56 protein-coding genes and 1 tRNA gene (2 of these 57 running past the window's edge) are annotated in these 56816 nt (G+C 60.0%); 26 read left to right on the top strand and 31 right to left on the bottom strand.

All coding sequences use genetic code 11. The annotated features are described in order from the left end of the window. Window positions 1-26: the 5' portion of a class I SAM-dependent methyltransferase gene (locus tag BOA8489_RS08385; protein ID WP_093973601.1), read on the bottom strand. The gene continues 787 nt to the left of window position 1, outside the view; 26 of the gene's 813 nt are visible here — the first part of the coding sequence; its start codon is at window positions 24-26; its stop codon lies beyond the left edge, outside the window. 189 nt (window positions 27-215) lie between these two features. Next, a complete protein-coding gene (locus BOA8489_RS08380; protein WP_093973555.1) occupies window positions 216-548 on the bottom strand; it encodes a nuclear transport factor 2 family protein in 333 nt (110 codons plus the stop codon). 197 nt (window positions 549-745) lie between these two features. Between BOA8489_RS08380 and cynS the strand changes: the two genes are divergently transcribed. Then, a complete protein-coding gene (cynS, locus tag BOA8489_RS08375) occupies window positions 746-1180 on the top strand; it encodes a cyanase (RefSeq protein ID WP_093973554.1) in 435 nt (144 codons plus the stop codon). A gap of 174 nt (window positions 1181-1354) precedes the next feature. Here cynS and map read toward each other — a convergent pair whose 3' ends face one another. Both map and sfsA read right to left on the bottom strand, forming a co-directional pair. Beyond that, complete coding sequence (gene map / locus BOA8489_RS08370; RefSeq protein ID WP_093973553.1) at window positions 1355-2182, bottom strand: type I methionyl aminopeptidase; 828 nt, start codon at window positions 2180-2182, stop codon at window positions 1355-1357. A gap of 60 nt (window positions 2183-2242) precedes the next feature. Continuing rightward, window positions 2243-2950: a DNA/RNA nuclease SfsA gene (gene sfsA, locus BOA8489_RS08365; RefSeq protein WP_093973552.1), complete on the bottom strand. Its 708-nt coding sequence runs from the start codon at window positions 2948-2950 to the stop codon at window positions 2243-2245. A gap of 48 nt (window positions 2951-2998) precedes the next feature. On the opposite strand from sfsA, the gene BOA8489_RS08360 reads away from it, so the two are divergent. From BOA8489_RS08360 to BOA8489_RS08350, 3 genes are read left to right on the top strand one after another with little or no spacing between them, the layout of a single operon-like run. Next, window positions 2999-3730, top strand: a complete 732-nt coding sequence (locus tag BOA8489_RS08360) for a competence/damage-inducible protein A (RefSeq protein WP_093973551.1) — start codon at window positions 2999-3001, stop codon at window positions 3728-3730. Next, window positions 3727-4458, top strand: coding sequence for a GNAT family N-acetyltransferase (locus BOA8489_RS08355; RefSeq protein WP_093973550.1), 732 nt, complete (start codon window positions 3727-3729; stop codon window positions 4456-4458). The genes BOA8489_RS08360 and BOA8489_RS08355 overlap by 4 nt, the downstream gene beginning before the upstream one ends. Continuing rightward, complete coding sequence (locus tag BOA8489_RS08350; RefSeq protein ID WP_093973549.1) at window positions 4455-5375, top strand: OmpA family protein; 921 nt, start codon at window positions 4455-4457, stop codon at window positions 5373-5375. Before BOA8489_RS08355 ends, BOA8489_RS08350 begins: the two co-directional genes overlap by 4 nt. Window positions 5376-5449: 74 nt before the next feature. Here the strand turns inward: BOA8489_RS08350 and BOA8489_RS08345 are convergent, their stop codons facing one another. Next, on the bottom strand, window positions 5450-6355 hold the full coding sequence (locus BOA8489_RS08345; protein WP_093973548.1) for a LysR family transcriptional regulator: 906 nt from the start codon (window positions 6353-6355) through the stop codon (window positions 5450-5452). A 179-nt stretch (window positions 6356-6534) separates the two neighbouring features. Next, window positions 6535-8553, bottom strand: a complete 2019-nt coding sequence (locus BOA8489_RS08340) for an NADPH-dependent 2,4-dienoyl-CoA reductase (RefSeq protein ID WP_093973547.1) — start codon at window positions 8551-8553, stop codon at window positions 6535-6537. A gap of 163 nt (window positions 8554-8716) precedes the next feature. Here BOA8489_RS08340 and BOA8489_RS08335 point away from each other — a divergent pair, with 163 nt between their 5' ends. Further along, a complete protein-coding gene (locus BOA8489_RS08335; RefSeq protein ID WP_141138261.1) occupies window positions 8717-9727 on the top strand; it encodes a hypothetical protein in 1011 nt (336 codons plus the stop codon). Here the strand turns inward: BOA8489_RS08335 and BOA8489_RS08330 are convergent. The 7 genes from BOA8489_RS08330 to BOA8489_RS08300 all read right to left on the bottom strand — a co-directional run bounded on the left by BOA8489_RS08330 (window position 9724) and on the right by BOA8489_RS08300 (window position 15916). Further along, window positions 9724-10179 (bottom strand): hypothetical protein, encoded by a 456-nt coding sequence (locus BOA8489_RS08330; protein ID WP_093973545.1) that lies wholly within the window; start codon window positions 10177-10179, stop codon window positions 9724-9726. The two genes, BOA8489_RS08335 and BOA8489_RS08330, sit on opposite strands and share 4 nt — an antisense overlap. Window positions 10180-10250: 71 nt before the next feature. Beyond that, window positions 10251-10883, bottom strand: a complete 633-nt coding sequence (gene upp, locus BOA8489_RS08325) for a uracil phosphoribosyltransferase (RefSeq protein ID WP_093973544.1) — start codon at window positions 10881-10883, stop codon at window positions 10251-10253. Next, a complete protein-coding gene (locus BOA8489_RS08320) occupies window positions 10880-11851 on the bottom strand; it encodes an adenosine deaminase (RefSeq protein ID WP_093973600.1) in 972 nt (323 codons plus the stop codon). The genes upp and BOA8489_RS08320 overlap by 4 nt, the downstream gene beginning before the upstream one ends. An 11-nt stretch (window positions 11852-11862) precedes the next feature. Continuing rightward, entirely contained in the window at window positions 11863-13071 is a 1209-nt protein-coding gene (locus tag BOA8489_RS08315; RefSeq protein ID WP_093973543.1) for a phosphopentomutase, read from the bottom strand. Further along, window positions 13071-14372 carry a thymidine phosphorylase gene (locus BOA8489_RS08310; protein WP_093973542.1) on the bottom strand — a complete coding sequence of 434 codons (1302 nt, stop codon included), beginning with the start codon at window positions 14370-14372 and terminating at the stop codon, window positions 13071-13073. Before BOA8489_RS08310 ends, BOA8489_RS08315 begins: the two co-directional genes overlap by 1 nt. 3 nt (window positions 14373-14375) lie before the next feature. After that, window positions 14376-14768 carry a cytidine deaminase gene (locus BOA8489_RS08305; protein WP_093973541.1) on the bottom strand — a complete coding sequence of 131 codons (393 nt, stop codon included), beginning with the start codon at window positions 14766-14768 and terminating at the stop codon, window positions 14376-14378. A 62-nt stretch (window positions 14769-14830) separates the two neighbouring features. Then, the gene (locus BOA8489_RS08300; RefSeq protein WP_093973540.1) at window positions 14831-15916 is read right to left on the bottom strand and encodes a cupin domain-containing protein; all 1086 of its coding nucleotides are present in this window, start codon (window positions 15914-15916) and stop codon (window positions 14831-14833) included. Window positions 15917-16056: 140 nt separating this feature from the next. Between BOA8489_RS08300 and BOA8489_RS08295 the strand changes: the two genes are divergently transcribed. The 6 genes from BOA8489_RS08295 to pncB all read left to right on the top strand — a co-directional run bounded on the left by BOA8489_RS08295 (window position 16057) and on the right by pncB (window position 25158). Next, window positions 16057-18339: an NADP-dependent malic enzyme gene (locus BOA8489_RS08295; RefSeq protein ID WP_093973539.1), complete on the top strand. Its 2283-nt coding sequence runs from the start codon at window positions 16057-16059 to the stop codon at window positions 18337-18339. 232 nt (window positions 18340-18571) lie between these two features. Further along, window positions 18572-20464 (top strand): propionyl-CoA synthetase, encoded by a 1893-nt coding sequence (locus tag BOA8489_RS08290; RefSeq protein WP_093973538.1) that lies wholly within the window; start codon window positions 18572-18574, stop codon window positions 20462-20464. Window positions 20465-20508: 44 nt separating this feature from the next. Beyond that, complete coding sequence (locus BOA8489_RS08285; RefSeq protein WP_093973537.1) at window positions 20509-21498, top strand: GT-B fold glycosyltransferase domain-containing protein; 990 nt, start codon at window positions 20509-20511, stop codon at window positions 21496-21498. 71 nt (window positions 21499-21569) lie between these two features. Next, window positions 21570-22454 (top strand): PAS domain-containing protein, encoded by an 885-nt coding sequence (locus BOA8489_RS08280; RefSeq protein WP_093973536.1) that lies wholly within the window; start codon window positions 21570-21572, stop codon window positions 22452-22454. Window positions 22455-22522: 68 nt separating this feature from the next. Next, window positions 22523-23812 carry an O-acetylhomoserine aminocarboxypropyltransferase/cysteine synthase family protein gene (locus BOA8489_RS08275; RefSeq protein ID WP_093973535.1) on the top strand — a complete coding sequence of 430 codons (1290 nt, stop codon included), beginning with the start codon at window positions 22523-22525 and terminating at the stop codon, window positions 23810-23812. A 53-nt stretch (window positions 23813-23865) separates the two neighbouring features. Beyond that, on the top strand, window positions 23866-25158 hold the full coding sequence (gene pncB, locus BOA8489_RS08270) for a nicotinate phosphoribosyltransferase (protein WP_093973534.1): 1293 nt from the start codon (window positions 23866-23868) through the stop codon (window positions 25156-25158). Here pncB and BOA8489_RS08265 read toward each other — a convergent pair. After that, the gene (locus BOA8489_RS08265; RefSeq protein WP_093973533.1) at window positions 25155-25850 is read right to left on the bottom strand and encodes an endonuclease/exonuclease/phosphatase family protein; all 696 of its coding nucleotides are present in this window, start codon (window positions 25848-25850) and stop codon (window positions 25155-25157) included. The genes pncB and BOA8489_RS08265 overlap by 4 nt on opposite strands. A gap of 59 nt (window positions 25851-25909) precedes the next feature. Between BOA8489_RS08265 and BOA8489_RS08260 the strand changes: the two genes are divergently transcribed. The 3 genes from BOA8489_RS08260 to BOA8489_RS08250 all read left to right on the top strand — a co-directional run bounded on the left by BOA8489_RS08260 (window position 25910) and on the right by BOA8489_RS08250 (window position 27548). Continuing rightward, entirely contained in the window at window positions 25910-26575 is a 666-nt protein-coding gene (locus BOA8489_RS08260; RefSeq protein ID WP_093973532.1) for a DUF2238 domain-containing protein, read from the top strand. Further along, complete coding sequence (locus tag BOA8489_RS08255; protein WP_093973531.1) at window positions 26572-26823, top strand: hypothetical protein; 252 nt, start codon at window positions 26572-26574, stop codon at window positions 26821-26823. Before BOA8489_RS08260 ends, BOA8489_RS08255 begins: the two co-directional genes overlap by 4 nt. A 260-nt stretch (window positions 26824-27083) precedes the next feature. After that, complete coding sequence (locus BOA8489_RS08250) at window positions 27084-27548, top strand: MmcB family DNA repair protein (protein ID WP_093973530.1); 465 nt, start codon at window positions 27084-27086, stop codon at window positions 27546-27548. Here BOA8489_RS08250 and BOA8489_RS08245 read toward each other — a convergent pair. Continuing rightward, on the bottom strand, window positions 27526-27732 hold the full coding sequence (locus tag BOA8489_RS08245; protein ID WP_093973599.1) for a DUF6324 family protein: 207 nt from the start codon (window positions 27730-27732) through the stop codon (window positions 27526-27528). The genes BOA8489_RS08250 and BOA8489_RS08245 overlap by 23 nt on opposite strands. A gap of 348 nt (window positions 27733-28080) precedes the next feature. Here BOA8489_RS08245 and BOA8489_RS08240 point away from each other — a divergent pair. Continuing rightward, a tRNA-His gene (locus BOA8489_RS08240) sits at window positions 28081-28157 on the top strand. Between the two features lie 81 nt (window positions 28158-28238). Further along, entirely contained in the window at window positions 28239-28979 is a 741-nt protein-coding gene (locus tag BOA8489_RS08235; protein WP_093973529.1) for a metallophosphoesterase family protein, read from the top strand. On the opposite strand, the gene BOA8489_RS08230 is transcribed toward BOA8489_RS08235, so the two are convergent. After that, complete coding sequence (locus BOA8489_RS08230; RefSeq protein ID WP_093973598.1) at window positions 28976-29281, bottom strand: DUF6476 family protein; 306 nt, start codon at window positions 29279-29281, stop codon at window positions 28976-28978. The two genes, BOA8489_RS08235 and BOA8489_RS08230, sit on opposite strands and share 4 nt — an antisense overlap. On the opposite strand from BOA8489_RS08230, the gene BOA8489_RS08225 reads away from it, so the two are divergent. Beyond that, on the top strand, window positions 29280-30293 hold the full coding sequence (locus tag BOA8489_RS08225; protein WP_093973528.1) for an RluA family pseudouridine synthase: 1014 nt from the start codon (window positions 29280-29282) through the stop codon (window positions 30291-30293). The genes BOA8489_RS08230 and BOA8489_RS08225 overlap by 2 nt on opposite strands. Window positions 30294-30501: 208 nt before the next feature. Continuing rightward, window positions 30502-31398, top strand: coding sequence for an RNA polymerase sigma factor RpoH (gene rpoH, locus BOA8489_RS08220; RefSeq protein WP_093973527.1), 897 nt, complete (start codon window positions 30502-30504; stop codon window positions 31396-31398). 63 nt (window positions 31399-31461) lie between these two features. Here rpoH and BOA8489_RS08215 read toward each other — a convergent pair whose 3' ends face one another. Together BOA8489_RS08215 and BOA8489_RS08210 are read right to left on the bottom strand one after the other, a co-directional pair. After that, window positions 31462-32058, bottom strand: a complete 597-nt coding sequence (locus BOA8489_RS08215) for a hypothetical protein (protein ID WP_093973526.1) — start codon at window positions 32056-32058, stop codon at window positions 31462-31464. A gap of 235 nt (window positions 32059-32293) precedes the next feature. Continuing rightward, window positions 32294-33487 (bottom strand): BaiN/RdsA family NAD(P)/FAD-dependent oxidoreductase, encoded by a 1194-nt coding sequence (locus BOA8489_RS08210; protein ID WP_370807163.1) that lies wholly within the window; start codon window positions 33485-33487, stop codon window positions 32294-32296. A 118-nt stretch (window positions 33488-33605) separates the two neighbouring features. On the opposite strand from BOA8489_RS08210, the gene BOA8489_RS08205 reads away from it, so the two are divergent. From BOA8489_RS08205 to BOA8489_RS08185, 5 genes are all read left to right on the top strand, one after another. Then, window positions 33606-34772, top strand: a complete 1167-nt coding sequence (locus BOA8489_RS08205) for a peptidoglycan glycosyltransferase FtsW (RefSeq protein ID WP_093973525.1) — start codon at window positions 33606-33608, stop codon at window positions 34770-34772. A 47-nt stretch (window positions 34773-34819) separates the two neighbouring features. Then, window positions 34820-35857: a UDP-N-acetylglucosamine--N-acetylmuramyl-(pentapeptide) pyrophosphoryl-undecaprenol N-acetylglucosamine transferase gene (locus BOA8489_RS08200; RefSeq protein WP_093973596.1), complete on the top strand. Its 1038-nt coding sequence runs from the start codon at window positions 34820-34822 to the stop codon at window positions 35855-35857. 5 nt (window positions 35858-35862) lie between these two features. After that, on the top strand, window positions 35863-37287 hold the full coding sequence (gene murC, locus BOA8489_RS08195) for a UDP-N-acetylmuramate--L-alanine ligase (protein ID WP_093973524.1): 1425 nt from the start codon (window positions 35863-35865) through the stop codon (window positions 37285-37287). 1 nt (window position 37288) lies between these two features. Next, window positions 37289-37585 (top strand): hypothetical protein, encoded by a 297-nt coding sequence (locus BOA8489_RS08190; RefSeq protein ID WP_093973523.1) that lies wholly within the window; start codon window positions 37289-37291, stop codon window positions 37583-37585. Window positions 37586-37788: 203 nt separating this feature from the next. Next, window positions 37789-38604, top strand: coding sequence for a J domain-containing protein (locus tag BOA8489_RS08185; RefSeq protein ID WP_093973522.1), 816 nt, complete (start codon window positions 37789-37791; stop codon window positions 38602-38604). On the opposite strand, the gene BOA8489_RS08180 is transcribed toward BOA8489_RS08185, so the two are convergent. The 11 genes from BOA8489_RS08180 to BOA8489_RS08125 all read right to left on the bottom strand — a co-directional run bounded on the left by BOA8489_RS08180 (window position 38595) and on the right by BOA8489_RS08125 (window position 50966). Continuing rightward, a complete protein-coding gene (locus BOA8489_RS08180) occupies window positions 38595-39590 on the bottom strand; it encodes a Gfo/Idh/MocA family protein (RefSeq protein WP_093973521.1) in 996 nt (331 codons plus the stop codon). The genes BOA8489_RS08185 and BOA8489_RS08180 overlap by 10 nt on opposite strands. After that, window positions 39583-41037, bottom strand: coding sequence for a UDP-N-acetylmuramoyl-L-alanine--D-glutamate ligase (gene murD, locus BOA8489_RS08175; protein WP_093973520.1), 1455 nt, complete (start codon window positions 41035-41037; stop codon window positions 39583-39585). Before murD ends, BOA8489_RS08180 begins: the two co-directional genes overlap by 8 nt. 3 nt (window positions 41038-41040) lie before the next feature. Next, the gene (locus BOA8489_RS08170; RefSeq protein WP_093973595.1) at window positions 41041-41439 is read right to left on the bottom strand and encodes a DUF6524 family protein; all 399 of its coding nucleotides are present in this window, start codon (window positions 41437-41439) and stop codon (window positions 41041-41043) included. Between the two features lie 69 nt (window positions 41440-41508). Beyond that, window positions 41509-42591, bottom strand: coding sequence for a phospho-N-acetylmuramoyl-pentapeptide-transferase (gene mraY, locus BOA8489_RS08165; RefSeq protein WP_093973519.1), 1083 nt, complete (start codon window positions 42589-42591; stop codon window positions 41509-41511). A 1-nt stretch (window position 42592) separates the two neighbouring features. Further along, window positions 42593-44044, bottom strand: coding sequence for a UDP-N-acetylmuramoyl-tripeptide--D-alanyl-D-alanine ligase (locus BOA8489_RS08160; RefSeq protein WP_093973518.1), 1452 nt, complete (start codon window positions 44042-44044; stop codon window positions 42593-42595). Further along, window positions 44041-45543 carry a UDP-N-acetylmuramoyl-L-alanyl-D-glutamate--2,6-diaminopimelate ligase gene (locus tag BOA8489_RS08155; RefSeq protein ID WP_093973517.1) on the bottom strand — a complete coding sequence of 501 codons (1503 nt, stop codon included), beginning with the start codon at window positions 45541-45543 and terminating at the stop codon, window positions 44041-44043. The genes BOA8489_RS08160 and BOA8489_RS08155 overlap by 4 nt, the downstream gene beginning before the upstream one ends. Before the next feature lie 20 nt (window positions 45544-45563). Further along, window positions 45564-47357 carry a peptidoglycan D,D-transpeptidase FtsI family protein gene (locus tag BOA8489_RS08150; protein ID WP_093973516.1) on the bottom strand — a complete coding sequence of 598 codons (1794 nt, stop codon included), beginning with the start codon at window positions 47355-47357 and terminating at the stop codon, window positions 45564-45566. Next, a complete protein-coding gene (gene ftsL, locus BOA8489_RS08145) occupies window positions 47354-47701 on the bottom strand; it encodes a cell division protein FtsL (RefSeq protein ID WP_093973515.1) in 348 nt (115 codons plus the stop codon). The genes BOA8489_RS08150 and ftsL overlap by 4 nt, the downstream gene beginning before the upstream one ends. Next, window positions 47702-48697 carry a 16S rRNA (cytosine(1402)-N(4))-methyltransferase RsmH gene (gene rsmH / locus BOA8489_RS08140; RefSeq protein WP_093973514.1) on the bottom strand — a complete coding sequence of 332 codons (996 nt, stop codon included), beginning with the start codon at window positions 48695-48697 and terminating at the stop codon, window positions 47702-47704. It abuts the gene before it with no gap. 2 nt (window positions 48698-48699) lie between these two features. Then, window positions 48700-49206 (bottom strand): division/cell wall cluster transcriptional repressor MraZ, encoded by a 507-nt coding sequence (gene mraZ / locus BOA8489_RS08135; protein WP_093973513.1) that lies wholly within the window; start codon window positions 49204-49206, stop codon window positions 48700-48702. Window positions 49207-49886: 680 nt separating this feature from the next. Then, window positions 49887-50966 carry an Mrp/NBP35 family ATP-binding protein gene (locus BOA8489_RS08125; RefSeq protein ID WP_093973511.1) on the bottom strand — a complete coding sequence of 360 codons (1080 nt, stop codon included), beginning with the start codon at window positions 50964-50966 and terminating at the stop codon, window positions 49887-49889. Between the two features lie 241 nt (window positions 50967-51207). On the opposite strand from BOA8489_RS08125, the gene BOA8489_RS08120 reads away from it, so the two are divergent. Beyond that, window positions 51208-51417 (top strand): DUF1127 domain-containing protein, encoded by a 210-nt coding sequence (locus tag BOA8489_RS08120; RefSeq protein ID WP_093973594.1) that lies wholly within the window; start codon window positions 51208-51210, stop codon window positions 51415-51417. Between the two features lie 203 nt (window positions 51418-51620). Here BOA8489_RS08120 and betB read toward each other — a convergent pair whose 3' ends face one another. Beyond that, entirely contained in the window at window positions 51621-53078 is a 1458-nt protein-coding gene (betB, locus tag BOA8489_RS08115; RefSeq protein WP_093973510.1) for a betaine-aldehyde dehydrogenase, read from the bottom strand. Between the two features lie 188 nt (window positions 53079-53266). Between betB and BOA8489_RS08110 the strand changes: the two genes are divergently transcribed. Further along, on the top strand, window positions 53267-54196 hold the full coding sequence (locus BOA8489_RS08110; RefSeq protein ID WP_093973509.1) for a DMT family transporter: 930 nt from the start codon (window positions 53267-53269) through the stop codon (window positions 54194-54196). Here BOA8489_RS08110 and BOA8489_RS08105 read toward each other — a convergent pair. After that, window positions 54147-54806 carry a thiamine diphosphokinase gene (locus tag BOA8489_RS08105; RefSeq protein ID WP_093973508.1) on the bottom strand — a complete coding sequence of 220 codons (660 nt, stop codon included), beginning with the start codon at window positions 54804-54806 and terminating at the stop codon, window positions 54147-54149. The two genes, BOA8489_RS08110 and BOA8489_RS08105, sit on opposite strands and share 50 nt — an antisense overlap. Window positions 54807-54943: 137 nt before the next feature. On the opposite strand from BOA8489_RS08105, the gene BOA8489_RS08100 reads away from it, so the two are divergent. Then, window positions 54944-56816: the 5' portion of a hypothetical protein gene (locus tag BOA8489_RS08100; protein WP_093973507.1), read on the top strand. The gene runs 53 nt beyond the window's last position; 1873 of the gene's 1926 nt are visible here — the first part of the coding sequence; it begins with the start codon at window positions 54944-54946; the stop codon falls past the right edge of the window.

The following is a 56816-nucleotide window of genomic DNA, read 5'->3' as shown; positions in this document are numbered from 1 at the left end:
ACGAAACTGGAAGAACTGTTAGACACAGTGAGGCCCCTGTCTGCTAAGTAATCCACTAATGAGTAAGACACTATCTGAAGTCGTTGGCTTTTGCGAATGTGGCTGCATTCAGTCCGGTCTTATATGACGACAGTTTGACCGCACAGCAGTCATTTACTCTGAAAGGTATCAGAGTCCGGCATACGGTCGTATCAGGCTATAGACGCGAAACAGGGTTATTTCCGGATTGGCGTTGCGCCCGTCTCGACACGGCTAATTTTTCCGTCTTTCTTTAGACAAGACATCAAGACCGCCTCACGGGTCCCGTCAGGATAGTCATTAACCGAGTGCATCACTAGAATATCGTCATTCTCGTAAATACAACGTCGCACGCCCATGTCGGTTTTGTCGGACGCCATCATCTTTTTAATCAGGTCGCTGAACTCGTCTCTGTTCATTTCGGTCCCGGTTTGGTGCCGAATAAAAATAGCATCGTCGCTGTAGAGCGCGACATATGCGTCCGCATCTCGGTTTTGGATTGCCTTGTTCAATTCTTCGAAAATCGCCATCGCTTATCCCCATTTCTGCTTTGATAATCTCAGCCTCTGCTGAATTTCCTAAGGGCGCAACGATTCCATTTTCGATACGTGGACAGCGGATAGACGAATAACCGCCCAGTCCGCAGAGCAATCATCAGTTCTCGCTGCAGCAAATGGCGGCTTCGAGCCCGACTTGACCAATCGAGGGAGCGGAGCAATCGCGCTGACTGAATCTCCGCTGCCACAACACCGCCGAGAGTAAGAAACAGGCCGGGATGACCTGGGAAGAGATTGCCGAAAAGATCGGCATGTCTCCGGTGTGGACCCATTCAGCTGCTATGGGCATGAATGCATTTCCACTCGAAAAGGCAAAGCTGATGGTCAGCGTCATGGGCCTGCCGCAGGAAGCCGAAAGCGTGCTGGCGGAAAGCCCCACCAAGATCTGGGAACAGGCTGTTCCGACAGATCCATGCATCTATCGTTTTTATGAAATTGTGGGTGTATATGGCCCGACACTCAAAGCACTCATTCAAGAGAAATTCGGCGATGGGATCATGTCGGCCATCGATTTCGACATGTCCGTGACCCGGATAGAAAACCCCAAAGGCGACCGTGTAAAGGTCGAGATGACCGGCAAATATCTTGGTTACAATAGCTGGTAGGTTCCGATGATACGGAACGGCCGCTCAAAGGCTTCCGGGCGCATGAAGGCGCCCGGACCCCGGCTCGGTTGCACCAAACCAGTATAACGCGCCGAAAAAGCGATTGATGTGGCACCCGATCATGGCATGCGCCGTGCATCCTCAAGGACGTGCAGATCATTCAAAGCAACCGGCCTAGCCCCAGGTAGGGTGAAACTTGCCCGCAGGCGACAACGTGAAAATCTCGACACCGTCTTCCGTCACGCCCACCGAATGCTCGAACTGAGCAGAGAGTGATTTGTCACGGGTCACGGCCGTCCAGTCATCGGACAAAACCTTGGTTTCGGGGCGGCCAAGGTTGACCATGGGTTCGATCGTGAAGAACATGCCCGGCTCAAGCTCCGCGCCCGTTCCTGGTCGGCCATAGTGCAAGACATTTGGCGGCGCATGAAACACACGCCCCAGCCCATGTCCGCAAAAATCGCGAACCACTGACATGCGGTGTGCTTCGACATAAGCCTGAATGGCATGGCCGATATCACCGAAGGTATTGCCCGGCTTAACCGCCTCGATACCCTTGAACAAAGCGTCATGGGTCACCTGAATCAGCCGCTCGGCCTTGCGTGACAATCCACCTGCCGCGAACATGCGACTTGTATCACCGAACCATCCGTCAACGATCACAGTCACGTCGACGTTCAGAATATCGCCGTCTTTCAAACGTTTCTCGCCCGGTATGCCATGGCAGACCACGTGGTTCACACTGATGCAACTGGCGTGCTGATAGCCTTTGTACCCAATGGTTGCGGACGTCGCTCCGGCCTCTTCGACCATGCGCGTAATGGCATCATCGATTTCACCGGTGGTTGCTCCCGGCACGACAAGCGGTGCGATATCGTCAAGAATACGGGCCGCCAACGCGCCCGCCCGATGCATACCTGCAAAATCGTCCTGGTCGTAAATACGGATGCCGTCTTTCGTCATCCGGCCCTGCCTGCGGTCGTCCAAAGTCTCAATTCCCATGTGGTTTCAGGTCGATATAGGAGGTTTACACGGATTTCGCTAGCCACCTCGGGCATTGCGTCACACCATCAGCGGGATCGGCGCGCCGATCTCAACGCCCCCGCGCGTGATTTCCGTGCCATAACAAATCGCCTCGACACCCGCCTTTCGCGCACGATCAAAAGCGGCGCCGTAAGCAGGATCAAGATCACGAGCCAGGTCGAAACGGCCACAGTCTGTGCGTTGCACTAGATAGACCATCACAGCGCGATGACCCTCGCCAACCATAGCGGCCAGATCATCCAGATGACGCGCGCCGCGCGCCGTCACGCAGTCGGGAAACTCGGCAAGATCGCTTTCTCTTCGAAGATGAACGTTCTTCACTTCGACATACACGTCAGGCTTGCCCGCACCACTCAGCAGAAAATCGATCCTGCTTTTTTCGGCATACCGGACTTCCGGGCGCACATTGTCCCAGGCCGCCAACTCGGAAATGGCGCCCGCCGCAAGTGCCTCGCTGACAACACGGTTCGGCACGCCGGTATCGATCCCCGCCAGATGACCCCCCGGCAGTTCAACCAAACGCCAACCGAACTTCAGCTTCTTCCTTGGATCATCATTCGGCTCAAGCCAGACCCGAGTTCCCGGTTCCGCAAGTCCCAGCATCGCGCCGGGGTTCGGGCAATGCGCAACCGTCAGCTCCCCCGTTCCTTCAAGCTCAACATCAGCCAGAAAGCGTTTATAGCGTCGCACAAGTCGCGCAGGCACAAGAGGGCTTGGAAACCGCATGTTCAGCGGCCTATACCGACAAAAGCAAAGGGACAAGGACCCCAAGAGATGGCAAATCCAACGGCTGCAATGCTGGTCATTGGCGATGAAATTCTGTCAGGACGCACCCGCGACGCGAACATGCACCATCTCGCAGGGCAGCTGACCGAAGCGGGAATCGACCTTAAAGAAGTCCGCGTCGTGTCCGACGACCGAGATGCCATCATCGCGGCAACGCGCGCCCTTTCAAAGGCTTACACCCATGTCTTCACGTCCGGCGGCATCGGGCCCACACATGACGATATCACCGCCGATTGCATCGCGGCAGCCTTCGACGCACCTATCGACATACGCGACGATGCCCGCGCCTTGCTTCAAGCGCACTACGACCGGCAGGGCACAACCCTCAACGCTGCGCGACTCCGCATGGCCCGCATCCCGGACGGAGCCGCCTTGATCGACAACCCGGTGTCCGTCGCACCGGGGTTCCGGATCGAAAACGTCTATGTGATGGCAGGCGTCCCTTCGGTCTTTCAGGCCATGGTCGCCTCGGTACTGCCGACGCTGAAAGGCGGCGCGCCGCTTGTGTCGACCTCGACCCGTATAGAACGCGGCGAGGGCGATATCGCAGGACCGCTTACGGATTTGGCAGCCAGATTTTCCGACCTTAGCTTCGGCTCGTATCCCTATATAAAAAATGGAGTTTTCGGCTCAAATATTGTCATTCGAGGCGCGGACAAGTCAACCGTTGACACAGCGACACGCGCGCTAATCGCCGTATTTGCAGATGCGGTGAAATGACGACGCCCTCGACGCACGAGCTGTTTCTTGCCCTCGACGCAACATGGCCCCCGGCACGCTTTATCAATCACTCGCCCTGGCTATTGCGCGAAGGCGCCGGAGGCGGGCAGCGTGTGTCAGCAGCAACGGCCATGGCCGAGGTCTGCGAAAGTGACATCGCATCCGCCGAGGCGGGAATGCGTGTGCTAGATCAGCATCCCCTCTTCATGCTCAAACCCGGAGAGGACGCGCTTGATGACTGGCTTGAAGCCCGCACCTACGAAATCGTTGACCCGGTTGCGATCTACCTCAAGCCGCTCACGCGGGACGCCCTCGCGGTAACTGACGCGGAAGTCCGGTCGGACTGGCCGCCAGACGCCGACGCTCTCGATCTTTGGGCCGGCGGAGGTATTGGTCCGGCCCGGATCGCGGTCATGGCGCGCGCCGGTGGGGCGAAAACCGCGCTTGTATTGAAAGATGGCGCAACCTGTTCAGGTGTCGCTTTCGTCGCGATCTACAACCGCATTGCAATGCTGCATGCGCTTGAAGTCGCGCCTTCAGGACGTCGCCTCGGGTTTGGAACGCGTCTGATGAATGCCGCCGCGCACTGGGCCACCGCAAACGGAGCGGCATGGCTTTCACTTATGGTCACGCGCGCCAATGTGCCTGCGAACGCTTTATATCGCGGGCTTGGAATGACTGAAGTCGGCGCGTATCATTACCGGCGTGCTCCAAAGGCAAAATCATGATCCGTAACGCCTTTTTCGCCGTTCTTCTCTCCGCCACTCCGCTTGCGGCCCTGGACCTGTCCGTGCCCGGAAGCGTCGAGACACGGCGCGAAGTATCGCCCGCAACCACAGTCCGGCTACCTACGGCCGCGTGGTCCCGTGATGTGGCTCCTGACGTTGTCGAAGGCGCCATCCGCAGACGCACCTTGCGCGTTGGCGGGGGCGGTCAGACAACCCTGCAACTCCTTGTCCCATTGCGCGAGGCTATGCGCGAAGCTGGTTATGTCGAGGTCTTTTCCTGCCAAGCCGTGATCTGTGGCGGCTTTGATTTCCGCTTCCAGCTGGACCTTCTCGGCGAACCCGAAATGCACGTGGACCTTGGCGACTTTCGCTACCTGCTGATGCAAAACGACACTGAGAACCTGCAATCCGCCCGTCAGATATCCCTTGTTGTCTCCCGAGATGCGCAAGCGGGTTACATCCATATCACCGAGGTTTTCGCGACAAGCCTGCCCCCCACCGACGCGCCCTTCAGCCGTCCCGCACAAGACCCGACCGCAACGGGGTCGCTGCCCGCGACGCTTGAAATGATGGGTCATGCCATTCTCGACGATCTGGACTTCGGCTCGGGTGCGTCGGACCTCGGTGAAGGCACCTACCAAAGCCTGAGCGACCTTGCCGCATGGCTCTTGTCCAATCCAGGCGCAAGTGTCGCCATTGTCGGGCATACAGACGCCGTTGGAAACCTCACCAGCAACACCGCTTTGTCCAAACGGCGGGCGGAAAGCGTCGTCGCGCATCTTGCGGCAGAGTACGGCGTCAATCCCGCGCAAATGCAAGCCGACGGCGTGGGCTATCTGGCTCCGATTGCGTCAAACCTTACCGATGAGGGTCGCGCGCAGAACCGCCGCGTGGAAGTCATCCTTTTGTCGGACTAAGCGCCAAAAAAAACGGGCGCCACCTAGGCGCCCGAGTCAAACTATACTGAGGGAACACTCGTCACTAGAGGGTGTTACCAGCTGTCCGGGCCCTTCTCGGCGAAGGAATGGACAAGAAAATCAATGAACGCGCGCACCTTGGGCTGAGTAAAGCGGCCCGGAGGATACACGGCGTAAATGCCTTGGGTTTCGACCGGAAGCTCCGGAATGGCTTCCTCGACCAGACCCTGCTGCATTGCATCCGCATAAAGGAACGAAGGCAGATAGGCGATGCCCAGACCGGCGATAGCCGCGTTCAAGAGCGACTGTCCATCGTTGACGGTCAACCAGCCTGCCGTGCGAACCTGACGCTTTTCACCCGAAGGCGCGGTCAGCTTCCAGACGTTGCCGCTGGAATTGTTCGAATAATGCAGAAGCTTGTGCTCGTTCAGGTCGTCGATCTTCTGCGGGCGACCGTATTTCGAGAAATACTCCGGGGACGCGATCATCCGGCGGTTTGTCTCGCAAAGCTTACGGGCGCGCAGCGTGCTGTCTTCCAGTTCGCCGATGCGGATCGCAAGGTCGAACCCTTCCGAGATCAGCTCCACATAGCGGTTGTTCAGCACCATGTTCACGGTGATGTCGCTGAACTCCTGCAGGAAGTCCCCAAGCACCGGTGATAGATGGTTCACACCAAAGTCGGTGGCGACGGAAATCCGCAGAAGGCCGGACGGTGCAGATTGCATCGAGGTTACAAGCGCGTCTGCTTCACCCGCGTCATTCAGTACTCGGCGAGCGCGGTCGTAATATGCAAGGCCAATCTCCGTCGGGGAGACCCGACGCGTTGTGCGGTTCAAAAGGCGCGCGCCAAGCCGGGCTTCAAGAGACGAGACGTGTTTGGACACGGCTGATTTCGAGATACCCATTTTCTTGGCAGCGTCTGTAAACCCGCCCTGATCTACGACGGTCGCAAACGCCTCCATTTCGGTCAGTCGGTCCATTAGGAGCTTTACCCTTGTTCTTTTGTGCCCCCCGGCAAAGTCCTCAGTGATGCCGAAATCGGGCGAGAATGGGGAAAGTCCCCGACAATTTCCCGGTATTGTCGGGATCGTTTTGCGATGGGAAACGACGCGGCGAACCCTGAATCATAATAATATCATTTATTTTCATAGGATTAACCCTAGAGTGACGCCGCAAGCCGCGCGCCCTGATCTATCGCCCGTTTTGCGTCTAATTCCGCTGCCACGTCTGCGCCGCCGATCACGTGAACGACCGAACCTTGTCCTTCAAGCACGTCAGCAAGCGATCTATCCGACTCCTGACCGGCGCAAAGGACCAACGTATCGCAGGTGATCACGCTTGGACCGTCCGAAGTGTTGATATGCAATCCGGCAGCGTCGATGCCCACATATTCAACCCCGCCCATCATTTTCACGCCCTTGGCCATCAGACTTGCGCGATGAATCCAGCCCGTCGTCTTGCCAAGCCGTTTGCCGGGCCGTTCGGCTTTGCGTTGCAACAAGACCACCTCACGAGGCGACCCGGTTGACGCTCCACTTTTCGGCGCCAAGCCGCCGCGATGCTCGGCAGGGTCTGCCACACCCCATTCTTCTTTCCAAAGTTCAAGGTTTTCCGCCGGGCTAACGCCGTCATGCGTCAGATACTCGGCCACATCAAAGCCGATGCCTCCTGCACCGACAACCGCCACCCGTTTGCCCGCAGTCACGCGTTCTTTCAGAATGTCGACATAACTTACGACCCGAACATCTCCAGAAACCGGAATCCCCGGATCGCGCGGCACGACACCGGTCGCAACAACAACATGATCAAATCCGGAAAGCAGCGGCGCATTCGCTTCAACACCCAGTTGCACAGTCACGCCATGCTCAACCAGCATCGTGCGATACCAGTCAATCAGGCCATAGAACTCCTCCTTGCCCGGCACTTTCTTCGCCATGTTGAGTTGGCCACCAATTTCGGGGGCTCGGTCAAAAAGCGTTACTGCGTGCCCGCGTTCGGCAGCAACCAGAGCCGCCGACAGACCGGCAGGACCAGCCCCGACCACGGCGATCTTCTTTGGCGCATCGGTCGGCGCATAGACAAGCTCGGTCTCATGCGCCGCCTGAGGGTTCACCAAACACGAGGCGACCTTCATTTCAAACGTGTGATCCAGACAGGCCTGATTGCAGGCAATGCACGGCGCAATCGTGGCCGACCGCCCCGCCTTGGCCTTGGCGACAAATTCCGGGTCCGCCAAAAAGGGGCGCGCCATCGACACCATATCCGCGCAGCCATCGGCCAATACGCTTTCAGCGACCTCGGGTGTATTGATCCGGTTCGAAGTGATTACCGGGATCGACACGTCACCCATCAGTTTCCGGGTCACCCACGTAAACGCACGACGCGGCACCGACGTTGCAATCGTCGGAATGCGCGCCTCATGCCAGCCGATGCCGGTGTTCAGGATTGACGCCCCCGCAGCTTCGATGGCTTTGGCTAATGTCACGACCTCATCCCAGGTCGACCCGTTCGGCACCAGATCAATCATCGACAAGCGATAGATCACGATGAAATCGTCACCCATTGCGGCCCTGACTCGGCGAACGACTTCGACCGGAAGGCGCATCCTGTTCTCATAAGACCCACCCCAGCGATCCGTCCGACGATTGGTGTGCGTGACCAGAAACTGGTTCAGGAAATATCCCTCGGACCCCATGATCTCGACACCGTCATAGCCCGCCTCACGCGCACGCAACGCCGCCGTTGTGATGTCCGCGATCTGTTTTTCGATCCCCGCCTCATCGAGTTCTTTGGGCGCAAACGGAGAAATCGGGGATTTGACCGCCGACGGCGCTACACATTCGGGACTGTAAGCATAGCGACCCGCATGGAGGATCTGCATCGCAATGCGCCCGCCCTCGTCGTGTACGCGGTCCGTCACTTTGCGATGGTTGGTGATATCCTCGGGCTTGAACAGCCCTGCAGCCCCCGGCAACACCCCCCCTTCGCGGTTGGGAGACATGCCCCCCGTAACGATCAGCCCGACCCCGCCACGTGCGCGAGCACCATAAAACGCCGCCACGCGATCGAAATCGCCGATCTCTTCCAGTCCCGTGTGCATCGATCCCATCAACACACGGTTCGGCAACGTCACATGCCCAAGATCAAGCGGCTGGAAAAGATGAGGATACTCAGTCATGGTGCGGCCCTTTTTCGTAATTCGCCCGACACTGACCCAAGCTTTGCTCACTGTCACGGGGGAACGCCGCGTCAGATCACCCCCTTTCGTTCAGATTGTTCCGCCCTGCTGGATCGGCTAACCTCGCCGCAACAAAACAAGGAACGCGGGGGCGGTCGAGCAGGTGACAGTGCTTGCAAAATATCAGCGACTGGAATCCGAAGGTGTCTGGCGTGCCGACGAAGACGCACAGCGACGCGATATCATTGTCTCGATCGGCGAAGCGACACTGACGCTGACCGACCTGAACGAGGTCGCTCTTACGCATTGGTCACTTCCCGCCATTCGTCGCCAGAATCCCGGGACACGCCCTGCCATCTACGCCCCCGGCGAGGACACTTCCGAGACGCTCGAAATCGCCGATGACGAAATGATCGACGCGGTCGAAAAGGTTCTGCGGGCGGTGCGCAAACAAGGCCGACATCCAGGGCGATTGCGCACCTTCGCCGTAGGTGGCCTCTCATTTGCAATCCTGTTGTTGGTCGTGTTCTGGCTGCCCGGAGCGATTTCGCGTTATGCCACCAGTATCATCCCCAAGGAAACCCGCGACAACATCGGGACGCGTCTGGCGGCCGATGTCGAACGCCTCACGGGCGCACATTGCGAAGACGCCGCCGCCCGCATCGCGCTCGACCGCTTAACGCGGCGCCTGTTCCCCGAAAACACACCGAAGGTGCTCATTCTGCCCTCGGCGCTCGAAACAACCCAGCACCTGCCCGGCGGCACCATTCTTGTCAGCCACAAATTGGTCGAGGATTTCGAGACAGTGGACGTTCTGGCTGGCTTCCTTCTGGCCGAAAACCTGCGGCGACGGTCATCCGATCCGTTCGAACGCCTGCTTAGGGACGCAGGTCTTGCCGCTGCGCTTGGCTTGCTGACCACCGGCGATATGAACGAAGACGACCTGCGCACGCACGCCGAAAGCCTCATCGCCGCCGACCCCGCGCAGCTTCCCGCAAATGCGCTGGCAGCCGCGTTCGTCCAAAGCGAAGTCAAACCCGACGACTACATCGCAGCAGCGACGCCGCCTGCCGCGACTTCGGATATCCTGACAACGACCAGCGCGCAGATCCCGACATCGCCGTTGCTCACCGACAGCGAATGGATCGCATTGCAGCAGATTTGCGAGAGCTAGTTCGCGCGGCGCTCCATCGGCACATCGTTGGACCAGACCCGCGCCATAGCCGCATCGCCTTCTGCCGTGCGCGGTCCCCGGTTCGGATTCAGGCGCCCGTCTGTCCAGACTGGTTTCAGCCCGTTTGGCACAGAGCTTGTCACCGCAGGCACGCGTTTGGTCACGCTTACAACCGGAGCCTGAGCCACTGAGACAGATACGGGCGACGTCACCAGGACGCGCGTGGAATTGCCCGCAAAAGTCGGCACCTCGTCGCAGATGTGAACACGTTTCGCGTCCAGCCGCGCCACCCATAAGGTTGCATCGTTCAGGCTTGCACGGGTAAATGCGCACCCTGCGCTGTCGACATAGGCGCGTCCGGTGTACCCCTCAGGAGGCAATTCAGCCGGATCAGCAACCGCCGCCGCAGCCGACAGGATCATAGCCGCCGAAACACCAAGATATATGCGCATCAATTGCCCCTTCCACAGGATGTTGTCGCCAAAATGGCGCGCAGGCGCCTCCCTGTAAAGAGCGATCCGACCTACTTCGTGCCAAACATCCGGTCACCCGCGTCTCCGAGCCCCGGCACAATGTAACCAAGTTCGTTCAGTTTTTCGTCCAGTGACGCCGTGACGATCGGCACATCCGGATGCGCCTCTTTCATGCGGGCCACACCTTCGGGAGCCGCCAGCAGGCACAGAAAACGGATATCGGTCGCACCCTTTTCCTTGATCAGATCAATCGCCGCGACCGAGGAATTGCCCGTCGCAAGCATGGGGTCCACCGCGATCACCAAACGATCCGACAACTCGCCCGGCAACTTGCAGTAATACTGTACAGGCTTCAGCGTTTCTTCATCGCGGTAAAGCCCGACAAACCCCACGCGCGCGGACGGGATCAAATCCAACATCCCATCCAGCAACCCGTTTCCCGCCCGCAAAATCGACACCAGGGCCAATTTCCGACCATCCAGAACCGGCGCATCCATGACTTTCAGCGGCGTCTCAATGGCGCGCGTCGTCATCGGCAACCCGCGCGTTACCTCATAAGCCAGCAGGTGGCTGATCTCGCGCAGAAGCTGGCGAAAAACGGCCGTCGATGTTTCCTTGTCGCGCATTAGGCTCAACTTATGCTGAACCAGCGGATGGTTCACCACAGTCAGATGCTCGCTCATGATCTCTCCAGTCTTTTCAATATCTTGTCTTTGGTCGCCACATCACAAAAAGCGGCCTCAGCACTTGTGCGGGCGATATCTTCGAACACGCCCTCGTCCCACTCGAATGCATCTGCAAGCCGGTTGTATTCATTCACCATCGTGGTGTGGAAAAAGGGCGGATCATCGGTCGAAACCGTCACCTTCACGCCCCGCTCACGCAACCGGTGGATCGGGTGCGCGCGCCAGTCCGAATAGACCCCTAGAACCACATTCGAGCCCGGACAGACCTCCAGCACGACACCGTCCTCCGCAAGACGATCGACCAACGCAAGATCCTCAATCGCCCGCACGCCATGCCCGATACGCTCGACACGCAGATGATCCAACGCATCGCGCACGCTTTCAGGCCCACCCCATTCGCCAGCATGTGCCGTCAACCGCAGCCCCGCCTCGCGCGTGCAATCAAAACTCCAGACGAAATCCTCCAACGCGCCCGCATTCTCATCGCCCGCGATCCCGAAACCAACAATCCAGTCGCCTGCCGTTTCAGCCGCACATGCCGCTGTCTCGCGCGCCTTTTGAGGCCCGAAATGCCGGATGCAGGTGACAATGCCGCGCAAGACAATCCCGTGCTCGGCTTCCGCCGCATCCGCTGCCTCGCGAATGGCCGCAAGATACTCGCGCCACGCCCCGACATCGCGGTCACCACAGAAATCAGGCGACAGAAAAGTCTCCGAATAAACCACACCCGCAGCCGCGCTTTCCTCCAGCACCGCCGTCGTCAGGCGGGCATAATCCTCCGGCGTCTGCAGCACGCTCGTGGCGGCTTCATAAACCTTCAGAAAGTCCCAGAAATCCTTATAGTGATACCCACCGTGCTCGTTGAAAATTCCCGACAGGTCCACCTTCTTTTCCGCAGCCAGCCCGCGAATGAACGCCGGCGGCGCAGCCCCTTCGTGATGAAGGTGCAATTCGACCTTCGCCATATCTGAAACCGTCACAGAAAACTCCTTCCGGGCCCCTGCGAAGGCACCCCAAGATGCACCGCAATCGAGGCCGCGACATCGACAAACGCGACATGCCCGATCGACTTTTCACCAAGCCCCACCCCAAGTACCGGCACACGCTCGCGCGTATGATCCGTGCCGGTCCATGTCGGATCGTTGCCATGATCGGCCGTAAGCAAAACCAGATCTCCGGGCCGCATCGCAGCCTCGATCCGGGGCATTTCAGCGTCAAACCATTCCAGTGCCCGCGCATAGCCGGACACGTCGCGGCGATGTCCGTAAAGACTGTCGAATTCCACAAAATTGGCAAAGGTGAACGCGCCGTCCTCAGCCTCGCCCAACACATCCAACAGATGCTCCATCAAGTCGGCGTCCTTGCCCTTGCGCACCTCATCGATCCCCTGCATCGAGAAGATATCTCCGATCTTCCCAACGGCATAGACCCGACGCCCCGCGCCCTGAACCCAGTCACACAGCGTTGGCGAGGGCGGAGCAATCGCGAAATCCTTGCGGTTCCCGGTCCGCTCGAATGCGCCCGGCGTGCCCACAAAGGGCCGCGCAATCACTCGCCCGACCTTCATCTCGTGCAACATCGGCGCAAGCCTGCGACACAACTCCAGCAAACGCTCAAGGCCAAAATGCTCCTCGTGCGCGGCGATCTGAAAAACACTATCGGCGGATGTATAACAAATCGGCCAACCCGAGCGGATATGCTCCTCGCCAAGTCGCGCGATAATCTCTGTCCCCGAAGCATGGCAATTGCCCAGAATCCCGTCCGTCCCCGCCAGACGCGCGGCCTGTGCCGACAGGTCCGCCGGAAATGCCGGTTCCGCATCCGGGAAATACGTCCAATCCCAAGGCACCGGCACGCCCGCCAATTCCCAATGACCGGATGGCGTATCCTTGCCCGGTGACACCTCGCTCGCTGCTCCCCAAAGCCCCGAAACCTCGGCCTCAAGTCCTGGCGCCTTATCGCCCGACGCCAACATTACAGCTTCACCCAATCCAAGCCGCGCAAGGTTCGGCACCCTCAATGGCCCGGACCGCCCGTTTTCAGCCCCACCCGCCGCACAAACCTGCGCAATATGGGCCAGTGTGTTCGCTCCGGTATCCGGCACATCCCCATTGAAAAAGCGATCCGCATCCAGCGCGCCACCAATCCCGACACTATCCAGCACAATCAAAAACGCCCGCGCCATCAGCCCACCTTCGCCACGATCAAGGGCCCGGGACTGGCCGCGTCACCAATGGTCACGGCCTCCAAAAACGCCTTTTCCGCCGCCTGCGCCGATCGCTCGCTGCGGGCATGAAGCCGCGCCAACGGTTGGCCCTTCACGACCTTCTCGCCCAATTCGACAATCTCGGAATATCCAACCGAAGGATCAATACGCTCGCCCCCCTTCAGCCGCCCGCCGCCCATGTGAACCACGCCCATGCCAATACCGCGACCATCCAGCCCGGCGACGACGCCCGCCTCCGGAGCCGCAATCTCGCGGATCACATTGGCTTCCGGCAAGCGTCGCTGCCAATCGCCGCTGAAATCCTTGGGCCCGCCCAGTTCGGCGATCATACGGTCGAAAATCTCGACGGCTTTACCATTGGTAAGCGTTTCGCTCAGTTTTACCGCGGCCTTCTCCGGATCATTCTCGATCCCGGCCAAGACCAGCAACTCGGCCCCAAGCGCCAAAGTCACCTCGATCAGGCGTGAGTTCTTCGGCGCGGTCAATGCCTCCATGATCACCGCAACTTCCAGCGCGTTGCCCGCCGCCGGGGCCAGGGGCTGATCCATGTCCGTGATCAAAGCGGCGGTTTTGCACCCCGCCCCATTAGCCGTTTTCACCAAAGACTCCGCCAGCGCGGTCGAGTCCTCAAGGCTCACCATGAACGCGCCCGAACCTGTCTTGACGTCCAAAATCAACGCCTCCAACCCTGCCGCCAGCTTCTTCGACAAGATCGACGCCGTGATCAGATCAACGCTCTCAACCGTCGACGTGACATCGCGCACCGCGTAGAGCCGCTTATCCGCCGGAGCCATGTCCGATGCCGCCGAGACAATCGCGCAACCAATATCGCGCGTGATCGCGCGAAACCTCGCCTCATCCACATCCGTGACCACGCCGGGAATAGCTTCCAGCTTGTCAAGCGTGCCGCCCGTGTGGCCCAGACCCCGCCCTGAAATCATCGGCACATAAGCCCCCGCCGCCGCCAGCATAGGCGCCAGCAACAGCGACGTGCAGTCCCCAATACCACCGGTCGAGTGCTTGTCGATCACCGCCCCGGGCAAGTCCCAGGTCAGCACATCGCCCGAATCGCGCATCGCCAACGTCAACGCCACACGCGCCTCCTCGGACAAACCGTTCAAACAAGCTGCCATCGCAAAGGCTCCGGCTTGCGCATCCGTAACTCCGCCCGAGGCCAACCCCCTCGCGAACCAGCTCAGTTCGGCCTGCGAAGGCTCTTCCCGATCACGGAGTTTGGCTATGACACGACGTGCATCCATGGCTCAGACCGACTCCATGTGGCCCGCATCAAACGCGCCCGGCAAAAGGTCCGCCACCGCCATTTCCTGCGTCACGCCGTCCGTCGTCGCCATTGTGATCCGCGCACCCGCGTCAGCAAATTCTGCCAGTTTCTGACGGCACCCGCCACAAGGCGGAACAGGCGACGGGCTGTCGGCAATCACCGCGATCTCGACAAACCCAGTGTCTCCGGCGGCGATCATTGCGGCAAGCGCCCCCGCTTCGGCGCAGGTGCCCTCGGGATAAGCCACATTCTCGACATTGCAGCCCACATGAACCGCACCCGACGAACTCTTCAGCGCGGCCCCGACCTTGAACTTCGAATATGGCGCATAAGCATTCAATCGCACGGCGGCGGCATCGTCGATCAGGCTCATCTGACACTCTCCCTCGGACTTTCCCCAAGGGTGAACCTCGCCGCCCTCAAGCGCAAGGGTGCTCAGCCCGAAATTGTCGTAAAGGCACCCGGCAGAGCGACTTCCAGCAATTCGATATCGTCGCTTGGCTCGGCGTATCGCGTCGCCATCCCCGGCGGGATCACGAAGGCATCCCCGGGAGACAAACGAAACGGCTCTTTCCCCTCGCCCTCCAGGGTCATCGCACCCTCCATCACAAAGGTGAACAGAATATCGCCTTCGTGGCGCGTCCATTCGGGGTCACCCCCCCCACGCCGCACGACATGAACCCCAGCGACGCCACCGGTATTCGCATCAATCGTCGTGTCGCGGCTTTGAAATCCCTTCAAACGAAACGGCCGCCACTCGGCACCCTCCGCCTTGTGATGTACAAATCGCTGCCCCTGAAAGAGCCGCTCCGGGTTCACCTCAGCGTTCGGAAGTTCCATCTCGTGATCGATCGTCGTCACATGCTCAGCCGGAACGCCAATCTCGATCACTTCGATATTATCACTTGCAAACAACACCCTATGTCGAATTTCCGGCGGCTGGATCACGCAATTTCCGGCAAAAAGCCGAAACGGCTCGCCCTGGTCCTCATAAACCAGATCGACCCAACCCCGATAACAAAAGATCAACTGAAACCCGACCGTGTGATAATGCACCATGTCCGGCACCGGGCCGCCGTCAGGAATGCGAATGTGACTGGCAATGATCGATCCACCCAGCCGCGAAGGGATCAAATCGCGATAATGCATGCCTGCGCGGCCAATGACCCAAGGCGCCTGATCGGCCAGTTTGCGCACCACAAACGCATGTTCCGTTGCGGGTAAGACAAACGGCGGGTTCAGCGCGTCGATCTCAATTCGGGTGCCGTTGGGCGCGACAAGCGCGCGCGCTCCATCGGCAAACCCATCCGGATCCTCGGTCAGAATCCTAAGCGTTCCCGGCGCTTCCGTCGCATCCGCATCCACCCGAATCCGCAATCCATGCCCCGAAAACACCGCCACCGTCGGATCATCCGCGGGATAGATCGTGTCCATCCGCATCTTCAATACCTTTGTGAAGAAGGGAATATCGTCGCGCAGCTCATTCGTCGGCAGCCGCACTTCGGCACGGATTTCGGCCATTCTTGCCCTCCTGACCCAATATGCGCCAGACTGCCTCTCACAAAGCCTGCGCGCAAGCCTGTCACCTTGACGAAGAATCAAGGTCAGGTTAAGCGCTGCTCAATAATAGTTTAACGTTAAACAAAATCGGGAGGGACAGGATGACGGGCGATCCAAAACAGGAGGCGCTGAGACAGGCAGCGCTCTATTACCACGCAAACCCCAAGCCCGGAAAACTTGAAATCCGCGCCACCAAACCGCTGGCAAACGGTCGCGATCTGGCCCTCGCCTACTCTCCAGGCGTGGCCGAAGCCTGCCTCGAAATCAAAGCCGACCCGAAAACCGCCCGCGACTACACCTCGCGCGGCAACCTTGTCGCCGTTGTCACCAACGGATCTGCCGTGCTGGGACTCGGCAACATTGGCGGCCTCGCTTCCAAGCCCGTCATGGAAGGCAAAGCCGTTCTCTTCAAGAAATTCGCCAATATCGACTGTTTCGACATCGAACTGAACGAAAACGACCCTGAAAAGCTGGCCGATATCGTTTGCGCGCTTGAACCCACGTTCGGCGCGATAAACCTCGAAGACATCAAAGCCCCAGATTGCTTCATCGTCGAAGACATCTGCCGCCAGCGCATGAATATTCCCGTTTTCCACGACGACCAGCACGGCACAGCCATCGTGGTCGGCGCCGCAGCGACCAACGCGCTGCGCGTTGCGAAAAAATCCTTCGAAGACATCAAGATCGTCTCGACCGGCGGCGGCGCGGCAGGCATCGCGTGCCTGAACATGTTGCTGAAACTTGGCGTTCAGCGCCAGAATGTCTTCCTTGTCGATATCGAAGGCCTCGTCCACGAGGGACGCGAAAAGGACATGACACCGCAAAAGGCCGCCTATGCCCAACCCGGCGGCCCGCGTACACTGGACGATGTCATAGATGGCGCGGACCTATTCCTCGGCCTCTCCGGCCCCGGCGTTCTCAAGCCGGATATGGTCAAGAAAATGGCCAAGCGCCCCATCATCTTCGCCCTCGCCAACCCAACACCCGAGATCATGCCAGACCTCGCCCGCGAAGTCGTTCCCGATGCGATCATCGCGACGGGTCGCTCGGATTTCCCCAATCAGGTCAATAACGTCCTGTGCTTCCCCTTCATTTTCCGAGGCGCGCTGGATGTTGGTGCGACAACAATCAACGACGAGATGAAAATCGCCTGCGTCGAGGGCATCGCAGCCCTTGCGCGCGCCACAACCAGCGCCGAAGCCGCCGCCGCCTATCAGGGCGAGCAACTGACTTTCGGCGCTGATTACCTGATCCCGAAACCCTTCGACCCGCGACTCATGGGCGTCGTTGCCAGCGCCGTCGCCGGGGCCGCGATGGAAACCGGCGTGGCCGAACGTCCGCTCGAAGACATGAAGGCATACAAGGCCAAGCTCGACGGGTCGGTCTTCAAATCCGCGCTGCTGATGCGCCCGGTGTTCGAAGCCGCTGCAACCGCTCAGCGCAAGATTGTCTTTGCGGAAGGCGAGGACGAGCGTGTCCTTCGTGCTGCCAACGCCATGCTTGAATCGACCACCGACAAACCGGTGCTCATCGGACGCCCGGACGTGATCGAAGCCCGCATCGAACGCGCAGGCCTAGCGATTCACGCTGGCGTCGACTTCGACGTCGTGAACCCCGAAAACGACCCCCGCTACCGCGACTATTGGCAGACCTATCACAGCCTGATGGACCGCAACGGCGTCACGCCCGATCTGGCCCGTGCCGTCATGCGCACCAATACCACCGCCATCGGCGCAGTCATGGTGCATCGCGGCGAAGCCGACAGCCTGATCTGCGGTACCTTCGGCCAGTATCTCTGGCATCTGAACTACATCACGCAGATCCTCGCGACAGATGGCCTGCACCCGGTCGGCGCGCTCAGCCTGATGATCCTCGAAGACGGCCCGATGTTCGTGGCCGACACTCAGGTTCACCCCGAACCGTCGCCGCACCAGATCGCCGAAGTCGTGATCGCTGCCGCGCGCCACGTCCGACGCTTCGGCCTTGCGCCGAAAATCGCGCTGTGCTCGCACAGCCAGTTCGGCAACCTTGACTGTGAAACCGGGCGTCGAATGCGCGCGGCGATCGACATTCTCGACAGCGAACCCCGCAACTTCGAATACGAAGGCGAAATGCACGCGGACTCTGCCCTCGACCCCGACCTGCGCGAGCGCATCATGCCCAACGCCCGCTTTCAAGGCCCGGCCAACGTGCTGATTTTCGCCAACACCGACGCAGCATCCGGTGTGCGAAACATCCTCAAATTGAAGGCAGGCGGCCTTGAAGTCGGCCCGATCCTGATGGGTATGGGCAATCGCGCCCATATCGTCACACCGTCGATTACAGCGCGCGGGCTGTTGAACATGTCCGCATTGGCCGGAACACCGGTCTCGCTTTACAGCTAGGTGATTCCCGGCGCGCGCGGCACAGACCCCGCGCGCCGACTTTGCAAGTTTGCAATCCCTCGCAACCGCACCCGCCCGAAAAGCATTACGCCGCGGGGTTTGCAAAATTTTGCAACCCCTGATCGCAAACTCTGCAAATATCTTGCGATAAACTGCCACGCCCCGGCGCGCAAAGCTTGCCCACCACACACCTGTCGCCCTATTCCGTAGATAACTCGAGGAGGAGGGACTCATGAGCTATCGCGACGTCTATTCGTCTGCACAGGCAGACCCCGAAAGCTTTTGGATGGAGGCAGCACAAGCCATCGACTGGGTCACCCCCCCGACCCGCGCATTGAACGATGACAACGCACCTCTCTACGAGTGGTTCACCGAAGCCGAAGTCAACACCTGTTGGAACGCCGTGGACCGCCACGTCGAAGCCGGCAATGGCGACCGCGCCGCAATCATTTACGACAGCCCCATCACCGGTCACCAAAGCACCACTACCTACGCCGAACTTCAGACCCAGACGGCAGCCCTTGCCGGCGCACTCGCAGAGCGCGGCGTCACGAAAGGCGACCGCGTGATCATCTACATGTCGATGGTCCCCGAAGCCCTGGTCGCCATGCTGGCCTGCACCCGGATCGGGGCGATCCACTCAGTTGTGTTCGGCGGTTTCGCAGCCCACGAACTGGCAGTGCGCATCGACGACGCCAAACCGAAAGCTATCGTCGCCACGTCCTGCGGCGTCGAACCCAACCGCGTTGTGGAATACAAACCGCTCCTAGATGCCGCGATTGAAATGTCCACCCACAAGCCCGACTTCACGATCATTTTCCAGCGTGAACAGGCCGTCGGCAAATTACTCGAAGGTCGCGATTTCGACTGGAACGACGCCGTCGCCAACGCAACACCGGCGGCATGTGTCCCAGTCGCTGGAAATCATCCCGCCTATATTCTCTACACCTCCGGCACCACGGGTCAGCCCAAAGGCGTAGTGCGCCCGACGGCGGGCCATCTCGTCGCGCTGAACTGGACGATGAAGAACATCTACAACGTGGAACCGGGCGACGTTTACTGGGCCGCCTCGGATGTCGGCTGGGTCGTCGGCCACAGCTACATCTGCTACGCCCCTCTCATCCACGGCAACACCACCGTCGTCTTTGAAGGCAAGCCCGTCGGCACCCCGGATGCAGGCACGTTCTGGCGCGTCATCCAGGACCACAAGGTCAAGGTCCTGTTCACCGCCCCGACCGCCTTCCGCGCGATCAAGCGCGAAGACCCGAAAGGCGAGTTGGTAAAGAACTACGACATCTCGTCCCTGCAAACGCTCTACCTCGCGGGCGAACGCGCTGACCCGGACACCATAAAATGGGCCGAAAAGATGCTGAACGTGCCAGTGATCGACCACTGGTGGCAAACCGAAACCGGCTATGCGATTGCCGCAAACCCGATGGGCATAGAACAACTGCCAGTGAAGATCGGCTCGCCCTCGGTCGCCATGCCCGGCTGGGATATCCAGATCCTCGACGAAGCAGGCCACCCCGTCGCACCCGGCGAACTTGGCGCCATCGCCGCCAAACTACCGTTGCCACCGGGCACCCTGCCGACTCTCTGGAACGCCGAGGACCGCTTCCGCAAGAGCTATCTCGACCACTTCCCCGGCTACTATGAAACCGGAGACGCAGGCTACATCGACGATGACGGCTATCTCTACATCATGGCTCGCACCGACGATGTCATCAACGTCGCAGGCCACCGCCTGTCGACCGGTGGCATGGAGGAAGTCCTCGCCGCTCACCCCGACGTCGCCGAATGTGCCGTGATCGGCGTGACGGACGAGCTGAAAGGTCAGCTTCCCGTTGGATTCCTATGCACTAACGCCGGCACCACGCGGTCGGACGCCGAGATCGTCGCGGATTGCATAAAGCTGGTGCGTGACAATATCGGCCCCGTTGCTGCCTTCAAACTCGCATGCTGCGTGCCGCGTCTGCCCAAGACCCGCTCAGGCAAGATCCTGCGCGCCACGATGGTCAAGATCGCCGATGGACAGGACTTCAAAATGCCGGCCACCATCGATGATCCCGCAATCCTCGACGAGATCAAGACAGCCCTGCAAAGCATCGGATACGCCAAGGACTAACCGCTCTTTTCAGCGCCAGATCACGCGACTAAGGTGCCCGGATCATGCCGGACACCGCCCCCACCATCCTTATCGTCGCGCAATCGGGACGGCTGACCTACGAGGCAGTCCTGTTCGCCGCCTCCCTTCGCAAGGCCGCACCGAATTTCGCCGGTAAACTGGTGATCGCCGAACCGCGCCCCGGCCCCAATTGGCCCGGGGAACCCGGCATAACGGACGAGGACGCCCGAGACTTTCTCACCGACCTTGGCGCCGACATCCGCAGCTTTGAAACACCGCACTTCGGCGCCACCTACCCGCAAGGCAACAAGATCGAAGCCCTGTCGACCCTCGAAAAGGATGAACCCTTCATCTTCTTCGATACCGACACCCTCTTCATCGGCCCCATCGACCAGATCGCCTTCAACTTCGCGCGGCCCAGCGCCTCGATGGCCCGCACGGCCACCTGGCCCGACCCGCCCCTCTACGGCCCCGGCCATACCGAGATCTGGCAAGCGATATACGACCGCTTCGACGTCCCGTTCGAACCGACGCTCGACACCTCGCAACCCGAAGACCACTGGGAACGCTACCTCTATTTCAATGCCGGGTGGTTTTTCGCATCTGACCCCCATGATTTCCGCGACCGGATGCTGGACGTCATGACCAGCCTGCGCGACGACCCGATGGAGGCGCTGGCCTCGCAAAGTCTGTTCCCCTGGCTCGATCAGATCGCTCTGCCGGTGGTTATCACTGCACTTGGCGGTGGTCGCCCTGACGCCAGCCTCGCAGGCCTCGACGGAGAGATAAGCCAACACTGGCGCGCTCTCCCGCTGTTTTACGCCCGCGCCTCCGACGCAGAACTGGCGTTCCTCGAAGACCTCACCCAACCCAACAAGATCAAGCGTATCCTGAAAACCTACGAACCCTTCCGTCGCATGATCTACCAGCGCCGCGGAGCGCGCGTGCGCGCACTTTTCGACCAGAACGACCTCCCCGCCAAGGAACAATCCATCCGCGCAAGGATCAAGAGAAACCGATTGTGGATGCGCTGAACCTTGAATTTGCGCACCGGGACGTCCACCTTTTTGCCAAAGCTGACAGATCTTAACAGGAGGTCGCGAAGATGGCTCAGGAAAACCGCAATCAAAACGTGATCGATCTGATCGCGGACAGCTTTGAACCCGCCACCCCAAATCTCCTGCGCCAGATGTTCAACGCAGCCGGTGCGCGCGCCCCCGAGGTCATCTGGTCCCCGACCGATATCGAAATCCGCAACCCGCTTCTGCGCGAGTTCGCCGCCGTCTGCCGCGTCCTCGCCCGCGAGGATGGCAGCCTGCCCGATACGGACATCAACCTCGACCACTTCGGCGAGCTTAAAGAATGGATCATGATGATCGAACCCGTCGAGGGGGAGACAGACTTTGTTTACACCTACTACGGCTCGGGCATCGCGCAGCACTATGGACGCGACATGACCGGACAGCGATCCTCGCAGTTCACCGGTCACATCGGAACCTTCATAACCAGCCTCTACGGCGCCATGCTTGAGCGTGGAGAAATTGCCTATACCGAACACGAACCCCCGCAAAACGTCTTCGTGCGGGCATGGCAGCGCTATATCGTGCCGCGCGTCGACGATACCGGCAAAACGACCGGCTTCCTTGCGCTGAACGTGCCCGAGAACGAGCTTCGCGCGGGCCTCGAACTGATGATCGACCCGGTGATGGTCGTCAGTCAGAACGAAAAGATCGTCTACGCCAACCGTGCCGCTCAAACGATGTTCAATCTGCCATCCATTCGGAAGGACGAAGCCTTCAATCAGGCAACCGGCATGTCACTCGACGTTAACAGAACGCCGCTTGAAATGCTGGCACAGCATCGCATCGAGGATTCAGTTCAACTGACCATCCGCGACACCATTGTCGAACGTCTCGTGATGACCGTCAGCGCCGCGCAATACAAGGATACGGCCTATTATGTCGTGGTTTTGCGACTGATCGGCACCTGATCTGCCATTGCGGCTACTGCACCACTAATCTAGGGTCCGCCCAAATAATTTAATGGGAGACCCAAAGAATGTCCGATCGCCCCCAAGGCTTTGATACCCTTCAAATTCACGCTGGCGCCAAACCAGATCCCGCCACCGGCGCACGTCAGGTCCCGATCTACCAGACCACGGCTTACGTTTTCCGTGACGCAGATCACGCCGCTGCCCTGTTCAATCTGGCCGAAGTCGGCAACATCTACTCGCGCCTGACAAACCCCACAGTTTCGGCCCTCGCCGAGCGGATCACACACCTCGAAGGCGGTATCGGCGGCGTCTGCTGCTCGTCCGGCCACGCAGCCCAGATCATGGCGCTTTTCCCGCTGATGATGCCCGGCACAAACGTCGTTGCCTCGAACAAGCTCTACGGCGGCACCTATACGCAACTGACCCACACGATCAAACGCTTCGGCTGGTCCGCGACATTGGTAGACTTCGACGATCTGGACGCCGTGCGCGCGGCCATCGACGACAACACCCGCGCGATCTTCTGTGAAAGCATCGCCAACCCCGGCGGCTACATCACCGACCTCGACGCCATCGGCAAACTGGCCGACGAAGTGGGCCTGCCGCTCATTGTCGACAACACATCGGCCACGCCATACCTGTGCAACCCGATCAAGCACGGCGCGACACTCGTCGTCCATTCGACCACGAAATACCTGACCGGCAACGGCACGGTCACCGGTGGCGCCGTCATCGACAGCGGCAAATTCGATTGGGGCAAATCCGGCAAATTCCCATCGCTCGCAGCGCCCGAACCCGCCTACCACGGCCTCAACTTCTATGAAGCCCTCGGCGGCATGGCCTTCACCTTCCACTCGATCGCGGTTGGCCTTCGCGACCTAGGCATGACGATGAACCCACAAGGCGCGCATTATACGCTTATGGGCATCGAAACCCTGTCCTTGCGGATGCGCAAACATGTCGAAAACGCGCAGATCGTGTCAAAATGGCTGGAGAACGATCCACGCATCGACAAGGTCACTTACGCCGGCCTCGAAAGCTCGCCCTACTTCGAGCGCGTCGCGCGCATCTGCCCGAACGGCGCAGGCGCACTGTTCACCGTCGCAGTCAAAGGCGGCTATGATGCCTGCATGAAGCTGGTCGACAGTCTCGAACTGTTCAGCCACGTCGCCAACCTCGGCGATGCGCGCTCGCTGATCATCCACTCGGCCTCGACGACCCACCGTCAGCTTTCCGACGAACAGCGCGAAGCGGCCGGGGCAAGCTCGAATGTAGTGCGCCTGTCCATCGGCATTGAAGACGCCGCCGACATCATCGCCGATCTCGATCAGGCGCTGACCAAGGCGACCGCCTAACCGACAAGCCGGGGCGGCAAGAACCGCCCCGGCCCCACCCGCGAGAGACGAACATGGTCGACATCGCCACCCGCGTCTGGAACCACAAGTGGAAGATCGACCCGATCGTCCGCTCGTTGATCGATGACGACTTCTACAAGCTGCTGATGTGCCAGTCGGTGTTCCACAATCACCCCGACACCCGCGTCACCTTCAGCCTGATCAACCGCGCCAAACACATCCCGCTGGCCGACCTGATCGACGAAGGCGAACTGCGCGAGCAACTCGACTACATTCGATCCCTGTCCCTGACCCGCGGCGAAAGCACATGGCTGCGCGGTAACACCTTCTACGGCAAACGCCAGATGTTCACCCCGGAATTCATGACGTGGTTCGAAAACCTGTCGCTGCCGGAATACCACCTCGAACGCGTCGGCGATCAATACGAACTGACCTTCGAAGGTGCGTGGCCCGAAGTGATGCTCTGGGAAATCCCAGCGCTTGCTGTCCTCATGGAACTGCGCGGGCGAGCCGTCCTGAAAGACATGGGCCGGTTCGAACTTCAGGTGCTCTACGCACAAGCCATGACCCGCGTGTGGAAAAAAGTCGAAGCCCTGCGGGACCTTGATGGCCTCCTTCTGGCCGACTTTGGCACCCGTCGCCGCCACTCGTTCTTGTGGCAGGACTGGTGCGTCCAGGCCCTCCACGAAGGGCTTGGCAAAAGCTTCATCGGCACCTCGAACTGCCTCATCGCCAAGAACCGTGACCTTGAAGCGATCGGCACCAATGCTCACGAATTGCCGATGGTCTATTCCGCGCTGGCGTCGTCCGACGAAGACCTCGCCCAAGCGCCCTACCGGGTTCTTGCGGACTGGCACAAGGAACACGACGGCAACCTGCGTATCATCCTGCCCGACACCTACGGCACCGAACAATTCCTCGCCAATGCGCCGGACTGGCTAGCAGGCTGGACAGGTATCCGCGTTGATTCAGGCGACCCCGCCACCGGGGCCGAAACCGCGATCCGCTGGTGGAAAGAGCGCGGCGAAGACCCGACCAAAAAGCTGATTATTTTCTCGGACGGTCTCGACGTCGACAAGATAATTGAACTCCACAGCAAGTTCGCAGGCCGCGTCCGCGTCAGCTTCGGCTGGGGCACAATGCTGACAAATGACTTCCGCGGCCTTGTGCCGAACGACGCCCTGGCACCCTTCTCGCTGGTCTGCAAAGCCGTCTCCGCCAACGGCAACCCGACGGTGAAACTCAGCGACAACCCCAACAAGGCCATGGGACCGGAAGACGAAATCCAGCGCTACAAGCGCGTCTTCGGCGTCGGGAAACAAGTTGCGCAAGACGTGGTCGTCTAGGCCGCAACCGAGACCCGCGCCGTAATCGGAAGATGATCCGAGGCGACCTTCGTCAACGAAGTTTCGACCACAGCCGCGTCCTCCAGTCGAACCGCCTTGCTCAAGGCGATCCGATCCAACGCAGCCACAGGCCGCGACGAGTGGAACGTGGCACCGGGGGCGTGAACCTCGAAGTCCGGCAATCCCGGAAAACCGCGCCCTGTTCCCCACTCATTGAAATCGCCCAGTATCACGGTCGGAAGCGCCTCCAGAACGGCCAGATGCGCACGGATCGCATGGTATTGCTGCACCCGCGATCGCGTCATCAGGCCAAGATGCACCGCCACAATGCGCAGTTTCGAGTCGCCCTTCTCAATATCCGCGATCACCGCGCCCCGAGGCTCAAGCCCTGGCAAATCCATGACCTCGACATCAAGGCAACGGGTGTCCGGTCCCAGCAAGACCGCGTTCCCATGCCAGCCCAGACTGACCTCGCTGCGCCCCACACGCACTGGCGCATAATCACTCTCTCCGGCAATCATCCATTCTGGCAAAGCCGCCGGGCGCCGCCCGAACCGCCGGTCCGCCTCCTGCAAGACGACGACATCCGCGGCAAGCGCATTCAGTCCGTTTACGATGCGCAACGGATCGCGCTTGCGATCCAAACCGACGCATTTTCGCACGTTCCAACTGGCCAGCCTGATATCATTCATTCCAGAAACCCGCAGCCTATCCCTTTTGCGCATCACATTCGTCACATAATATCAAACTCATGAATTTCGAGCGCATCCCATATCTCACCCTGATTATCTGGGGCATCCTCGCCGTCGCCTTTTTCGTCGCGCTGTTCACACGGCAATGGTCGAACGCGTTCGTGACATGCGTAGCCCTCACGCTCACGCTTCTGCCGACGGTATTCTCGAACCGCTTTCAAATTCAAATCCCTCTCAGCTTTCTGGCGGCAATTTCACTGTTCCTCTTCGGAACATTGTTTCTGGGAGAAATATTTGATTTCTATAATAAATTCTGGTGGTGGGATGTCCTCTTGCACGGCAGTTCAGCCGTCGGCTTCGGCATCATCGGGTTTCTCTTCGTCTTCTACCTCTTTCAGGGCGACCGCTATAACGCACCGCCCTGGGCGCTTGGTCTGATCGCATTCTGCGTCGCCTTGTCGATCGGCGCACTCTGGGAAATCTTCGAATTTGCAATGGATGAGATTTTCGGCCTTAACATGCAGAAAAGCGGTCTCCAGGATACGATGTGGGACCTCATCGTTGATACGATCGGTGCCAGTTTCGGCGCGATTTCAGGATTTCTGTGGTTGAAAGAACGTTCGCTCGGACTTTCTGGCATGATCGAAGAATTCATTCAGAACAACCGTTCCCTCTTCAAGCGATTTTCTCGGGCCGTGAAAAACAAGGACAACGCCGACAAATGACACCCCTCGTCCGGCTCTTCATCCGTCAGGGCCTGTTCGGCCTCGCGCTAGGGCTGATCTTCGCGATCCTCGTCGTCGGCTTCAACGTCGCGAACCTGCGCCACCTCGTCCAGAACGTCGACGGCGGATATATGGCGTTCTGGCTCTTGGCATTCTTCTCAGGCTCGGTCTTCGGCGGCGCGCATATCGCGATCACCGTGATGATGATGCAATGGAAATCGGAAGACGAGCATCAGAAAGAAAAGTGACGGGACCGCCGCGACCGTAGAGGTTCTATAAATTCCCGAAGACCTGTAAGTACAGGTGGGCGCCAGGTAAACAGACCAAGATCCGCACAGAGCCAGCTCCCTCGGAATTGAGTAAGGCCACTGGAATTAGACCCGGACACGAGAAGGGCAGAACCCGTCACTTCGGCAGATAGGCCTGTGCAATCGCCAAGACAAGAGGGCAAATCGCCAGACGCTTAATCTCTCTTGATAAATGTTTACCTTTTGTTCACACTATTCTCATGCCCGATGATCTCTCACCTCCTGAAAAGAAGCCAGGCCAGTTGTTGGCGCGCGGGGTTTGCCGGCATCTGCTAGGCCATGATTTCGTGACCGTCGAAGAACTGACACCCACATCCGGTCTGCGTGTGGACGTCATGGCGCTGGGTCCGAAAAGCGAGGTCTGGGTCATCGAATGCAAATCAAGCCGCGCCGACTTTCAGTCCGATCACAAATGGCAGGGCTATCTGGAGTGGTGCGATCGGTTTTTCTGGGCCGTGGACGAGGATTTCCCGACCGACCTTCTGCCTGAAGATACCGGCCTCATCATCGCCGATGCCTACGACGCCGAAATCCTGCGCATGGCGCCCGAGGACAAACTTGCACCCGCGCGCCGCAAAGTGATGGTGCAGAAATTCGCGCGCCACGCCGCAACCCGCTGGCACGCCGCGCGTGATCCGGATTTTATCCCCTCTTGGGGCCTTTAGACGCCGTTGCCCGCGCCCGCGCAGCCGCTGCGCGAATTTCCTCGGCAATTTCCTCGGCCTCGTCAGGCTCGAAATCCATAGGAATATCAATCCCATCGCCCGCCACGTAGATGCGCACCATGCCCAGGCTTGTTGGCCCAATCTGCAAGTTCGCTTCGATGTCTTTTTCGCTGTTGATGCCCATGACACGGCCCTCCTGATCTGCGCAGGCGTACATTTCAGCACCAAAAGACGCAAGCGGATCAGTATCTGCCAGTCTCAAGCATTCCGAAATCGTCCCTGTCCAGCATGCAAACCGGATAGCTTTTTGACCACCATCATCCCCGTCGCCCGTGAACGGCACGCCGATGTTGCGCCGCTTTGCCGAAGGACTCGCACCGATCTCGACAGGTGCGCCCGCGCGGGCTTTGCCTGCTCCACGTCCCGGCCCGGTCACCTTTTCGGTCGCAAAGCGGTCAAAGAAACCTGCGACCTCGATCTCTGACCAAGCCTCTTGCAATCGTGTCGAACCGGCGCTATCCCCTGCCCGCGTGCCGCCTTAGCTCAGTTGGTTAGAGCACTGGTTTGTGGAACCAGGGGTCCCCCGTTCAAGCCGGGGAGGCGGTACCACTACTCCTTACCAAATTCACGAATATAAAGATCGGTTCATCCGCTCTTTACGAATTCGCCAATGCGGGACAGTCTCGCCTCATGAAATTCGCCCTCATCTCGGACATTCACGGCAACCGCTCGGCCCTTGAAGCTGTTCTTTCGGATATCGACCAACGCGGACTCACGAGGATCATCAACCTTGGTGACAGCTTGTCCAGCCCGCTTGATGCCGTAGGAACCGCCGACCTCCTCATGGCGCGCGAACTGCCAACGGTGCTTGGAAATCACGACCGACAGCTTTTCGACCGCCCGGCCGACCAGATGGGCCTATGGGAAAAGTGGATCATCGACGATCTCTCCAGCCATCACATCGACTGGCTGAAAACCTTCTCGCCAATCCTCAGGATCGAAGACGCCCTGTTTTGCCACGGCACAATGCAGGACGACAACGAGATGTGGCTGCACATGGAAGGCCCGCAAAACCGCATGATCAAACGCGATCTGACCGGCGTGGCGGAACGCATGGGCGATACCGATGCCACGCTTATCGGATGCGGCCATACGCACACCCCGGACCTTGTACGCCTGCCCAAAGGCCCGACAATCGTGAACCCCGGCTCGGTCGGATGCCCGGCGTTTCTCGACAGTCGCCTCGATCCGCCCTTCGTCTTCCAGCTTGGGGCGCCCGACGCCCGCTATGCAATCGTCGAAAAGGTTCAGGGCATCTGGCAAGTCGACTTCATCGCCGTCCCCTACGACACGGGCGAAATGGTCGCGCTGGCCCGCGCAAAGGGTGTTGAAGACTGGGCACAAGCCCTTGAATCCGGCTGGCTCGCCTAATCAGACGCAATCTTCACCGTCTGAATGATCTGACCGGTCGCACGCGAGAAGATCAAAATCTCGTCCGTTTCGGTGACCACGGCAAACCAGTCGTCTCCCTGCGTGAACGCAACCGCCTTCGCCCCATCCGGCAATTCGATCTCATCCGGCAGCGGAATGTCATTCAATGCACCAAACTGCATGACAAGCAGGCCCACGACCGTTAGAACCCCGCCGATCATCGTGACGGTCAGGATCGTCACCAGCCACTTGAGATACTTGAGGTGCCTGACCTCGCCCACCGAAGGCTCGCGTTCGTCCATGTCCAAGACCGTCCATCGCATTACAATCGGCGAAGCCCCGCCGTCGCGCCTTGATAAGGCGCTCGCCCGCGATGTGCCAGAGGAAGCGCATCTCAGCCGCTCCCGGCTGTCGAAACTCATCTCCGAAGGCGCCGTCGCCAAAGACGGCGTGCCGTTAACAGACGTTAAGGCCAAGGTGGCCGAAGGTGACACCTTCGACATTACCGTGCCTGACGCCGTCGACGTCGAAACCCTCCCCGAAGCGATCCCGCTTGATATCGTGTTCGAGGACGATGACCTCCTCGTCGTCAACAAGCCGGCCGGCATGGTCGTTCACCCGGCGCCCGGTTCCTACTCCGGCACGCTCGTGAACGCTCTCCTTCATCACTTCGGCGGAGACCTCTCAGGTGTAGGTGGAGAAAAGCGGCCCGGCATCGTGCATCGCATCGACAAGGACACATCCGGCCTGCTCGTCGTCGCCAAATCCGACGCCGCCCACCACGGCCTCGCCGACCAGTTCGCCGCCCATACCGTCGAGCGCACATACCGCGCGCTCTGCTACGGCGTGCCCGATCAGGGCGACCCGCGCCTACGCGGCGTCAAGGGCGTCAGCTTCGAGCCCGGCAACATCATCAAGGTCACAACACAACTTGCCCGCCACAAAACCGACCGCCAACGGCAGGCCGTCTTGTTCCACGGAGGCCGCCACGCCGTTACGCGCATTCGCGTGATTGAAACATTTGGCCGCGCCGCCGCCGAGATTTATTGCAACCTCGAAACCGGCCGCACCCATCAAATCCGCGTCCACGCAGCCCACATCGGCCACGCTTTGATCGGCGACCCGACCTACGGCGGACGCCGCCGACTGGCCGCGGACACTCCGGGCGCGGATGAGGCAAAAGCCTCTACAAGACAAGCACTTCACGCCGAAACGCTGGGCTTTTTTCACCCCGTGACAAAGGAAAATCTCAGCTTCACCTCCCCTATTCCAGACGATATGACGGCCCTTCGGGCCGCACTTGCCGCTATGTGAATTTCTGCACATTTCGTCGCCAATTTCACGAAACTCTGCACGTCTATGTGAGATCCAGAGTTTACGACTGGCAGAAAAAGACGGTCACATTCATCTTTCAATCAAAGCGATCCGATAATATCGACTCGCAAACCTTGAACTGAACTGACCGGTTCACTATCTATGTTAAGCGTCGCAACATAGCGACCTACAGGGAAAGGAATTTGAGATGGCTAATTACGCAAATCTACCTGCGCCGTCTCCCGAAGGCGGGCTGAACAGGTATCTGCAAGAGATCCGGAAGTTCCCCATGCTGGAACCCGAGCAGGAATACATGCTCGCAAAGCGTTGGGTCGAAGATCAGGACACGGATGCCGCCCACCAGATGGTGACATCGCACCTGCGTCTGGCGGCGAAAATCGCCATGGGCTATCGCGGCTATGGCCTGCCCCAGGCCGAGGTCATTTCCGAAGCCAACGTCGGCCTCATGCAGGCCGTGAAACGCTTTGACCCCGAAAAGGGGTTCCGTCTGGCGACCTACGCCATGTGGTGGATCCGCGCCTCGATCCAGGAATACATCCTGCGGTCCTGGAGCCTGGTGAAGCTCGGCACGACCAGCGCGCAAAAAAAGCTGTTCTTTAACCTTCGCAAAGCCAAGGCCCGTATCGGCGCTCTGGAAGACGGCGACATGCGCCCAGAAAACGTGGCCCGCATCGCAAATGATCTGAACGTCACCGAAGACGAAGTGATCTCAATGAACAGACGCCTGTCCGGTGGCGACGCGTCACTCAACGCGACCGTTTCGGCGGATGGCGAAGGCGCCGCGCAATGGCAGGACTGGCTCGAAGACGAAAGTGCCGATCAGGCAACTGATTATGAGGAACAAGACGAACTCGAAGTACGTCGCGAGCTTCTGGCTAAGGCGATGGAAGTCCTCAACGAGCGCGAGCAGGACATCCTGACCCAGCGTCGACTGCAAGACTCACCGATCACACTTGAAGAACTCAGCGGCCAATACAACGTCAGCCGCGAGCGTATTCGCCAGATCGAAGTCCGCGCCTTTGAAAAACTGCAAAAGCGGATGCAAGAACTTGCCAAAGGCAAAGGCATCCTGGAACAGGCCTGATCCTCCCCCATCGGCCTGGTTCCTCCCTGGAAAGACCCCGCATTCCCGGCGGGGTCTTTTTTTTCATGCGGCAGACCGACGCTCCAGAAATCGCACAATCGCGGCAATAACAGGCGTCAGCGTCGCCGCCAACAGAGCCATCGCCAAAGCCGTAAGGAAGGTTAACGCCAGAATGTGCGTAAGCTGTTCCGCGTTCAGCGCCTTGAAATAGCCGAATACGCCCAGAGCCAAGGCCAGCACCCAACACGCCGCCGACAACGTGCCAAGCGCACAAAGTTGAATGCGTTCCAAAATCGGTATGTCGCCAAACCGCCAGCTCTGAAATCGCAGCAGCGTCGGCAATCCAAGCCGTCCGATCGCGATAGCGTTCAGCGTCAGAACCGAGACCACGCAAACCTTCGTCCAAAGCTTCGGACTGAATCGCTCCAGATCAAACCCCGTCCGCAGCCACAACAGCATCAACCCGCTCGCCCAAAGCAAGACCAACCCGAATGTCACGACATGATGCAGCATCTTCAGCATCACCACCTCGCGCTCCTGCAACGGCCTCAAGACCGCCCGCGCCGCCGACCCATCCGCCAAAAGCGCCACCCCGAAGCCCAATGCCAACCCCAACAAATGCACCAGTCGCGCCCCGTCGTTCAAAAGCACTGCGTCCATGTCCAAGGTCTCCCGCGTTGCGTCGGCCCGTCTTTCGTCGGCTCTGTTCCTTTCAAAACTTCCGGGACATTGTGGCGCTGCGCTGACAAATCTATGGCGAAAAAACGGCGGGCAGGACGCTGTTCACACTCGCCCTGCAAATCCTGCGACGACGCCCTTGATTGTCGCCAAAGCGTCGGTTTCCTCAGCAAAATCCCGCCGAACTCCGCGCAACAATCACCAGAATCTCGCGATATTAAGACGCCGCACGCCCCGCAATGGCCTGCCCAGCCGCCCATCCCGACGACCACGCCCACTGGAAATTGTATCCTCCAAGCCAGCCCGTCACATCGACGGCCTCGCCAATCGCAAATAGCCCCGGTACGTCCTTCGCCTCCATCGTTGTTGATGAAAGCCCAGCTGTATCGATTCCACCTAGCGTCACCTCGGCCGTGCGATACCCTTCCGTCGCCGTGGGGCGAAACGGCCAGGCTTGCACCGCCTTCGCGATCTCGCCCAAACGCGCATCCGGCTGATCCGCCAGATTACCCGTCAAGCCAAGCCGCTCAACCATCGCCTGCGCCAACCGCTGCGGCATATGCTCTGCCAGAACCGACGCCACCCCGCGCCGTCCAGAGGCCCGCTTGGCCTCAATCAAGCATTCCTTCAAATCCCTTTCAGGACAGAGGTTTAGCAACACATCTTCACCTTCGCGCCAATAGGACGACGTCTGCAAGATTGCCGGACCCGAAAGCCCGCGATGCGTGAACAAAATCGCCTCATCAAAACTCGCATTACCCGCAGCCGCACGACCTTCCACTGCAACACCCGCCAGAGCCTTCAACCCGTCATCGTCATGCGTGAACGGCACCAAAGCCGGACGCGTCTCGGTCACCGCCAATCCAAATTGCTCCGCCAACCGATAAGCCAATCCGGTCGCTCCCATCTTCGGTATGGACTTCCCACCGGTAGCCAGAACCAGCGATTTCGCCTTCACCCGAACCGGCTCACCAGCGCGCACCAACGCCACATGAAACGCCCCATCGCGCCAGGCAACATCTCCAATTTCCGTTTTACACCAGAGTGTTGCGCCCGCTTTCTCAAGTTCGGAAATCAGCATCGCAATGATCTCTTTCGACGATCCATCGCAAAACAACTGCCCCAACGTCTTCTCGTGCCAGGCGATCCCGTAAGCGTCGACCAACTCAATGAAGTCCCACTGCGTGTACCGGGACAAAGCCGATTTTGCGAAATGCGCATTGTTCGACAGGAACGCTTCGGGATCACAGCCCATGTTCGTGAAATTGCACCGCCCGCCGCCGGATATGCGGATCTTTTCACCCGGTGCCTTCGCGTGATCCACCACCAAGACGCCCGGCCCGGCATGGGCTGCACACATCAAACCAGCCGCGCCCGCGCCCAAAATCAATGTGTTGACCGTCTTAACCAATTCTACCGCCCTGACCGCTTGAAAAGCGCATGTTTTCCTAGCCCTTTGCCCGCCGATTCGTTACACTGACAAGCAGACCCGGACAACCGGGCATACTTCGGCAGTTCGAGCAGGACGCATGACAGAAATGGTATATGGCTCAGTCCCCACAAGGGACGGCGAGCCGATTCTTCCACGGTGGTGGCGCACGATCGACAAATGGTCGCTCAGTGCGGTCTTCCTGTTGTTCGGCATAGGGCTTTTGCTTGGGCTCGCAGCCTCGCCTCCGCTGGCCCAGCGCAACGGGTTTTCCGATTTCTTCTATGTGCAACGTCAGGCCTTTTTCGGGACAGTTGCAATATTTACCATGTTCGCGTTCTCACTGATGTCTCCGCAAACCGTGCGCAGACTGGCGGTGATCGGCTTCGCCTGCAGCCTTGTCGCGCTCATGCTCCTGCCGATCTTAGGTACCGACTACGGCAAAGGCGCTGTGCGCTGGTTCTCGCTCGGTTTCGGCTCGATCCAACCCTCCGAGTTCCTCAAACCCCTCTTCATCGTCGTCGCTGGCTGGATGATCGCCGCCTCGAACGAAGTCGCAGGTCCGCCCGGCAAAAGCTATTCCTTCGCGCTCGCACTCTTCATCGTGCTTCTGCTCGCCCTGCAACCCGACTTCGGCCAAGCCAGCCTTGTGCTGTTCAGCTGGGGTGTGATGTATTTCGTCGGCGGCGCGTCCTTCTTCATCCTCGCCGGAATGGCGGGACTCACTGTCGTCGGCGGCGCGCTCGCCTACCAGAATTCAGATCACTTCGCCCGACGGATCGACGGCTTCCTTTCGGCAGAAGTCGACCCGACGACGCAACTCGGCTACGCCGCAAACGCCATACGCGAAGGCGGTTTCTTTGGCGTCGGCGTCGGCGAAGGCACCGTCAAATGGTCCCTGCCGGACGCGCACACCGACTTCATCATCGCCGTCGCCGCCGAAGAATACGGCCTGATCCTCGTCCTCGTGATCATCTTCCTCTACGCTACAATCGCGCTTCGGTCGCTCTTCCGCCTCATGCGCGAACGTGATCCCTTTATCCGCCTCGCAGGCACCGGCCTCGCCTGCACCTTCGCCGTGCAAGCCATGATCAACATGTCCGTCGCCGTCCGCCTCCTGCCCGCCAAGGGCATGACATTGCCTTTCGTCAGCTACGGCGGGTCCTCCCTCATCGCAGGTGGCATCCTGATCGGAATGCTCCTCGCCCTTACCCGCACCCGTCCTCAGGGCGAGATCGCCGATCACCTGATCCGGAGAGGCCGTTGAGCAAACAGCCACATCTTGTCATCGCCGCAGGCGGCACTGGCGGGCACATGTTTCCCGCTCAGGCCCTGGCCGAAGAAATGCTCAAACGCGGCTGGCGCGTCACCCTCTCCACCGACGCCCGAGGCGCGCGCTACACCAGCGGCTTTCCCGATGCTGTCGCAGTAACCGAAGTTAACAGCGCCACCTTCGCGCGCGGCGGCCTCCTCACCAAAGCTCTGGTCCCATTAACCATTCTCGCCGGTATCGCCGCCGCCAAATGGCGCTTCCTCATCGACCGCCCTACCGTCGTCGCAGGTTTCGGCGGCTACCCCTCGATCCCCGCAATCGCCGCCGCTTGGGCCTTGCGCATCCCCCGCATGATACACGAACAAAACGGCGTCCTTGGCCGCGTGAACCAGGTCTTCGCCCGCCGCGTGAACACCGTTGCCTGCGGCACCTGGCCCACCGCCCTGCCGTCAGGCGTCACTGGCACCCACACCGGCAACCCTGTCCGTGCCGCAATCCTCGACCAGCACAAGGCGCCTTACCCGGACGCAAACGACGGCCCCCTGAACATCCTCATCATGGGCGGCAGCCAAGGCGCGCGCATCCTCTCGGACATCGTCCCGGACGCCATCACCCGCCTCCCCGACGCCCTGAGACCGCGCCTGCATGTCAGTCATCAGGCCCGCCCCGAAGACCTCGCCCGCGTCACCGACGCCTACACGCTCGCCACCATCCACGCTGATGTCCAAACCTTCTTCAACGACGTGCCACAGCGCATGAGCGCAGCCCACCTCGTCATCTCCCGCGCCGGAGCCTCCTCCGTCGCCGATGTCTCGATCATCGGCCGCCCTGCTATCCTGATTCCCTTCGCCGCCGCCACGGCAGATCACCAGACCGCCAACGCAAAGGGCCTTGTCGACGCAGGCGGCGCTTTGCTCATCGCTGAAAGCGCCCTTGATCCCGACGCGCTTTCCAAGCACATCCACGCCATCCTGACAGACCCGGATCGCGCCCGACAAATGGCCGAAAACGCCTTGTCTACAGGCACACCAGACGCAACCGAGCGCCTCGCCGCGCTGGTCGAACAACTCGCGGAGTAAGCCCGATGAACGCAGCAGCAGCGACCAAACTGCCCACCGAAATGGGTCCGATCCACTTCGTCGGTATCGGCGGTATCGGCATGTCCGGCATCGCGGAGGTGCTGATCGAAGCCGGCTACATCGTCCAGGGCTCCGACCTCAAAGCGACCAAGATAACCAACCGCCTGCAAGACCTCGGCGCGAAGATCTTCGAAGGCCAGCGCGCCGAAAACCTCGAGGGCGCGGAAGTCATCGTCATTTCCTCCGCCATCAAACGCGGCAACCCCGAACTGGACGAAGCCCGCCGCCTCGGCCTGCCAGTCGTGCGCCGCGCTGAAATGCTGGCTGAACTCATGCGCCTGCGCTCCAACATCGCAGTCGCGGGCACCCATGGCAAAACCACCACCACCACGATGGTCGCAGCCCTGCTCGACGGTGGCGGCATCGACCCCACGGTAATCAACGGCGGCATCATCCACGCCTATGGCTCGAACGCGCGCGTCGGTCAGGGCGAATGGATGGTTGTTGAGGCCGACGAAAGCGACGGCACCTTCAACCGCCTGCCCGCGACCATCGCCATCGTCACCAACATCGACCCCGAACACATGGAACACTGGGGCACCATAGAGGCCTTGCGCAAAGGCTTCGACGACTTCGTCTCGAACATCCCGTTCTACGGCCTCGCCGTGCTGTGCACCGATCATCCCGAAGTTCAGGCGCTTGTCGGGCGCATCACAGACCGCCGCGTCGTGACCTACGGCTTTAACTCTCAGGCCGATGTCCGCGCCGTTAATCTTCGTTACCAAAACGGCATCGCCCACTTCGATATTGTCCTGTCCCAGGACGATATGGTCATCGAAAACTGCACACTGCCCATGCCGGGCGACCACAACGTCTCCAACGCCCTGTCCGCCGTCGCCGTTGCCCGCCACCTAGGCATGAAAGCCGCAGAAATTCGCGAAGCGCTCGCCAACTTCAAAGGCGTCAATCGCCGCTTCACCAAGGTCGGCGAAGTCGATGGCGTCACCATCATCGACGACTACGGCCACCACCCGGTCGAAATCGCAGCGGTCCTCAAGGCCGCGCGCCAGGCCGTGGGCGACAGCCCCAACGCACGTGTCATCGCCGTCCACCAGCCCCACCGCTACTCTCGCCTCTCGACCCTGTTCGAGGACTTCTGCACCTGCTTCAACGAGGCCGATGTCGTCGGTATTGCCGAGGTCTATGGCGCTGGCGAAGACCCGATCCCCGGCGCCACACGCGAAGACCTCGTTGCCGGCCTGATCCGCCACGGACACCGCCACGCCCGCGCGATCATCAGCGAAGACGACCTCGAACGTCTGGTGCGCGAACAGGCACGCCCCGGCGATATCGTCGTCTGCCTCGGCGCCGGCACGATCAGCACTTGGGCAAACAACCTTCCTGGTCGTCTGATGAAACAGGCCGGCTGATATGGCGACGGCAGCTGCCGCTCTCGTCTATTTCACCATTCTTCTGGTCAGCTTTCTCGCCGCCCGCAAAATCGTCGCCTTACGCGGGCTGAAAGGCGCGATCGGCCTCGCGATGTGCTGGGCCGCCCTCCTGGCCGTCTTTGCCTATGCGCCCTCTCTGGCACCCTTCGTCCCGCTCGACCAAAGCCTGTCCTTTGCAATTGCCCAGATGGTGCTGGCCGGTTCTGCATTCGGGATTCCCGCCGGAGCTTACGACCGTTTGAGGCATCGGAACAAAAGACCTCCTTCCGGCGAATAAGGACAATCCCCGCCACAATGCGCCCTTAAAGTACACGTTTTTAGTCAAATTCAGAGCGTATTTTAGTTGAATACTGCTAAGGCGTCATAGAGCAAGACGTGACAGTGTAGTGAGTTTGACTGCGGACCGTTCGGAACGCTTTCGGCATGTAGCCAAAGCATTTTCTCGGGGGGCCAAAGTCGCAAGTAAAGAGTGTTGATGCCATGAATTTCTTTGAAAAAGCCCAAGCGCGCGCACATGCGCAAGAAATCCTCGGACTTACAGGTCATCCTGATCCGGATGAAATCCGCGCCGCCTACAAGAAACTCGCCTTTGAAAAGCACCCGGATCGCGGCCAGGGAACGGCCGACGAATTCGCCCGCATTTCAACCGCTTATGCGCTCTTGAAAGACGACAAAGGCTATACTGCGGCGGATGCGCTTCAAACCGCGCCCACGGACACCGGAGCCACCACCATTCGCCCCAAGGCCCAGCGCCCTGCAAGTGTTCCAGTCAATACAATGGTCGACGAAGACGCCAAGGCGGCAAGCTATGTCTCACCGCGCCGTCTGCGCACGGCCATGACCTCGCGCATCTGCAAAATCAACGCGAACGAAGCCCAGGAATGCCGGACCCTGCTCGACGAAATTCCCTTCATGGCTGAGCCGGATCAAGACGAGATTTCCCTGCGCGCCAGCATTCTGGACGTCATCAAGACCACAGGCGCGCCGCATGTCCCCCACAAAAACCACTTGCCTTACGCGATACGCCAGAGCGGTCGCCGCATCTCGTACATGGTCAGTGCTTCGATCGAAGAAGGCGTGAACCGCGTGGCTGTGCCAACAGGCGCGTTCACCGACAATCGCAAGGTTCGTCCCATCATCGTGCGCTTCAAAGCAAGCGAAGAAGGCGCGGGAACACATGTCGTCGCCGCCTCGACGCTGGCCGAATCCTTTCCAGGAGCAAAAAGCGTGCGCATTCATTTCGCACTCGGCGAATGGCCAAAACCGGCTGCGGAAATGCAGCGCGCCTACGCGTAATTCACGGGCCTTCCACCGCTGCCAGCCCCGGCGGCGGCGAAGGTCATATCGATCATGCGCTGCGTTCCGCGACTGAATTCCAGCGGTGCCGGATAATCCATTTCGCCGCGCATCGCCTTGCCGAAATTCTCGACCTGCGCGACGTATTGATTGACCGCGAACCGCCATAGCCGCGTCTCGTCGGCGTTGATCAACTGCACTTCGGCGTCGCCAAATGAAAGCGGATTGAATGGAGCCGTAACGCGCAAGACACCGCGATCCCCGTGAAACGACATCTCCTGAAACAGATGCATCCGCATGCTCACCACGGCCTCGAAAGTGAAGCCCGGAAACGTCGCGTTGACGCGCGCCACGGTATCGACGCCGTTTTCCCATGACACATCCGCCCAGATGACGCTCGGCTCCTGACGTGTTGCAAACCGTTCCGTTCCAAAGGGATAGACTCCGATATCGCGCAAACCACCGCCCGCGGTCTCGGGGCGATTGCGGATATTCTCCGGGCGATCCACGTTGTTATAGGTAAACACCCCGCGCACATGCGCCAGTTTGCCAACGGCGCCTTGCGCGATCAAATCCCGCACTTTCATCCATTGTGGATGGTGTACTGGCATAAAGGCCTCGGCGGCCAGCAGTCCCGCGTCATCGCGCGCGGCAATCAATCGATCAAACTCTGCCTCTTCCAGCGCAATCGGTTTTTCCGTCAAAACGGCCTTGCCCGCGGCCAGCGCTTTCAGCGTCCACTCCACATGCAGATGGTTTGGCAGCGGTACATAAACGGCATCAATCGCGTCATCCGCAAGCAAGGCATCATAATCATCATACACCTGCAACCTAGGCTGAAATGCCTGAAACGGCTCGGCTTTCTTCGGATCAGACGTCGCAATCGCCGCGAATTCCGCGTTCCGCGCAGCGTGAATCGCCGGAGTCATTTGCTCGCGCGCAAATTTCCCTGCTCCCAAAACACCCCAACGCACCGGATCAGGCATCTTTCATTTCCCCGCCCGGATCATCCGGCCCACCCTTCTGCAAAACACGCGCCACCTCGGACACAAAGTCCTCGCCGCGTTTCTCGAAGTTATCGTATTGGTCGAAACTTGCCGCCGCCGGGGCCAACAAAACCGTCTCACCCGCCAGAGCTTCCGCGCCCGCCCGCCCGACCGCTTCGGCCATAGTCTCGCAGACCTCACAAAGCGATCTGCCTGCCATTTCGTTCAACTCCAGCGCCACTTCCGCCGCCTGTCGTCCAATGGCATAGGCTTTCGACACGTTGCCCAAATGGGGTGCCACAGCAGAAAGGCCGCCGTCCTTCATCTGCCCGCCAACGATCCAACGCACGCCCGAAAACGCGGCCAAAGCTTTGGCCGCGCTGTCCACGTTGGTGGCCTTGCTGTCGTTAACGAAGGTTACCCCGCCTTTTTCTCCGACAATCTGGCTGCGATGCGGCAGGCCTTCGAAACTCTGGAAACCCTGCTCAATCAACTTTGGTGCCAGTCCAAGCGCGCGCAGCGCCGCGAAGGCCGCACAGGCGTTCTGGTGATTGTGCGCTCCCGGCAATCCACGGACGGCACGCAGATCAATCGAAGCCACCTGTCGCGACTTCCTGAATTCCGCCAAAAACCCTTTGCGAACAAAGACATTCCAGCCTGCACCGCCCAGCTTCTGGCCCGATGAAATCCGGATCACCCGGTCGTCTCCCGCCCCTTCCGAAAGCTGTCCGGCCAGAAGCCGTCCTTCGGGTTCATCGACACCGATCACCGCGCGATCCGGTCCACCTTCCGCAAACAACCGCCGTTTCGCCGCAAAATACCCGCCAAACCCGCCGTGGCGGTCAAGATGGTCCGGGGTAAGATTGGTAAACACCGCGATATCAGGTGTTAGCGAACGCGCCAGCTCCGTTTGATAAGACGACAATTCAAGCACCACTATTCCGCCATCCCCCGGCGGATTGATGTCCAGAACGCCACGTCCGATGTTCCCGGCCAACTGGCTTTCACGTCCCGCAACCTCAAGGCAATGGTGGATCAAAGCCGAAGTCGTCGACTTCCCGTTCGACCCTGTCACGGCGATCACCCGCGGCACCGTTTCAAAGCGGTCCCATTCCGGTACCGCAAGCGAGCGAAAGAACAATCCGATGTCGTTGTCCACCGGCACACCCGCCGCCTGCGCCGCCGCGACATAGCGGTTTGGCGCGGGATAAAGATGCGGAATTCCTGGCGACACGATCAGCGCGTCCACAGCCTCCCAAGCGCCGCCGCGCCCAAGATCATGCAACGTCAGTCCCTCGCCCGCGGCTCGCTCTCGCGCGGCCTCCGCGTCGTCCCAACACAATGCCACGCCACCACCTGCCATAATGGCACGCGCCGCCGAAAGGCCCGTTCGACCCAACCCTAGCACGGCAATCCGCCGGTCCTCGACGCCCCGGACGGGGATCATGGCCTAGATATCTCCGTCATCATCAACTTCGATCTGCCCCGAAATCCGGCGCCACAAGATGCCCCAATACATCCCGACCGCCAACACCACCGAAAGCGCCAGGATCGCGACCCAGGTCATCATGCCGGGGTCGTCGATCGACAGCCAGCCAAGGTCCAGCAACACCCAGACCAACGCCGCGATCACCGCCAGCACAAGCGTGACGCCCAGTGCGCCGATGCCCCGCAAGACCGCTGTCAGAAACACCACGTAAATGACCAGCAAGACAAGACCGAACAGCACCACCAGTGAAGTTTGCTCATTCCAGGACGCTCTCGCCCATTTCACAAAGCTCAGTTCCGTCGGATTGAACGTGGTCGCAAGCAACACGAATGCCACCAACCACCGTATCAAGAAACCCATCGCCATTCACTCCTGTTAACGCGTCTCGCTGAACGACAGGTCGTGGACCGCCGTTCATCTTCATTAATCTTAACGTACTTTCAGGGTCGCCAACCCGACCAGAGCAAGAATAAGACTGATGATCCAGAACCGAATCACGATCTGTGGCTCGGCCCATCCCTTTTTCTCGAAATGATGGTGGATCGGCGCCATCAGGAACACACGTTTGCCAGTGCTTTTGAAGTACAGCACCTGGATAATGACGCTCATTGCCTCGACGACGAACAGACCGCCGATAATTCCCAAAACGATCTCGTGTTTGGTCGCCACCGCAATCGCTCCAAGCGCGCCACCTAACGCCAACGACCCGGTATCCCCCATGAAAACAGCCGCGGGCGGCGCATTGTACCACAAGAATCCAAGTCCTCCGCCAATCAGTCCGGCAGTAAATATCAGGATCTCACCCGTGCCCGGAACGTAGTTGATCCCAAGGTATTGCGTGAAATCCGTGCGTCCAACTGTATAGGCAATCACCCCCAAAGACCCCGCCGCGATCATCACCGGCATGATCGCCAGGCCGTCCAGACCATCGGTCAGGTTCACCGCGTTGGCGGACCCGACAATGACCAGCATGGCGAATGGCAGAAACAATATACCAAGGTTAACAAGTCCGCTCACAACCGGGATCGCCACCCGGTTCTGAAGCTCTTCGGGATGCATTCCCACAGCCCAATACGCCGCCACCGCGGCGATCACGAAACCAATTGCCAGACGCACCCGGCCGGACACGCCGGCATGCGAATTGCGCGTCACTTTCTGATAGTCGTCGACGAACCCGATGGCACCGAACGCAATGGTCACAAACAGGACCATCCAGACAAACCCGACGTCCAGCCGCGCCCAGAAAAGCGATGATGTCACTACCGCACCAAGGATCAGTACACCCCCCATCGTCGGCGTTCCGGCCTTGCCTTCGATATGGCTTTCCGGCCCATCATCGCGGATCGGCTGACCATGCTTCTGACGCCGCCTCAGCAGGTTGATCAACGGTTGCCCGAACAGAAATCCGAACACCAGGGCGGTGAAGAATGCCCCGCCGGCGCGGAAGGTTATATATCTGAAAAGGTTGAAAAAATCACCCCCGTCAGAAAAGAGCGTCAGCCAATAGAGCATCCTAATTCCGTTCCTTGTCTGCGGCGGTCCTGCGCCGCTCGCTCTGTTTTCTCAGCGCATCGACAACAAGACTTACCTTACTGCCTTTCGACCCCTTGACCAGCACCACATCACCCGCGTCCGCCAGGTGATGCGCCTCTGCCGCCATCTCTTCGGCCGTCGTAAAACTATGTCCGCGCTTTTCGTCCGGCAGCGCGTCGTAAAGGGCGCGCATCCGTTGCCCGACGCATTCCACCCGGTCGATCAGTTCCATCGCAGGATGGTCGGCGATCGCTGCGTGCAGTTCCAGTTCGGTCGCGCCAAGCTCCAGCATGTCCCCCAGCACCGCAATCCGTCGCCCGCGCCGAAAGCGACCCACGCCATCGGTGGGATTAACCGCGGTTAACACCCAAAGCGCGGCCCCCATCGACGCCGGATTGGCATTGAACGCGTCGTCGATCAGTTCGAAAGACCAGCCTTCGACCGGGTCCAGAACCACCGTTTCGCGTTGCCCTCGCCCGGCCGGCGCGCTCCAGGCGCCGATGTCACACGCCGCGACATCCGCGTCCGCCCCCACCAGGCAAGCCGCGCCGTAAACCGCCAGCGCGTTCATCGCGAAATGCCGCCCCGGTGCCCCGACGCGAAACAGAAAACGTCGCCCCTGGAACTGGCCGCGCACGACGCTGCTTTTCTCGCCCAACTGGATATCTTCTGCATAAAGCCCCGCCCCCGGCAAAGCCCCGAACCCAATTCTCTGCGCCTCGCAAGCCTTTGCTTTGTCGTCCAAAATCAGCGCCGTTTCGATATCAGCGTTAAACAGGGCAACCCCACCGGGCTCCAATCCTTCAAAGATCGAGGCCTTCTCGTGCGCGATCTCCTGAATGCTCTCAAACGCTTCAAGATGCGCGGCAGCCACGGTGGTGATGATCGCCAGATGGGGGCGCGCCATGTTGGAAAGCGGCGCGATCTCTCCCGGTGCATTCATGCCAATTTCGATGATCGCAAACTCGGTGTCCTGTGGCATCCGCGCCAAAGTCAGAGGCACACCCCAGTGGTTATTATAGCTCGCTTCGGCTGCGTGGGTGCGTCCCTGACGCCCCAGAACATCGCGCAGCATTTCTTTCGTCGATGTCTTGCCCGCCGATCCGGTCACCGCGATGACCCGCGCTGTCGTGCGCGCACGCGCAGCACGTCCCAAGGCTTCCAGACCTTCCAGCACGTCGTTAACGATGATTAACGGTGCATCCGGTCCAACGCCCTCCGGCACGCGCGACACAAGCGCCGCAACCGCGCCCCTTGCCAATGCCTCGGCGACGAAATCATGCCCGTCGCGCACATCCTTCAGGGCGACAAACAACTCGCCCGCTTCAATCGTGCGCGTGTCGATGGACACACCCGTGGCCGCCCAGTCCGGCCCCTGCGCTGTCCCGCGCGTCGCGGCAACCGCGCTTGCCTTTGTCCAAAGCGCGCTCATAATCCGCGACCGTCCAGCGCGGCGACGGCAATGCTCGCCTGTTCGACGTCATCGAACGGCAAAATCGCATCTCCGACGATCTGACCCGTCTCGTGCCCTTTGCCCGCTATCAGCAATGTGTCGCCAGCCCCAAGCGCGTCGACACCGCGCAAGATCGCCTCGGCGCGGTCCGCGACTTCGCTCACATCCGCAGCTCCCAGCCGCGCCCCGTCCAGCACTGCAGCCCGGATCGCAGCAGGGTCTTCGTTGCGCGGATTGTCATCAGTCACGATCGCGATGTCCGCGTAATCCGCAGCCGCGCGCCCCATCAAGGGTCGCTTTGCACGATCTCGATCACCGCCAGCCCCAAATACCACGATCAGCCGCCCCAGAACATGCGGGCGGATCGCCTTCAGCGCGGTCAACAGAGCCTCCGGCGTGTGCGCATAATCGACGAAAACCGTCGCCCCATTGTCGCGCCGGGCGGCAAACTGCATCCGTCCGCGCACAGTCTCCAGGGCGTGCAAACCGTCGAATACCTCCTCGGCATCCGCGCCCGTGGCGATGCAAAGCCCGGCCGCCACCAAGGCGTTCTCGGCCTGAAAACCACCGATCAGCCCAAGCCGCACCTGCCGGGTCTTTCCGGCCCATTCAAACCGGCATTCCTGCCCGGTCGTGTCAAACCGCTGACCCAGAATGCGCAACACCGCATCCTCGCGCCGCCCGACCGTCAACAGGTCCTGCCCACGCGCTTCGACAATGTCGGCCATCCGCGGCCCCCAGGGATCGTCAATGTTAATGATCGCCGTCCCGTCTTCCGGCAGGACACGCTCGAAAAGTCCCGCTTTCGCCTGAAAATACTCCTCAAACGTGGCGTGATAGTCCAAATGATCCTGGCTGAGATTGGTAAACGCCGCTGCCGATAAACGCACAGCATCCAGCCGTTTCTGCGCCAGTCCGTGCGAAGATGCTTCCATCGCCGCATGGGTAATCCCCGCATCCGCGATCCGCGCCAAAGCCCGGTGAAGCGTGATCGGTTCCGGCGTCGTAGCCTGAAGCGGCGCTGTAAACGCACCCTCGATTCCGGTCGTTCCGATGTTCACGGCCTCGGCGCCCATTTCCGCCCAAAGCTGGCGCGTGAACGATGCCACCGACGTCTTCCCGTTGGTGCCGGTAACGGCCGTGATGATCTCGGGCTGCGCCTCGAACCAAAGTGCGGCGCAAAACGCCAGCGCCTCCCGCGGGTCCTCGACGACGACCAGAGGAATGCCGCTTTCGGCCAGAACATCCGCCGCGATTCCGGCACCCTCGCGGTCCGTCAAAACTGCGCCCGCGCGCATCCGAATAGCGTATTGAATGAACTCGGCGCCGTGAACCTGCGTGCCGGGAAGCGCACAAAACAGGTGGCCGTCCTTGACCTCGCGACTGTCCACCGACAAGCCCGTCACACGGATATCTCCGGCATTGCGCGCGGTCAGCCCAAGCTCTGACAGCGATTTCGTCTTTGCCTGAGTCTGCATCTTTTTCGCGCCTCGCGGGTCTAGTTCCGGGCCAGTGTTATACCCGTGGGCGTGCCGGTTTCAACGTCCAGCGAAAGGCTCGGCGCAAGCCCCAAGAGAGGCGCGACCCGCCGGATCACTTCGGCCGCCACCGGGACCGCTGTCCAACCGGCTGTTCGGCGAGGTTCCTGACCACTTGTTTCGACCGGCTCGTCCAGCGTGACGACCAGAACGTACTGCGGATCGTCCACCGGAAAGACGCTGGCGAAGGTCGCGATGACTTTATCCTCGTAATAGCCGCCGGTTGATTTCGGCTTGTCGGCCGTGCCGGTCTTGCCACCGACGCGATACCCCGCAACTTCACCAAACGACGCCGTGCCACGTGTCACCACCTGTCTAAGCATCTCGCGTGCCTGTCGCGAGGTATCTTCGCTGATAATCCGGGGTCCGGGCACTGGGTAATCTTTCTTAAGAAGCGTCGGCTCGACCTTCAGCCCACCATTCAAAAGTGTCGCGTATGCCGAAGCCAGATGTAGCGGAGACGCCGAAATCCCGTGCCCATACGAGATCGTCATCGTGGAAATCTCCGACCAGTTCTTTGGAACCAAAGGCCGTGCGCCGCGCGCCTCGATCAACTCGACCGGGGTCGTTTCAAGCAATCCCAGGTCGCCCAGAAACGCCTGCTGACGTTCGGTTCCAATCATTTGCGCAATCCGCGCCGTGCCGATGTTTGACGATTTAACGATCACGTCCTCGACAGATAAGGCTTTGCCATAATTGCGAAAATCGCGGATCTTGTGCTTGCCCCAGCGGAGTGGCCCTTGAATATCCACCATCGTCGAGCGACTGACCAGCCGCTCTTCAATGCCTTGGGCAACCGCGAAAATCTTATAGGTCGATCCCAGCTCGTAAACGCCCTGCACAGCCCGGTTGAACAAAGGCGAGTCGCCCGGATCGCCGGTCGTCAAAGGCTGGGGCCTGTCATTGGGATCAAAGTTGGGAAGGCTCGCAATCGAAACGATCTCGCCGGTGTTAATGTCCATTAACACGGCCGCAGCCCCTTTGGCGTTCATCAGGCGCATCCCGCCCTCAAGTATGCGCTCAACCGCAGCCTGAACCGTCAGATCAAGCGACAAGGCCAGCGGCACGTCGCCCCGGCCGGGGTCGCGCAACTCGGCGTCCATCGCCTTTTCCAGTCCCGCAACACCGATCACTTCCGCAGACGACACGCCCTCACGCCCAAACCCGGCGCCGCCAAGGACGTGCGCTGCGACCTGACCGTTTGGATAAAGCCGCATCTCGCGCGGCCCGAACAACAACCCCGGATCACCGATATCAAACACCGCTTGCTGCTGTTCCGGGCTGATCCGCCGCTTGATCCAGATGAATTTCCGACCGCCCGTGAACTGCCTCAGCAGCCGCTCTTCCTGCAAATCCGGGAAAATCTTCACCAACTCCCGCGCCGCCCGTTCGGGCTCGATCATCAAGGGCGGCTGCGCATAAAGCGCATGAGTCGTCAGGTTCGTCGCAAGAATGCGTCCGTTGCGATCCGTGATATCCGCCCGCGTCGCCAGGATCTGCGCCCCAGAAGCCGCAGCCCGCGGCTCGACCGGGTCCGACCCAGCGATCATCGACATCTTCAAACTGACCATGGTGAACGCACACAAGAACACTACGCCCAGAACCAGCAACCGCCCCTCAGCCCGCGCCCGCGCGCTGTCGCGCTCGGCTTCGTGGCGTTCGGCAAGGTTTTGGCGCTCAATAATGTCCGGATTCTCGCCCGCACGGCGTGCTGCCAGAATTCTTGCCAGGGGTCGAAGCGGAGTGCGTGTCATTCGCTATCCCTCAAACGGCTCATCACCTCAATCGGCACCATGATCGGCGGCAAAGGCTCAATTGGATAAGTAATCTGATCGATATGGCCGAAATGGTCCGGACGAAGTGGCAAAAGTTCAAGTCGGTCGAAGTTCATATCGGCCAAATCCGCCAACCTCTCCGGGCGATTGAGATATGCCCACTCGGCCCGCAGTACTCCGGCGCGCTCGCGCAGCTCTGCAATCTCCGAACGAAGCTCCCGCACCTCGCGCAGGCTCGCTTGCGTCTCGTAATTCTGTCGATACGCCCAGACAGCCAGCACCATCACAAGGCACGCCGTCAGGACATAAAACACCGACCGCATCTACCGCTCTCCCATCTTTAACTTTGGTAAACCCAGCTTTGCGCGCTCCACCGGGCCCGCCGGAGCATCCGTCCGACGTCCCACGCGCAAATTCGCCGACCGCGACCGGGGATTGCGCGCAATCTCATCGGCGTCGGCAGGAATGGCCTTGTTTCTTGCCTGAAACCGCGCCGCTTCTACCTGTGCCTCAGGCTGATAACGATTGCCGCCGGACGCCTTGCCCGACCGCTCCTGAAAGAAGCGCTTCACCACGCGGTCTTCCAGCGAATGAAAGCTCACAACTGCCAGCCAACCGCCCGGTTTCAGCGCGCGTTCCGCCGCCTCCAACCCTTCGACCAGTTGACCAAATTCGTCATTCACCGCAATCCGCAACGCCTGAAACGTGCGGGTCGCCGGATGGCTCTGCCCTGGTTTCGGACGCGGCAAACACCGCTCGACAATCGCCACCAATGCTGCCGTCGTCACGATCGGCGCCTCGGCTCTCGCCGCCACAATCGCCCGCGCAATCCGGCGCGAAGCGCGCTCCTCGCCATAGTGATAAAGAATGTCCGCCAGCAGTCCTTCGTCTGCCTCAGCCACGATATCCGCCGCAGAGGTCCCCGCCTGGCTCATGCGCATATCAAGCGGTCCATCCCCCATGAACGAGAACCCCCGCTCGGCTTGATCCAACTGCATCGACGACACACCAAGGTCCAGAACCACCCCATCGAGAGGCTCATTAACATACTGATCTAAATCGGAAAATGTGCCCTCGACCAAATCAAGACGGTCCCCGTATTCACCCGCCCATTCCTTCGCCATCTCGAAAACCACCGGATCGCGGTCAACACCTGTGACCCGCGCGGCACCTGCCGCCAGCAACCCCCGCGCATACCCGCCAGCCCCGAACGTTCCATCAAGCCAATGGCCCGAAATGGGCGCGCACGCCTCCAAAATCGAGCCAAGTAGAACAGGAATATGCGGATCACGGTTTTGGGCCTTGGCAGCGGCGGCCATGGTCAGCCTCCCCCGCCACCAAAATCAAGAAGCGTCAGCACATCGAAGTCCTCCGGCTGCTCATCCAGCCAGGCTTCAGTCTTGGCTTCTTCAATTTCTTCGTAGGTCTCAGGCTTCCATATTTGGAACGTATCGCCCGATGCGATGAAATATGCTTCGCCCTCAAGGTCGATCTTCTGGCGCAGCTTCGCCGGCAGAACAATCCGGCCCGTCTCGTCAACCGTCGTCAACAACGATTGACCATTGAACAGCTTTTCCAGCATCCGCCGCTCGATTGAACCGCGCGACATACGGTCGATTTTCGCGTCAACCTCGTTGGCGGCGTCAATCGTATAACACTCAAGATATCTGCGGCGGTGATCGCCATACACAATCACCAGTTCAGGCGCCTTGTTCTCGGACCACGCAGGATCGCCGGCTTCAAGCACACGGCGAAACGAGGCCGGGATAGACACCCTGCCCTTCGTATCCACCTTGTGATGGCCTTCGCCTCTGAACCTGCGAACCACTGTCCCGCGGCCCCTTTCAAATTTCTGCCCCCTAAAACCGAAAGCGGCGGATCGAACTGCTGCCAGAGTTCGATCCGCCGCCCTCGTCCCGTTACCGGGTTAGTCCAGCTGCGCGCGCCACCTGGGGGGATGTCTGCTCGCCCGCGCGCCGGATCTCGTGTGGTCGGTTTTACGACCTGAATAGAAGCGAGTGCCTGTATGAAACCTGCTATTATTATTTGGGTTTGGGGTCTTTTGCGCCCCGTATCACGTGTCCCGCTCTATCCGATGAGACGAAATTGGCATGGGAATTCGTGGGAAGCAATAGAAATCTTTGGGCCAGGCAGGGAAATCCCCTTGTTTCCTTGGATTTTCCGTCGTCAGGAACACAAGATATGTGATCAATATATAGATATTTCGCCAATATAACACAACATATAGTATACTCAAGAAATCCCACCTTTTCAGCAGGATCCCTGTGAAATCTGGCGAAAATCCTAGCACAAGCCCTCGAATCACCGATTCCAGCGGTATTTGCCACCTCATTCCCATGAGAAGGCCATGAAGTACCATCTGTGTGCCATAGACGACTCACTTTGGCCCGGCGCGTCCGCAATCAGCGTCCGCGCGGACCAGATCCAGCTTTAAAAGATCGCTAACACGCAGAACGGGTGCACCGACGCGATACCGACGTCGCTGTTTCAGCCCATTCCGCCGTCGATCAGCCGCTTTGCAAGGGCGTGATAAGCATCCGAAACCGGCCCCTCACCCAACGCAACCGGCCGCCCTGCGTCCCCAGCCAGACGCACATCAAGCGACAGGGGAATTTCCCCAAGGAACGGCACGCCCAAACGGTCGGCTTCGGCAGCAACGCCGCCGTGACCAAACAGATGCGCCTCGTGCCCGCATTGCGGGCACACATAGGTGGACATGTTCTCGATCAGCCCCAACACAGGCGTGTTCAGTGTCTTGAACATGTCCAGCGCCTTCCTCGCGTCCAGCAAGGCCACATCCTGCGGCGTCGACACGACAATCGCGCCCGTCAGTTCGGTGCGCTGGCACAACGTCAGTTGCACATCGCCCGTCCCCGGCGGCAAATCGACGATCAGAACGTCCAGCTCGCCCCATTCGACCTGACCCAGCATCTGCTGCAATGCGCCCATCAACATCGGCCCGCGCCAGACCACGGCCTTGCCCTCTTCCATCATGAAGCCGATAGACATCAGCGTAACACCATGGGAATGCAGCGGAATAATTGTTTTTCCGTCCGGCGAAGCGGGGCGCTTGTTGATCCCCATCATCTGCGGCTGTGATGGACCGTATATATCAGCGTCCAAAAGACCGACCCGCCGCCCCTGCTTTGCCAGCGCCACGGCAAGATTGGACGACACCGTTGATTTCCCGACGCCACCCTTGCCGGATCCCACAGCAATAATGCGATCCACGCCCGAAACCTTGGCCGGCCCGCCCTGTTGCGGCTTGGGATGTCCGCCGATCTTCAAGCTTGGGGGCTCTTTTGCGGGCGGTGCCGCCGGACCGTGTGCGGTCAATACGACCGAGGCCGCCTCGACGCCCGGCAAGCCGGCCACAATCGCCTGAGCCGCCGCCCGCACCGGCTCCATCGCACGTGCCACCTCCGCGTTTGGCGCTTCAATCACGAATCGAACCGACCCACCGTCCACCTGAAGCGCCCGGATCAAATCCGCCTCGACCAAATTGCGCCCGTTCGGCAGCGAAACAGCGCGCAGCCTGTCAAGAATTTCTTCACGTGTAATCGGCATATTGATCGCTCACTTTTGCAATTCGTGCTCTACTTGCGACGCATCCCCGCCCGAGACAAGGCCACCGGGGCCATTTGCCGCTTTTCTCATCGTTAAGCTTGAAAACGCGCCAGCGACCTATGACGATGCTGCATAGCAGCATTGAGGCATCGTCCATTGTGCACCTGCAGCATCGCCTTAAGTATGGGTCACAAGCAACATGGTGCAAACAAAGCAGGGCACCAGCAACAGGACAACGATTATGAGTGCAATCGACTTTTTCAACGCGAAAGACCGCAGCGCGAACCGCGCCGGTTTTCTTGGCGGGCTGACCAAACGCGTGCAGCGTTATCGCACTTACCGCCAGACCCTTGACGAGCTTCAGTCGCTTTCCGACCGCGAGCTCGACGATTTGAACATCTCGCGCCACTCGATGCGCGCCATAGCGTATCGCGCAGCCTACGACGGCTAAGCGACCCTCGATCAGACGGCCCTTCCTCCTCCCTGGGTCTTCTGTAAATAGCGGCGGCACCTCCTCCTCCCTGGTGTCGCCGCCTTTTTTTTGCGTCGCTTCTGTGGAACGACGCATGGCGTGTATCGAATTTCGCAGAAAATCACGGGCGGTCACCCGGTCGCCAATTAAGCGCCAGAGACCCACAACCCACTAATATCAATCTAAAACGGCGCCTCCACGTCCCCCATCCCGACGTAAACGGCCTTCATTTCCGAGTAATTCTCAATCGCCCCCTTGGAATTCTCGCGTCCCACACCTGACAGTTTCGACCCCCCAAACGGCATCTCAACCGGTGCTGCATTATAGTGGTTGATGTAACAGGTCCCCGCCTCGAACGCTTTCACCACCCGATGCGCCCGCGCAAAATCCTGCGTGAAAACCCCCGCCGCCAGTCCGAAAACCGTGTCGTTCGACCGCGCAATCGCCTCTTCTTCGGTGTCGAAATCCAGCACCGACAAGACGGGACCGAAAATCTCCTCACGTGCAATCGTCATATCATCCGTCACGCCGGTAAACACCGTCGGCTCAACGAAAAATCCATCGCGATCCGCCCGCTTTCCGCCATGCGCCACCACGGCGCCTTCCGCGATCCCCTGTGAGATATACCCAAGCACGATCTCCATCTGCGCCTCGCTCACCATCGGCCCAAACGTCACGGCTTCATCCAAAGGATCACCCATCACCACGCCGGCCTTCAGCCGCTCTACCAGTCGCGCAACAAAGGCCTCGCGAACGGATCGCTCGACGTAAACCCTTGTGCCGTTGGAACAAACCTGACCCGACGAATAAAAGTTCCCAAGAATGGCTCCGGAAACAGCCTTGTCCAAATCCGCATCCGCGAAAATCACCATCGGTGATTTCCCGCCCAACTCCATCGTCACGTGCCGCATCCCTTCGGCCGCCGCCGCGTAAACCTTGCGCCCCGTCGGCACCGAGCCAGTCAACGACACCTTCGCCACCCGCGCATCCGTGATCAAGGACGCCCCGACAGCGCCGCGCCCCTGCACCACATTGAACACTCCGTCCGGCAATCCGGCTTCAGACAGGATCTCTGCAATCCGAAGCGCCGACAAAGGCGTTGTCTCCGAGGGCTTAAACACCATCGAGTTGCCACAGGCCAAAGCCGGAGACGCCTTCCAACATGCTATTTGCGTTGGATAATTCCACGCCCCGATCCCTACGCAAACCCCCAGGGCCTCGCGGATCGTATAAGCCCAATCGCCTCCCGGCAGCGGAATATGCTCACCCGTCAAAGACCCTGCCAACCCGCCGAAATACTCCAGTGCATCCGCCCCGCTCGTCGCATCCGCCACCAGCGTTTCCTGCAAGGGTTTACCCGTATCCATCGTCTCAAGTTCAGACAAAGACCGGTTTTCGGCGCGGATCATATCCGCTGCCCGCCGCAAGACGCGTCCGCGCTCGGTTCCGCTTAATGCCGCCCAGGCCGGTTGCGCCGCCTTGGCTGCCGCCAAAGCCTCCTCGACAATCGCATCCGTCGCCTCATGCAACCGCGCGATAACCTCGCCGGAGGCAGCGTAAACGCAGTCGATCGCCGCACCAGCGGTGTCCTCGACATATCGACCGTTGATGAAATGGCTGGCTTTGGGTTGTGCGCGCATCGGATGAACTCCTCTATCTGACCACCTGTCACACCACGATCCGGCCGTTTGAGCAAGTCCGCTCCCTGCCCGTTCACCCTTTTGAAAATACCACGGGAGGGTCCGGGAGGGCAGCGCCCTCCCGCAACTATCAACACAAGGCAACAAGTCTCTCGCACTTCAAAGTCGCCACAGCTAGCCTTGCGCCCATGAACACCGACCGTCCCGTCCTCGGCATCCTTCTGATGCTTGGCTTTTGCGTCCTCGCCCCTTTGGGGGACTCCATGGCGAAACTGCTCGGGGGCAGCATGGGCGTTGGCCAACTGGTCACCGTGCGATTCGCGCTTCAGGTCGCCATTCTTGCCCCTATCGTCTGGTTCACGGGCAAGCCGCTGGCGATGCGGGGGCGCGTGCTCCGCCTGACCATGATTCGCACGACCCTCCACATCCTCGGCATCGGCATGATGTTTCTCGCGCTAAGATACCTGCCCCTTGCAGACGCGCTGGCCATCGCCTTCGTGATGCCCTTCATCATGCTGATCCTAGGGTATTTCGTCCTAGGCGAAGAGGTCGGCCATCGACGCATCATCGCTTGCGGCGTCGGCTTTGTCGGCACGCTGTTCGTGATCCAGCCCAGCTTCGCCCAAGTCGGCTTGCCTGCCCTGCTGCCCCTTGGCGTCGCCCTCGATTTCGCGTTGTTCATGCTGGTGACCCGTCAGGTCGCAAAAGACGTCGACCCCATTTCACTGCAAGCCACCTCGGGCCTCATCGCGGCGGGGATGCTCTTGCCGCTCATGCTGATCGCTACACCCTTCGATATCCCCGGCCTCGCCATGACACCACCCGCCGGCGACGAATGGGTGCTCCTCTTGGCGCTCGGAGGCATTGGGACCTTCGCGCATCTCCTCATGACATGGTCGCTGCGCTTTGCCCCGTCGGCCACGCTGGCCCCAATGCAATACCTTGAAATTCCGGTCGCTGCCGCCCTCGGCTGGCTGATCTTCCGCGACTTTCCAAACGGCATGGCGCTGTTGGGTATCTGCATCACGATTTCGGCCGGCCTCTACATTATCGCCCGCGAACAACGTCTTAGCCGGTCAGTGACGACACCACAGACCCCAGCGCCGCCCGCGGCGTGATCACCAACATGCCGCGGGCGTCAAACGTCAGGCGCACCGGCCCGGTCACCCGGTTTGACGTGCCGATACGCCCCGCCGGCGAAAAGGCATGTGGATCAAGCGGCCACTCCAACCCTTCCGAGCGCCCCCGGATGTCCGCCATCGGAAACAACGAGAACCGCGAGCCGACCTCAAGATCAAGCGACAACTCCAAAGGTGCGGCGAAGACAACGTCGTCTTCCCCCAGCACAATCACCGGCGCACCACGGTCTTGCACCAACGCCGACATCACCGCCAAAGTGTGGTCGATCCGCCCGTTGGCAAACCCCACCGCAATCACGAAAGGCGCATCGATCAATGTCAGGGATTTCTCGAAATCCGTCTTGTCCTGATCGTAAACCTCGAACACCTTGTCGGCCCCGATGCGCTCGGTCGCCGACCGTGATACCGAATCAAGGTCACCGATGATCGCCACCGGCACGGCCCCCAACCCCAGCGCCCGATCCGCCCCACCATCGGCGGCCACCAGCGTCGGAGCAAATTTCAACGCTTCCTCAAGGCTTTGTGCGCTAGGCTCCGCCCCACCCACCAAAGTGACGCCCTGCCGGGATTGAACTTGCCGCTGATCCATGGCCGAATACCTGCTATTGCCCGAGGCGCCACAATTGTGACGCGAAAAAAACCTGTGAATTCCTTAGGAGTATCCCTATTTCCGACCCGCTTCTTGGTAAACACAATGTTGCTGGATAAGGGAGAAAGCGACCCGATATGACTGGTTCGAACAAAATACTGACCGTTTCTTACGGCACGTTCAGTTGTACGCTGGAGGGGTTTGACGACCCATTCGGCACGATGCGCGGGATTGCTGAGTACTTTCGTGATCTGGCCGCCGACGATCGCTACTTCGGTGCCGAGCCTCCGACTCCCGATGTCGAGATGCTTCAGAACATCGCCCAGAAAGAAGTAAATCGCCGCGTGGAAGCCCGCGTGGGCGAAACCGGCCTTTCCTTGCGTCAGGTCGACAAACCCACCGAAGCCGACGAGGCCGAGGCCGAGGCTGCTGAACCCGAAGTCCACGAGACGCCCAAGCCCGTCGCGGTATCAGACACCGCTGAAGACGCGGAAGTTCTCGAAAGCGGTCCCCTGGCGTTTGACGACGACTATCTGATGGCGGACGAGCCTGAAGACGTGCTGACCGTCGATCCCCGCGCGACTCCCCAAGCAACCGGTCTGCCTGCTGAAAGCGTTGCCGAAAAGCTCCGCCGCATCCGCGCCGTCGTCTCCCGCACCATCGAACCCGAGGAAGACAAATCGGCTTTTGACAAAGCCCCGGAGAGCGAGGCCGGGGCAGAAGTCGAAACCGATCAGCCCCAAAACCGCCAGCGTGCGCTCAGCAAGACAATTGCCGAAATCACCGCTGACCTCGCAGACGAAGATGATGCCACCGAATTCGACGAAACCACGGGCGAGACGCCGCTGACACTCAGCGATGACGCCGCCGAAAACGCCGACACGTCGCTCGTCGCCTCAATCGTCGCCTCGGACCGCGACATCGAGGCAATCGAAGCGCCAGCGGACAACCTGTTCGAAGAAGACGCCGACAGCGAACCCGAAGCCGAGGCTCCAGCAGAAGACCTCGCCGCGCAGGCCGACGACTTTGAGGACGAATTCGAAGACGACACCGATGACCTTGACGACGACAGCCAGTCCGAAGCCGAAGTCCGCGCCGACGCCCACGAAGACGCCGACGAAATCAACGATGAAGACGAGGACGACTTCGAAGCGACCCTGAACGCCGCCATCGCGAATGTCACCGCCAAAGTTGGCGCTGCCACACCGCGCGCCGAAGAAGAAACCCCGGCTGCAAGCGTCCAGGACGAACAGGAACTGGCCGCTTCTGCCGAGTATCACGACGATGACTTTGAAGACGATGACTTCGAAGACGAAGAACCCGAAGACATCCAGGTCGCGACCGTCACCCCCTCCGAGCGCAAACCATCGCGTCCGCTCGAGCCTCTGTCCGATACCAACGGCAACGTTGGCCGCCTGCTTCAGGAAACGGATCAGAAATTCAACGAAGACGGCGGTATTCGCCGCCGCCGTGTGATCAGCCAGATGCGCGCCGCCGTCGCCGCGACCAAGGCCGACCGCATTCTCTCACGCATCATCCCGCGCGACGAACAGGAAGCCGAGGACCAAAACGCCTATCGTCAGGACCTGAGCCGCGCCATGACTCGCCGCCCCAGCTTTTCCGACGTAACAAAAGCGGAAGAAGCGGCACGCCCGGCGCCTCTGGTTTTGGTGTCGTCGCAGCGCGTGGACGAAAAAGCCCCTTCCCGCAAGCCCGAGGGAAATGTCGCACCGCATCGTCCCGCAGTCGACGACGGTAAAGCGACCGAAGCGTCGAATTTCCGGGAATTTGCTGTCACAATGGGCGCAACCGAGCTGCCCGACCTTCTCGAAGCCGCCGCTGCCTATACCGCCTTTGTGGAAGGCCAGCCGCATTTCTCGCGCCCCGAGATCATGAAACGCGCCGCCCGCGTCGATCCGGCGATAGCAGCCAGCCGCGAAGCGGGGCTGCGCTCGTTCGGGCAACTTTTGCGCCAGGGCAAAATTCACAAACTGCAACGCGGTCAGTTCA

It is taken from the genome of Boseongicola aestuarii, from assembly GCF_900184815.1.
Taxonomy (GTDB): Bacteria; Pseudomonadota; Alphaproteobacteria; order Rhodobacterales; family Rhodobacteraceae; genus Boseongicola; species Boseongicola aestuarii.
The sequence above is the reverse complement of the archived record's forward strand: the minus strand, read 5'-3'. Positions and strand labels throughout refer to the sequence as shown.

Coding starts and splice junctions, on each gene's coding strand:
- BOA8489_RS08380 (WP_093973555.1), bottom strand. CDS start 548: ATGGCGATTTTCGAAGAATTGAACAAGGCAATCCAAAACCGAGATGCG.
- map (WP_093973553.1), bottom strand. CDS start 2,182: ATGGGAATTGAGACTTTGGACGACCGCAGGCAGGGCCGGATGACGAAA.
- sfsA (WP_093973552.1), bottom strand. CDS start 2,950: ATGCGGTTTCCAAGCCCTCTTGTGCCTGCGCGACTTGTGCGACGCTAT.
- BOA8489_RS08360 (WP_093973551.1), top strand. CDS start 2,999: ATGGCAAATCCAACGGCTGCAATGCTGGTCATTGGCGATGAAATTCTG.
- BOA8489_RS08355 (WP_093973550.1), top strand. CDS start 3,727: ATGACGACGCCCTCGACGCACGAGCTGTTTCTTGCCCTCGACGCAACA.
- BOA8489_RS08350 (WP_093973549.1), top strand. CDS start 4,455: ATGATCCGTAACGCCTTTTTCGCCGTTCTTCTCTCCGCCACTCCGCTT.
- BOA8489_RS08345 (WP_093973548.1), bottom strand. CDS start 6,355: ATGGACCGACTGACCGAAATGGAGGCGTTTGCGACCGTCGTAGATCAG.
- BOA8489_RS08340 (WP_093973547.1), bottom strand. CDS start 8,553: ATGACTGAGTATCCTCATCTTTTCCAGCCGCTTGATCTTGGGCATGTG.
- BOA8489_RS08330 (WP_093973545.1), bottom strand. CDS start 10,179: ATGCGCATATATCTTGGTGTTTCGGCGGCTATGATCCTGTCGGCTGCG.
- upp (WP_093973544.1), bottom strand. CDS start 10,883: ATGAGCGAGCATCTGACTGTGGTGAACCATCCGCTGGTTCAGCATAAG.
- BOA8489_RS08320 (WP_093973600.1), bottom strand. CDS start 11,851: ATGGCGAAGGTCGAATTGCACCTTCATCACGAAGGGGCTGCGCCGCCG.
- BOA8489_RS08315 (WP_093973543.1), bottom strand. CDS start 13,071: ATGGCGCGGGCGTTTTTGATTGTGCTGGATAGTGTCGGGATTGGTGGC.
- BOA8489_RS08310 (WP_093973542.1), bottom strand. CDS start 14,372: ATGGATGCACGTCGTGTCATAGCCAAACTCCGTGATCGGGAAGAGCCT.
- BOA8489_RS08305 (WP_093973541.1), bottom strand. CDS start 14,768: ATGAGCCTGATCGACGATGCCGCCGCCGTGCGATTGAATGCTTATGCG.
- BOA8489_RS08300 (WP_093973540.1), bottom strand. CDS start 15,916: ATGGCCGAAATCCGTGCCGAAGTGCGGCTGCCGACGAATGAGCTGCGC.
- BOA8489_RS08295 (WP_093973539.1), top strand. CDS start 16,057: ATGACGGGCGATCCAAAACAGGAGGCGCTGAGACAGGCAGCGCTCTAT.
- BOA8489_RS08290 (WP_093973538.1), top strand. CDS start 18,572: ATGAGCTATCGCGACGTCTATTCGTCTGCACAGGCAGACCCCGAAAGC.
- BOA8489_RS08285 (WP_093973537.1), top strand. CDS start 20,509: ATGCCGGACACCGCCCCCACCATCCTTATCGTCGCGCAATCGGGACGG.
- BOA8489_RS08280 (WP_093973536.1), top strand. CDS start 21,570: ATGGCTCAGGAAAACCGCAATCAAAACGTGATCGATCTGATCGCGGAC.
- BOA8489_RS08275 (WP_093973535.1), top strand. CDS start 22,523: ATGTCCGATCGCCCCCAAGGCTTTGATACCCTTCAAATTCACGCTGGC.
- pncB (WP_093973534.1), top strand. CDS start 23,866: ATGGTCGACATCGCCACCCGCGTCTGGAACCACAAGTGGAAGATCGAC.
- BOA8489_RS08265 (WP_093973533.1), bottom strand. CDS start 25,850: ATGAATGATATCAGGCTGGCCAGTTGGAACGTGCGAAAATGCGTCGGT.
- BOA8489_RS08260 (WP_093973532.1), top strand. CDS start 25,910: ATGAATTTCGAGCGCATCCCATATCTCACCCTGATTATCTGGGGCATC.
- BOA8489_RS08255 (WP_093973531.1), top strand. CDS start 26,572: ATGACACCCCTCGTCCGGCTCTTCATCCGTCAGGGCCTGTTCGGCCTC.
- BOA8489_RS08250 (WP_093973530.1), top strand. CDS start 27,084: ATGCCCGATGATCTCTCACCTCCTGAAAAGAAGCCAGGCCAGTTGTTG.
- BOA8489_RS08245 (WP_093973599.1), bottom strand. CDS start 27,732: ATGGGCATCAACAGCGAAAAAGACATCGAAGCGAACTTGCAGATTGGG.
- BOA8489_RS08235 (WP_093973529.1), top strand. CDS start 28,239: ATGAAATTCGCCCTCATCTCGGACATTCACGGCAACCGCTCGGCCCTT.
- BOA8489_RS08225 (WP_093973528.1), top strand. CDS start 29,280: ATGTCCAAGACCGTCCATCGCATTACAATCGGCGAAGCCCCGCCGTCG.
- BOA8489_RS08230 (WP_093973598.1), bottom strand. CDS start 29,281: ATGGACGAACGCGAGCCTTCGGTGGGCGAGGTCAGGCACCTCAAGTAT.
- rpoH (WP_093973527.1), top strand. CDS start 30,502: ATGGCTAATTACGCAAATCTACCTGCGCCGTCTCCCGAAGGCGGGCTG.
- BOA8489_RS08215 (WP_093973526.1), bottom strand. CDS start 32,058: ATGGACGCAGTGCTTTTGAACGACGGGGCGCGACTGGTGCATTTGTTG.
- BOA8489_RS08205 (WP_093973525.1), top strand. CDS start 33,606: ATGACAGAAATGGTATATGGCTCAGTCCCCACAAGGGACGGCGAGCCG.
- BOA8489_RS08200 (WP_093973596.1), top strand. CDS start 34,820: ATGTTTCCCGCTCAGGCCCTGGCCGAAGAAATGCTCAAACGCGGCTGG.
- murC (WP_093973524.1), top strand. CDS start 35,863: ATGAACGCAGCAGCAGCGACCAAACTGCCCACCGAAATGGGTCCGATC.
- BOA8489_RS08190 (WP_093973523.1), top strand. CDS start 37,289: ATGGCGACGGCAGCTGCCGCTCTCGTCTATTTCACCATTCTTCTGGTC.
- BOA8489_RS08185 (WP_093973522.1), top strand. CDS start 37,789: ATGAATTTCTTTGAAAAAGCCCAAGCGCGCGCACATGCGCAAGAAATC.
- BOA8489_RS08180 (WP_093973521.1), bottom strand. CDS start 39,590: ATGCCTGATCCGGTGCGTTGGGGTGTTTTGGGAGCAGGGAAATTTGCG.
- murD (WP_093973520.1), bottom strand. CDS start 41,037: ATGATCCCCGTCCGGGGCGTCGAGGACCGGCGGATTGCCGTGCTAGGG.
- BOA8489_RS08170 (WP_093973595.1), bottom strand. CDS start 41,439: ATGGGTTTCTTGATACGGTGGTTGGTGGCATTCGTGTTGCTTGCGACC.
- mraY (WP_093973519.1), bottom strand. CDS start 42,591: ATGCTCTATTGGCTGACGCTCTTTTCTGACGGGGGTGATTTTTTCAAC.
- BOA8489_RS08160 (WP_093973518.1), bottom strand. CDS start 44,044: ATGAGCGCGCTTTGGACAAAGGCAAGCGCGGTTGCCGCGACGCGCGGG.
- BOA8489_RS08155 (WP_093973517.1), bottom strand. CDS start 45,543: ATGCAGACTCAGGCAAAGACGAAATCGCTGTCAGAGCTTGGGCTGACC.
- BOA8489_RS08150 (WP_093973516.1), bottom strand. CDS start 47,357: ATGACACGCACTCCGCTTCGACCCCTGGCAAGAATTCTGGCAGCACGC.
- ftsL (WP_093973515.1), bottom strand. CDS start 47,701: ATGCGGTCGGTGTTTTATGTCCTGACGGCGTGCCTTGTGATGGTGCTG.
- rsmH (WP_093973514.1), bottom strand. CDS start 48,697: ATGGCCGCCGCTGCCAAGGCCCAAAACCGTGATCCGCATATTCCTGTT.
- BOA8489_RS08125 (WP_093973511.1), bottom strand. CDS start 50,966: ATGCCGATTACACGTGAAGAAATTCTTGACAGGCTGCGCGCTGTTTCG.
- BOA8489_RS08120 (WP_093973594.1), top strand. CDS start 51,208: ATGAGTGCAATCGACTTTTTCAACGCGAAAGACCGCAGCGCGAACCGC.
- betB (WP_093973510.1), bottom strand. CDS start 53,078: ATGCGCGCACAACCCAAAGCCAGCCATTTCATCAACGGTCGATATGTC.
- BOA8489_RS08110 (WP_093973509.1), top strand. CDS start 53,267: ATGAACACCGACCGTCCCGTCCTCGGCATCCTTCTGATGCTTGGCTTT.
- BOA8489_RS08105 (WP_093973508.1), bottom strand. CDS start 54,806: ATGGATCAGCGGCAAGTTCAATCCCGGCAGGGCGTCACTTTGGTGGGT.